Below are 57671 nucleotides of genomic sequence, written 5' to 3'. Positions count from 1 at the left end.
GCGCCCACCCGCAGACGTCGTTCGCCGCGGTCGGAGCGCGGGCGGCGGAGATCGTCGAGGGCCACGCGCCCGACTGCCGCCTCGGAGAGCGGAGCCCGCTCGCCCGGCTGGAGGCGATGGCCGCCCGCGTGCTCCTGCTCGGAGCGGGCTACGACACCTGCACAAGCTTCCACCTCGCCGAGTACCGGATGCCCGCGCCGCTCGTCCGGGTGGGGCGGCCGGGACCGGACGGCTGGGAAGTGGTGACGGAGGTCTCGATCACCTCGGACCGGTTCGACGAACTGGGCCACGACTTCGAGCGGGACCGGCCGGTGGTGCGGGGCAGGGTGGGGGCGGCCCACGCACGGCTGTTCCCCGTGGCAGACGCCGTGGCGTACGCGCAGCGGTGGCTCGCTCTGCACCGGCCGGGAGCGGAGTAGTTTGCCGACCCCCTCGTCAAGCACCCCACGCGGCTACCTAGACTCTGGACCCATGCGAAGTGAGCCGGTCGTCCAGGTGCGGTCCCTGGTGAAGCGGTACGGCGCGAAGGCAGCGGTGGACGGCCTCGATCTGGAGGCCGGGGCGGGTGTCACCGCCGTGCTCGGCCCGAACGGGGCCGGCAAGACGACCACGGTCGAGACCTGCGAGGGGTACCGGAGGCCGGATTCCGGCACGGTACGCGTCCTGGGCCTCGACCCGGTCCGTGAAGCCTCCGCGCTGCGCCCCCGTATAGGTGTGATGCTCCAGTCGGGCGGCGTGTACTCGGGCGCCCGCGCCGACGAGATGCTCCGCCATGTCGCCAGACTGCACGCGCACCCACTGGACGTGGACACGCTCATCGAACGGCTGGGGCTCACCGGCTGCGGACGCACCAGCTACCGGCGCCTGTCGGGCGGGCAGCAGCAGCGGCTGGCACTCGCCATGGCCGTCGTCGGCCGACCCGAGCTGGTCTTCCTGGACGAACCGACCGCGGGCCTCGACCCGCAGGCCCGCCGTGCCACCTGGGACCTCGTCCGCGATCTGCGCGCCGACGGCGTGTCCGTGATCCTCACGACGCACTACATGGACGAGGCCGAGCAGCTCGCCGACGACGTGGCGATCATCGACTCCGGCCGGGTCGTCGCGCAGGGCTCCCCGGAGGCGCTGTGCCGGGGTGGCGCCGAGAACACGCTGCGCTTCACGGGCCGCCCGGGTCTGGACGTGGGGTCCCTGCTCAAGGCCCTGCCGGTGGACTCCAGCGCGGGCGAGGTGACGCCGGGCGCCTACCGCATCGTCGGCAAGGTCAACCCGCAACTGCTCGCGACGGTCACCTCCTGGTGCGCCCAGCACGGGGTGATGCCGGACCGGATCTCCGTCGAACGGCACACCCTCGAAGACGTCTTCCTCGAGCTGACAGGCAAGGAGCTGCGTTCGTGACCACCGTCGGTACCTTCACGCCGAAGCCCGGCGCCGCTCCGCTCCCCCGCATGATCGCGGCCCAGGCCGCACTCGAGACGAGGATGCTGCTGCGCAACGGCGAGCAGCTTCTGCTGACCGTCGTCATCCCGACGCTGCTGCTGCTCCTCTTCGGCTCCGTCGACATCGTGGACACCGGTGCGGGCAAGGCCGTCGACTTCCTCGCACCGGGCATCCTGGCGCTCGCCGTGATGTCGACCGCGTTCACCGGGCAGGCCATCGCGACCGGCTTCGAGCGCCGCTACGGCGTGCTGAAGCGGCTCGCCTCCTCGCCGCTGCCCCGCTGGGGGCTGATGACCGCCAAGACGGCCTCCGTCCTGGTCACCGAGGTCCTCCAGGTGGTCCTGCTGACGGTGATCGCCTACGCGCTCGGCTGGTCCCCGCACGGCGACCCGCTGTCGGTGCTGCTTCTGCTGGTCCTCGGCACGGCGGCCTTCTCCGGGCTCGGCCTGCTCATGGCGGGCACCTTGAAGGCCGAGGCCACCCTGGCCGCCGCCAACCTGGTCTTCCTGCTGCTGCTGGTGGGCGGCGGCGTGATCGTGCCCCTGGACAAGTTCAACGCGGGCGCCCAGGACGTCCTCGCCCTGCTGCCCATCACCGCCCTGTCCGACGGTCTGCGCGACGTCCTCCAGCACGGTGCGGGCATGCCCGTCGGGGACCTCGCCGTCCTGGCCGTGTGGGCGGTCGTGGGGCTGGCCGCGGCCGGACGGTTCTTCCGCTGGGAGTGAGCCCTCGGCGGCGGACGGCGCCCGGGTCGTCCGGACCGGGCCGACCCCTCGTGAAACCGTGCACAAGCGGCCCCCTACGATGAGGGGCGTGCCAAACGTGACCCGCGCCGATGCCGTAGCGGCCGTGCGCAATCCGCTCGCCTTCATCGCCGCACGCTGGACCCCGGAGCCCCGGACGGTGCAGCGGGCGGCGCTCGCCGCGCTCGTCATGTCGGTCGTCATCGTCGTCACCGGCGGTGCCGTGCGTCTGACCGGCTCCGGACTCGGCTGCCCGACCTGGCCGCAGTGCACGGACGACTCGCTGACCACGACCCGTGCCATGGGTGTGCACGGTGCGATCGAGTTCGGCAACCGCATGCTGACGTACGTGCTGTGCGCGGCGGTCGGCTGGGCGATCATCGCCGCGCGGTCGCAGAAGCCGCGCAGGCGCAGCCTCACCCGGTTCGGCTGGGCGCAGTTCTGGATCGTGATGAGCAACGCGGTCCTCGGCGGCATCGTCGTCCTCGTCGGCCTCAACCCGTACACCGTCGCCGCCCACTTCCTGCTCTCCACCGCGCTCATCACGGTGGCCACGCTGATGTGGCAGCGCACGAGGGAGAGCGACACGGAGCCGCGTCCGCTGGTCGGCCGGGCCGTGCAGCAGCTGGTGTGGTTCCTGGTCGTCGCCTCCGTGCTGCTGATCGCGGTGGGCACCGTGGTCACCGGTGCGGGCCCGCACGCGGGCGACTCCAGCGAGGTCGAGCGCATCGGGATCGACTGGCAGAGCGTCGCCAAGCTGCACGCCGTGCTGGCCTGGATCGTGGTGACGCTGACCTTCGCCCTGTGGTTCGTCCTCAAGGCGGTGGACGCGCCCGCAGGCCCGCGGCACCGCACCCGGGAGCTGTTCCTGATCCTTCTGGGCCAGGGCGTCATCGGCTACGTCCAGTACTTCACGCACCTGCCCGAGCTCCTGGTCGGGCTCCACATGTTCGGCTCCTGCCTGGTGTGGATCGGGGTGCTGCGGGTGCTGCTTTCGCTGCGCGAACGCCCGGCGTCCAGCGCGGGGCTCCCGGGTACGTCGGCGGAGTCGGCCCTCAGCGCCGCCTGACGCCGGCGCGGGGGCGGTGATCTCACCGCAGCCCGTACACCCGCAGCGCGTTGCCCGCGGCGATCATCCCGCCCACCCGCTGCGCGTCCTCCGGCGACCAGGCGCCGTCCGCGACCCAGTCCCCCAGCAGTCTGGAGAGTGCCTCGCGGAACAGCCGGGCGCCCACCACATGGAGCTCCGGCAGGCCCTGGGCGCCGCTGGAGAAGAGGAGCTTGCCGAAGGGCGCCAGCTCCAGGATCTCGGCGAGCACGTCGGCGGCACGCGCCCCCGTGCGCACCAGGGCGGCGCCCAGGTCCGCGTACACGTGCGGGAACACCCCTGCCAGATGCGCGGCGTGGCGGTGGTAGGGATAGCCGTGCAGCAGGACGAGGTCCGTGCCGAGCCCGGCCGTGGCCCGTACGAAGTCGGCGAGCAGGACCGGGTCGGTGCGGTCGATGCGCAGCCCCGGTTCACCGAGGCCCGCATGGAGCTGGAGGGGGCGGCCGGAGGCCACCGCACTCCACAGCAGATGGCGCAGCAGCACCGGATCCGACAGCGCCCCGCCCACCCGGCGGCCGGCCAGCCAGCGGCCCGCGGCGCCGCGCACCTCGCCCGGCCCGGGCGGCTCGGGCGCGAGGGCCAGACCGTGGCGCACGCCCGCCACCGAGGTGAACGCCACCGCGTGCGCCGCCGCCCCGTGGATCGACTCGGCGAGATTGGCGAGGAACGACTCCACCGTGCCCGAGGTGTCGGCGACCTGCTCGGCGAGCAGTTCCAGACGGACGATCTCGTGCGCCTCCGCGGCTCCGGCGGAGGCCATCTCGTCGGGCCCGGTGAGATCGCCGGGCAGGCCGGTGTCGACGAGGTAGGTGGTGATGCCGCTGCCCCGAAGCAGCCGGCGCCCCGCCTCCAGGACGCCGAGTTCCCGGCGGCGGGCGAGGTAGCGGGCGGGCGGGCAGTGCGCCTCCAGATCGAGCAGCGGCGGACACCAGCGGCGCACGGCGAAACCCGTCTGGGTGTCGAAGAGGGTGGTGCCCGCCGCCGGTGGGCCCTCGGTTCGCGCCAAGTGGGCCTCGAAGGTGCCGAGACCCAGCTCGGTGCGGAGTACGCCGTGGCAGTACTGATCCACCAGGGACGACGTTTCGATCATCCGGACTCCCCGCGACTGGACCTTGCCTGCACAGGGCCTAACGGGTGAACCGGCGTGAGGTGATGCCCTCAGGGGGTGCGCTTGCAGCCGACCTGGATTCCCGCCATGCGCGTCCACTCGTACGGGCCGGTCTTCACTTTTCCTGCGAACTCCCCGTCGAACGCCTCGTGAACGGTGATGCCCGCCTGCTGCACCGCCTTCTCGGCGATGTCGTACGTCGGTGCGACGAGGTCGCCCCAGACGCCGTCCTCGCCGACGAGCACGATCCGGGCACCTCGCTGCCCGATGTAGGCCACCTGGCCCTCGGCACCGCCGTGGGCCCCGGCGAAGGCGTCGATCTCCTTGGCCAGCCGGGCGGCCCTGCGCTCGGCCCTGGCGGTCTGCTTGGCGCCGGCGCCCTCGTCAACCTGCTGCGTGTCTGCCATGGCCAGGATGCTACCGACGAGTAGATCGAACGGCGACGGGAGGGGTGCGTGGCCTTGACCACGCACCCCTCCCGTCGCTCGTACGCGGGACCTATCGGAGGAAGGGGTCCACCGCCACCGCCACGAAGAGCAGCGAGACATAGGTGATGCTCCAGTGGAACAGCCGCATCTCCTTGAGCTTGACGCCCGACTTCTCGGCCTTCGCCCGGTTCTGCAGCGCGTGCGCCTCCCACAGCCACCAGCCGCCGGCCGCCAAGGCCACGGTCGTGTAGAACCAGCCGGTGTAGCCGAGCGGGGTCAGCAGCAGGGACACCACGACCATCACCCAGCTGTAGATCACGATCTGCCGGGCGACCACCTTGTTGGAGGCGATGACCGGCAGCATCGGCACGCCCACGCGCGCGTAGTCCTCCTTGACCTTCATGGACAGCGGCCAGTAGTGCGGCGGCGTCCAGAAGAACATGACGAGGAACAGGACGACCGGCGCCCACGAGAGGGAGTTCGTGACGGACGACCAGCCGATGAGGACGGGGAGGCAGCCGGCGATCCCGCCCCACACGATGTTCTGCGAGGTACGCCGCTTGAGGATCATCGTGTAGACGACGACGTAGAAAAGGAGCGCTCCGAGCGACAGCCAGGCGGACAGCCAGTTGACGGTGAATCCGAACAGCAGTGTGGACACCACCGCGAGCGTGATACCGAAGGCCAGGCACTCGCGGGGGCTGACGATGCCGGTGACCAGCGGACGCTGCGAGGTGCGGTCCATGAGCGCGTCGATGTCACGGTCGATGTACATGTTCAGGGCGTTGGCGCCGCCCGCGGACAGGTAGCCGCCGACGCAGGTGAGCAGCACCAGCCGGAGACTCGGCACCCCCTGCTGGGCGAGGAACATCACCGGAACGGTGGTGATCAGCAGCAGCTCGATGATCCGCGGCTTGGTCAGCGCCACGAACGCCTTGACTCGGGCCCCAAGCGGCCGCTGGCCCCGGCTGCTGCTCGTACCGAGCTCCCCCACAGCCGTGACGGCATGGGGGGTGCCCCCACCCGCCGGACGGGAATCGACGGCCGTCACGTACACCCCTGACAGAGACATCCCAGCAAACCCACCGGCTGTGAACTCCCGGTAAAGGCTCGCGCGTACCCACGCAACTTTAGACGTTGCCCACAGCCCGCTCTTCGCGGGGGTGGGTCGTGTTGGAGCGGTCGCGGGAAGGGCGGGGCGCGCCCGGCCCTCGCCGGGGCGAGAGCGGAACCACGCTCGGTTGAGCGTTCGGACGACCGGGACCGTATTCAGTTCCCGACCGGAAATCGGCCCGGTCGGGAGGCGGATCGCGGCGACTCCCGGCAGTCTGGAATGACTCGAAAAGACGCATGTACCTACGGGGGTAGGCTCAGCAGCGGCCGGTGGGCGCCCAAGTGCACCGGCATTCGACATGTGGAGAGGAGCCCTGACCCAGGGTGAGCACCAAGCCGACCACAAAAGACCTCGAGTGGACCGAGTTGGACCAGCGGGCCGTGGACACCGCCCGGGTTCTGGCGGCCGATGCCGTACAGAAGGTCGGTAACGGCCACCCGGGCACGGCGATGAGCCTGGCTCCGGCCGCGTACACCCTCTTCCAGAAGGTGATGCGGCACGATCCGGCGGATCCGGCGTGGGTGGGCCGTGACCGCTTCGTCCTGTCAGCCGGCCACACGTCGCTGACCCTCTACACACAGCTCTACCTGGCCGGCTTCGGTCTGGAGCTGACCGATCTCGAGGCGTTCCGCACCTGGGGGTCCAAGACTCCCGGTCACCCCGAGTACGGGCACACGCGCGGCGTGGAGACGACGACCGGTCCGCTGGGCCAGGGTGTGGCGAACGCGGTGGGCATGGCGATGGCCTCGCGCTACGAGCGTGGTCTGTTCGACCCGGAGGCCGCGCAGGGCACCTCGCCCTTCGACCACTTCATCTACTGCATCGCCGGTGACGGCTGTCTCCAGGAGGGCATCTCCGCCGAGGCGTCCTCGATGGCCGGTCACCAGGAGCTCGGGAACCTGATCCTGCTGTGGGACGACAACCACATCTCGATCGAGGGCGACACCGAGACGGCGGTGTCCGAGGACACCGTCAAGCGGTACGAGGCCTACGGCTGGCACGTCCAGCGGGTGGCGCCGAAGCCGGACGGGGACCTGGACCCGCACGCCATCTACGACGCCATCCAGGAGGCCAAGAAGGTCACCGACCGGCCGTCGTTCATCGCGATGCGCTCGATCATCGCCTGGCCCGCCCCGCACGCGCAGAACACCGAGGCCGCGCACGGCTCGGCCCTGGGCGAGGACGAGGTCGCGGCCACCAAGCGCGTCCTCGGCTTCGACCCGGACAAGAGCTTCGAGGTCGCCGACGAGGTCCTGGCCCACACCCGCAAGGCCCTGGAGCGGGGTCACGAGGCGAGGGCCGAGTGGGAGAAGTCCTTCCAGGAGTGGCGGGGCAACAGCGCCGAGCGCGCGGCCGAGTTCGACCGCATCAGCAAGGGTGAGCTGCCCACCGGCTGGGAGGAGAAGCTCCCGGTCTTCGAGGCGGGCAAGGGCGTCGCGACGCGCGCCGCCTCCGGCAAGGTGCTGCAGGCCCTCGGCCCGGTCGTCCCCGAGCTGTGGGGCGGCTCCGCCGACCTGGCCGGCTCGAACAACACCACCATCGACAAGAACAGCTCCTTCCTGCCGGCGGACAACCCGCTCCCGGGCGCCGACCCCTACGGCCGCACGATCCACTTCGGCATCCGCGAGCACTCCATGGCCGCGGAGATGAACGGCATCACCCTGCACGGCAACACCCGCGTCTACGGCGGCACCTTCCTGGTGTTCTCCGACTACATGCGCAACGCGGTCCGTCTGTCGGCGCTGATGCACCTGCCGGTCACCTATGTGTGGACCCATGACTCCATCGGTCTGGGCGAGGACGGCCCCACCCACCAGCCGGTCGAGCACCTGGCCTCGCTGCGCGCCATCCCGGGCCTGAACGTGGTCCGCCCGGCCGACGCCAACGAGACCGCGATCGCCTGGCGCGAGATCCTCGGGCGCTGGACCAAGGAGTTCGGCAAGGGCGCCCCGCACGGTCTTGCGCTGACCCGCCAGGGAGTGCCGACGTACGAGCCCAACGAGGACACCGTCCGCGGTGGTTACGTCATGTTCGAGGCGGAGGGCGGGGAGCCGCAGGTGATCCTGATCGCCACCGGTTCCGAGGTGCACATCGCCGTCGAGGCCCGCGAGCAGCTCCAGGCCGAGGGCGTCCCGACGCGCGTCGTGTCGATGCCGTGCGTGGAGTGGTTCGAGGAGCAGGACCAGGGGTACCGGGACAGCGTCCTGCCGCCTTCGGTGAGGGCGCGGGTCTCGGTCGAGGCCGGGATCGGCCTCACCTGGCACCGGTTCGTCGGAGACGCGGGCCGCATCGTTTCCCTGGAGCACTTCGGTGCTTCGGCCGACGGCAAGGTCCTTTTCCGCGAGTTCGGCTTCACTGCCGAGAACGTCGCATCCGCCGCCCGGGAATCGATCGCCGCAGCCCAGCGCTGACGCTGATATACGACACGTAGGAGATGCATTTTCCATGACAGACGCACTGAAGCGCCTCTCCGAAGAAGGCGTCGCGATCTGGCTGGACGACCTGTCGCGCAAGCGGATCACGTCCGGCAACCTCGCCGAACTGATCGACCAGCAGCACGTCGTGGGCGTCACCACCAACCCGACGATCTTCCAGAAGGCCATCTCGTCGGGCGACGGCTACGAGCAGCAGCTCGCCGACCTCGCCGCCCGCAAGGTCACCGTCGAAGAGGCGGTCCGCATGATCACCACGGCGGACGTCCGGGACGCCGCCGACATCCTCCGTCCGGTCTACGACGCCACGCAGGGCCAGGACGGCCGGGTGTCGATCGAGGTCGACCCCCGTCTCGCGCACAACACCCGGGCCACCGTCGCGGAGGCCAAGCAGCTCGCCTGGCTGGTCGACCGTCCCAACACCCTCATCAAGATCCCGGCCACCAAGGCGGGTCTGCCGGCGATCGCCGAGACCATCAGTCACGGCATCAGCGTCAACGTCACGCTGATCTTCTCGCTGGAGCGCTACCGCGAGGTCATGAACGCCTACCTCACCGGTCTGGAGAAGGCCAAGGAGCGCGGCCTGGACCTGTCCCTGATCCACTCGGTGGCGTCCTTCTTCGTGTCCCGTGTGGACACGGAGATCGACAAGCGGATCGACGCCCTGGGGACGCCGGAGGCCAAGGCGCTGCGCGGCAAGGCGGCCATCGCCAACGCGCGGCTCGCCTACGAGGCGTACGAGGAGGTGTTCGGCAGCGACCGCTGGCTCGCCCTGGAGAAGGCGGGCGCCAACAAGCAGCGCCCGCTGTGGGCCTCCACCGGTGTCAAGGACCCCGCCTACAAGGACACCATGTACGTGGTGGACCTGGTGGCGCCCAACACCGTGAACACCATGCCCGAGGCCACCCTGGTGGCCACCGAGGACCACGGCGAGATCCGCGGCAACACCGTCGCCGGAACCTACGAGCAGGCGCGCGCCGAGCTCGACGCGGTCGAGGGACTCGGGATCTCGTACGACGACGTGGTCCAGCTGCTGGAGGACGAGGGCGTCGACAAGTTCGAGGCCTCCTGGAACGACCTGCTCAAGTCGACCGAGGCGGAGCTCCAGCGCCTCGCCCCCTCGGAGGGCTGACATCTTGACATCCGTACACGGAGCGAATCCGCTTCGTGACGCCGCGGACCGACGGCTCCCGCGTATCGCGGGGCCGTCGGGACTGGTGATCTTCGGCGTCACGGGCGATTTGTCACGTAAAAAGCTGATGCCTGCTGTTTACGACCTGGCCAACCGCGGTCTGCTGCCGCCGGGCTTCTCGCTCGTCGGCTTCGCCCGCCGGGAGTGGCAGAACGAGGACTTCGCCAAGGAGGTCCACGACGCGGTCAAGGAGCACGCCCGTACGCCGTTCCGCGAGGAGGTCTGGCAGCAGCTCATCCAGGGGATGCGCTTCGTCCAGGGCACCTTCGACGACGACGACGCGTTCGAACGGCTGCGCTCCACCATCGAGGAACTGGACAAGGCGCAGGGCACGGGCGGCAACTTCGCCTTCTACCTGTCGGTGCCGCCGAAGTCCTTCCCGGTGGTCATCCAGCAGCTGAAGAAGCACGGTCTGGCCGACCAGACCGGCGGCTCCTGGCGGCGCGCGGTCATCGAGAAGCCGTTCGGACACGACCTGAAGTCGGCCGAGGACCTCAACAAGGTCGTGCACGAGGTCTTCGCTCCTGACCAGGTCTTCCGCATCGACCACTACCTGGGCAAGGAGACGGTCCAGAACATCCTGGCGCTGCGCTTCGCCAACACCATGTTCGAGCCTATCTGGAACCGGTCCTTCGTGGACCATGTGCAGATCACCATGGCCGAGGACATCGGCATCGGCGGCCGGGCCGGCTACTACGACGGCATCGGCGCCGCCCGCGACGTCATCCAGAACCACCTGCTCCAGCTGCTGGCCCTCACGGCCATGGAGGAGCCCGCCTCCTTCGACGCCGACGCGCTCGCCGCCGAGAAGACCAAGGTGCTCGGTGCCGTGCGACTGCCCTCGGAACTCGGACGGGACACCGTGTTCGCGCAGTACGCGGCCGGCTGGCAGGGCGGCGAGAAGGCCGTCGGCTACCTCCAGGAGGAGGGCATCGACCCCGCGTCGCGCACCGACACCTACGCCGCGGTGAAGCTGGGCATCGACAACCGCCGCTGGGCGGGCGTCCCCTTCTACCTGCGTACCGGCAAGCGCCTGGGCCGGCGGGTCACCGAGATCGCGGTCGTCTTCCAGCGCGCTCCGCACTCCCCGTTCGACACCACCGCGACCGAGGAACTGGGCCAGAACGCGGTTGTCATCCGCGTCCAGCCCGACGAGGGCGTCACCGTCCGCTTCGGTTCGAAGGTGCCGGGCACCTCGATGGAGATCCGGGACGTGTCGATGGACTTCGCCTACGGGGAGTCCTTCACGGAGTCCAGCCCCGAGGCGTACGAGCGCCTGATCCTGGACGTCCTGCTCGGCGACTCGAACCTCTTCCCGCGTACCGAGGAGGTGGAGCTGTCCTGGAAGATCCTCGACCCGATCGAGGAGTACTGGGATGCGCACGGCAAGCCCGCGCAGTACCCCGCCGGTACCTGGGGGCCGCGCGAGGCCGACGAGATGCTCGCACGAGACGGACGGAGCTGGCGCCGGCCATGAAGATCGACCTCACGGACACCACGGCCAGCAAGATCAACAAGGCGCTGGTGCAGGGCAGGCGTGCCATCGGCACGCCCGCCGTGGGCATGGTGCTCACCCTTGTCATCGTCACCGACGAGGAGAACGCCTACGACGCCCTCAAGGCGGCCAACGAGGCCTCCCGCGAGCACCCCTCGCGCACCCTCGTGGTGGTCAAGCGCGTCTCGCGCTCCCCGCGCGACCGCACCACGTCGCGCCTGGACGCCGAGGTCAGGGTCGGGGCCGACGCCGGCACCGGTGAGACGGTGATCCTGCGGCTGTACGGCGAGGTCGTGAACCACGCCCAGTCCGTCGTGCTGCCGCTGCTGCTGCCCGACGCGCCGGTCGTCGCCTGGTGGCCGGTGAACGCTCCGCTCGACCCGGCCAACGATCCGCTGGGTGCGCTCGCCCAGCGCCGCGTCACCGACTCCTACACCGCCGAGGCACCGGTGCGGGAGCTGAACGCCCGCGCCGACGCCTACACGCCCGGTGACACCGACCTGTCGTGGACCCGCATCACGCCGTGGCGCTCCATGCTGGCCGCTGCCCTCGACCAGGTCGTGTGCGACGTCCAGGGTGTCGAGGTGGAGGGCGAGGAGTTCAACCCCAGCTGCGAGTTGCTGGCCATGTGGCTCGCGGACCGGCTGAGCGTTCCCGTCAAGCGCTCCCTCTCCTCTGGGCCCGGCCTCACCGCGGTCCGGATGCGCACGAGCTGCGGCCCGATCGTGCTGGACCGGGCGGACGGCTCGCTGGCCACGCTGTCCATCCACGGGCAGCCCGACCGCGCGGTGGCGCTCAAGCGCCGCGAGACGGCCGAGCTGATCGCGGAGGAGCTGCGCAGGCTCGACCCGGACGACACATACGCTTCCGCACTGCGCTTCGGCGTGGACCGGCTGGGCAACGGGGCGGAGCGCACGGACGCGGCCGAGCCGTCCGGTACCGAAGAGGCGGGGGCGTCGAATGCCGCACCGGCCCAGGACGCGGTGCGGGCCCCGGAGCCGGGGGCGCCCGAGAAGGACCGGTCGAAGAAGGCGGCGGCGAAGTGAGCACTCCTCAGCTCGTCGTCCACCGCGACAAGGAACTGATGGCCCAGGCCGCGGCGGCCAGGCTGATCACCAAGGTCGTGGACGCCCAGGCCTCTCGCGGCTCCGCCTCGGTCGTGCTCACCGGCGGGCGCAACGGCAACGGCCTGCTGGCCGCACTCGCCGCCGCGCCCGCCCGGGACGCCGTCGACTGGAGCCGGATCGACCTGTGGTGGGGCGACGAGCGGTATCTGCCCGAGGGCGACCCGGAGCGCAACTACACCCAGGCGTGCGAGGCGCTGCTCGACGCCGTACCCCTGGACCCGAAGCGCGTGCACCCCATGCCCGCGTCGGACGGCCCGCACGGTGCCGGGGTGGAGGCCGCGGCGGAGGCCTACGCCGCGGAGCTGGCCCGGTCCGCGGGCCCCGAGAACCACGGCGCGGTGCCCACCTTCGACGTCCTTATGCTGGGGGTCGGGCCCGACACGCACGTGGCGTCGCTCTTCCCCGAGCTGCCCGCGGTGCGGGAGACGGAGCGGACGGTGGTCGGCGTCCACGGCGCGCCGAAGCCGCCGCCCACCCGGGTCACACTGACCCTCCCGGCGATCCGGTCGGCCCGTGAGGTGTGGCTGCTGGCGGCGGGCGAGGACAAGGCGCAGGCGGTGGCCATCGCGCTGTCCGGCGCCGGGGAGATCCAGGCACCCGCGGCCGGCGCGTACGGCAGGTCACGCACGCTGTGGCTGCTGGACGCGGCGGCGGCGGCACAGCTCCCGCGTTCGCTGTATCCGCCGGCGTCGGCCTGAGGAACGGCTTCGTGTGCGAAGGCCGGACGGGTTCCCTCCCGTCCGGCCTTCGCACACGAGCGGGGCTACTTCACCGACCCCGCCATGACCCCCTGCACGAAGTGCCGCTGGAACGCGAAGAACACGACCACCGGCACGATCAGCGACAGGAAGGCGCCGGGCGCCAGGACATCGATGTTGCTGCCGAACTGGCGTATCTGCGACTGCAGTTCCACGGTGAGCGGCTGCGACGAGCTGTCCGCGAACAGCAGCGCCACCAGCATGTCGTTCCACACCCACAGGAACTGGAAGATGGCCAGACTGGCGAGGGCGGGCCGCCCCACCGGCAGGACCAGCCGGATGAAGATGCGCCACTCGCTGCCGCCGTCCATCCGCGCCGCCTCCAGCATCTCCTTCGGCATCTCGGCGAAGTAGTTCCGCAGCAGGAACACCGCGAAGGGCAGCCCGTACGCCACGTGGAACAGCACGACACCGGGAATCGTGCCGAACAGCCCCAGCTGCCCGAAGAGCTTGGCCACCGGCAGCAGACCGATCTGCACCGGTACCACCAGCAACGCCACCACCAGCAGGAAGAGCGGCTCCCGCGCGGGGAAGTCCAGCCAGGCGAAGGCGTATCCGGCGAGCGCCGCGACGGCGACCACCAGTACGGTCGTCGGCACCGAGATCAGCACCGTGTTCCAGAACGACTGGATGATCCCGGCGTTCTTCAGCAGCGCCGAGTAGTTGTCGAAGGACAGCTGCCCGGGGGCCGCGAGCGCCGTCCACCAGCCGCCCTTCGCCGTGTCCTCGGCCGATCGCAGCGAGGACAGGAACAGTCCCGCGAGCGGCGTGAGCCAGATCAGCCCGATCACCACGAGGAAGGCCTGCACCAGCCCGTTGCCGAGGCCCCGCCTGACCGCGTTCATCGCTGACTCCTTCGGAAACGGCGGACGTTGAAGACCATCGCGGGGATCACCAGCAGCAGGAGCAGCACCCCGAGCGCGCTGCCCAGCCCCTGGTTGTTGCCACCGCCGAAGGACACCAGCCACATCTGCGTCGCGAGCACGGTCGCGTCCTCCTGGACCGGGCCGGGCGCGATGATGTAGACGAGGTCGAAGACCTTCATCACGTTGATCACCAGGGTGACGAAGACGACGGTCAGCACCGGGGCCAGCAACGGGACCGTGATCCGCCGGAAGATCTGCCACTCGTTCGCCCCGTCCATCCGGGCCGCCTCCAGCGCGTCCCGCGGCAGTGTCGAGAGGCCCGCGCCGATCAGCACCATGGCGAAGCCGGTCCAGATCCACAGATACGCCCCGATGATCGCCGGCGTGACCAGCGTCCTGCCGAGCCAGGAGACGCCCTGATACGGCGGCGCGAAGTTGGACGCCGGAAGTTCCACCGTGTAGGCGCCGGACGCCAGTCCCGGGAAGCGGAAGGAGCCGTCGGAGGCGGTCGTCGTGCTCGCCACGGTCCGCCCGTCGCGCACCGCCTCCACCTTCATCTCCGGCAGCCCGCTCTCCCGCCGGTCGACCTCGCCCTGCCGCCCTCCCCCGCCGGGCGTGAAGTCCAGATAGACGACCCCGCGCACCTCGTCCGGCGCGGCGCTCCGGCCGGCCGCCGCGTACGCGGGCCCGGCACCCGCGGGCAGGTCCTTGGGCAGTACCCCGACCAGCCCGAGCGTCACCGAGTCGCCCGGAGAGACACCCGTGCCCGTGCGGTACGAGCCGTCCGCGCCGTGGATCAGCCCCTGACCCTCACGGGCCCTGGCCGTCGGGTAGGAGGACGTCCCCGCGAAGGCGTCGTGGACCGAGACCACGGCGGCGTTCAGCACCCCCTTGTCCGGATCCTCGTCGTAGGCGAGCCGGAAGATGATCCCGGCGGCGAGGAAGGACACCGCCATGGGCATGAACAGCAGGAGCTTGAACGCCGTCGCCCAACGGACCTTCTCCACCAGCACGGCCAGGATCAGGCCGAGTCCGGTCAGCAGCGCCGGGGCGACGACCACCCAGATGGTCGTGTTCCGGATGGCCTTCAGCGTCGCCGGATCACGGAACATCTCGGTGTAGTTGTCGCCGCCCACGAACCGGGTGCCGGAGGCGTCGAAGAAGCTGCGCCCGACCGAGAAGACCACCGGGTAGACGACCAGGGCGCCGAGCAGCAGCAGTGCGGGGAGGACAAAGAGCACGGCGATGATTCGCCCGCGCCGTCGCGTGCGCCGTGCGCGGCCGGCGGACGCGACGGGCGCGGAACCCGCCTCTTTCGCGAGCGTGGTGGCGGTCATGTCCACTCAGCCCTGGTACGCCTTGGCCGCCGCGGCCTCCAGCCGGTCCGCGGTCGCCTTCGGGTCGGACGGGTCGCCCAGGAAGTCCTGGAGCAGCTTCCACTCGCCGGCGCCCTTGGTGCCGCCGAAGGCGGCCGGCGCCTGGTCGGACATGTCGAAGCGGACCGAGTCGCCCGCCGCGACGAGCGACTTCGCCGTGGCCCGGGTGACGTCGTCGCCGTAGGAGGCGAGATCGAGCTTCTTGTTCGGGGACAGGAAGCCGCCCGCCTTGGCCCACACGGCCGCGGCTTCGGGGGTGGCCAGGTATTCGAGCAGCTTCATACCGGCCTTGGCGTTCTTGCCGTCCTTGAGGACGACCGCCGCGTCACCGCCGCTGACCACGGGCGCGCTGCCGCCGTCGACCGCGGGGAAGGCGAAGAAGTTCGCGTCCTGCCCGATGGTCCTGCCGAACTGGTCGTGCGCGACGCCTGCGACGAAGTCGCCCTCGTAGACCATGCCGGCCTTCGGCTCGGGTCCGAAGACCTTCTCGACGGAGCCGGGGAAGTCGGTGTTGAGGGCTTCCTTCTGGCCGCCCGCTATCAGCTGCTTGTCCTTGAAGAGCTTGCCGAGCGTGGTGAGCGCCTTGACCACGCTCGCGTCGGTCCACTTCAGCTTGTGGGCGGCCAGGGCGTCGTACTTCTCGGGCCCGGCCTGGGAGAGGTAGATGTTCTCGAACCAGTCGGTGAGCGTCCAGCCGTCCTGTCCGGCGACGGCGAAGGCGGCGAGACCCGAGTCGGACACCGTGCGCCCGGCCTTCAGCATCTCGTCGTACGTCTTCGGCGGCTCGACCCCGGCCTGGGCGAGGGCGTCGGGGCTGTACCAGACCGTCGACTTGTGGGCGGCCTTGAAGTACAGGCCGTACAGGGTGCCGTCGACGCTGCCGTAGTTCTTCCACACGCTCGCGAAGTCGGCGCCGATCGTCTGCCGGGCCGTCGTGGACAGCGGCTGGAGCCAGCCCTTCTGTGCGAACTGCTGGAGCACACCGACCTGCGGGACCATCACGACGTCGGGCGCGTTGCCGCCCTCGATCTTGCTGCCGACGACGGTGGAGACGTTGTCGCCGGTGGACACGAACTGGGTCTTGGCGCCGGTCTTCGCGGAGAACGCGTCCAGGACCTTCTGGAAGTTCTTCTGCTCGCTGCCGGTCCAGACGCCGGCCACGGTGACCGTCTGGCCGGCGAGCGCCTTGTCGCCGCCGCCCGCGGGGGTGACGGGGCCGCCGCCGCAGGCCGTGGCGCCGAGCGCCAGGGCGAGTGCCGTGCAGCCGGTGAGTAGGGTGGTACGTCGCATCATCGTTGATGTCCCTTCGTGAAGTGGGGATCGGACGTGCAGGAGCTGTGCCGCCGGGTCCTGTGCTCAGAGATCGGTGCCGTCGGTGATCCACCAGGCGGCGGTGGCACCGGCGAGCACCCCGGGCGCGCAGGCGCCGCTGGCGAGCAGCGGGGTGCCGGGCACGGGAGCGGGTGTGGGTGCGGTACCGAAGTTGACGGCGCAGACAAGACCGTCGCCGCGCACAAAGCCGAGTACGCCCGGCGGGGTGTCCAGCCAGCGCAGCGTGCCCTCGCCCAACTGGGGCAGTGCGGAGCGAAGTTGCAGGCCGTCGCGGTACAGGTGCCAGAAGGAGCGGGTGTCGGCCAGGGCGCGGTCCGTGGCGTGCTCGGCGAACCACTCCGGCTGCGGCAGCCACGGTTCGGCCCCTTCGGCGCCGGAGGTGAACCCGAACGGGGACGCCTGCCCCGACCACGGCAGCGGGACCCGGCAGCCGTCGCGGATCCGGGCCCGGCTGCCGGTGCGACGGAAGATCGGGTCGGTGAGCACGTCGTCGGGCAGGTCGACCACCTCGGGCAGGCCCAGCTCCTCGCCCTGGTAGATGTAGGCGGCGCCGGGCAGCGCCAGCATCAGCAGGGCTGCGGCGCGGGCGCGGGCGGCGCCCAGTCCGCTGCTCTCGGTGGCCGGTTCGCCGTAGCGGGTGACGCTGCGGACCTGGTCGTGGTTGTTGAGGACCCAGGTGACGGTCGAGCCCGTGCCGGCTATGTCCTGCACGGCCTCGGAGATGACCTTGCGGAAGGCGTCGGCGTCCCATGGGGCGCTCAGCAGATCGAAGAAGAAGGCCTGGTGCAGCTCGTCCGGGCGGACGTAGCGCGCGTGCTCGCGGGCGGTCGGCACGGACACCTCGCCCACCAGGAGGCGTTCGTCGCCGTCCCGCGCCGTGTACTCCTCGCACACCGCACGCCAGTGCCGCCACACGTCGTGCACCTCGGGCTGGTTCCAGGCAAGCGGGTTGACCGAGTCGCGGGTGCGGGCGTCGGCCTCGGGGTCCGGGGAGTCGGGCAGCCCGGGGTGCTTGAAGAGACCCGCGGCGACGTCGATACGGAAGCCGTCGACACCCCGGTCGAGCCAGAAGCGCAGCACCCGCTCGAACTCGGCGGCGACCGCGCCGTTGCGCCAGTTCCAGTCGGGCTGCTCGGGAGTGAACATGTGCAGGTACCACTGGCCGGGCCGACCATCCGCCTCCACGACGCGGGTCCACGCCGGGCCGCCGAACATGGAATGCCAGTTGTTGGGGGGCTCGCCGCCCTCGGCGCCGCGGCCGTCGGCGAAGTGGAACCGGGCCCGGGCCTCGCTGCCGGGAGCCGAGGCGAGCGCCTCGCGGAACCACGGGTGCTCGCTGGAGCAGTGGTTGGGGACGATGTCCAGCAGCACCTTCACGCCCAGCCGCCGGGCCGCCGTCATCAGCAGGTCGAACTCGGCGAGGTCGCCGAAGAGCGGGTCGACGTCGCAGTAGTCGGCCACGTCGTACCCGTGGTCGTGCTGCGGCGAGGGGTAGAAGGGGCTCAGCCAGATCCCGTCGACACCGAGCTTCTTCAGATACGGCAGCCCGGCCCTCACCCCGGCCAGATCGCCGATGCCGTCGCCGGTGCTGTCCAGGAAGCTCCGGACGTACACCTGGTAGATCACCGCGTCGCGCCACCAACGATGGGTGTCTATGTGCTTGGGACTCACCCCGTTGACCCGTCTGTGTGTGCTGAGCCGACCCGAAGCGAGGTCGACGGTTATGCATGCATGTTAAGTAGGCATGTCGTAAGGGTGTCAACGAATGAGCGCAAGCTACTTAGGGGTTGGCCCTTTAAATACGCATATAGAGGCGTCACTCGACGCAGAATGAGACGTCCGCGTTACCTAACAAGTAACTAGTAAGGATCCCGGGCTAGCGGGCGGAGACGGCGGCCAGCTCCCGCGCCAGCCGCCGGACCGCGCTCTCGGGGGTCTCCTGCCCGGTGAGCGCGTCGTGCACGACCGCCTGCACCACCAGGCTCACCTGGTCGTAGCGCGGGCTCTTGGGGCGCGGCGCGGCGGCGAGCACGCTCGCCCGCAGGGTCGGCAGGTACGGGAACCGCCGTACCAGCTCGGGGTCGTCGTAGAGCGCCGCGCGTACGGGCGGCAGGGCACCGCGCGTGAGTACCTTGCGCTGGACGGGCCCGCTGGTCAGATACGCGATCAGACGTGCGGCCGACTCGGGGTGCCGCGCATGTGTGTTGACCGCCAGGTTCGAGCCGCCGAGCACGCTGGCCCCCGGCCCGTCGGGGCCCGGAAGCGGCATGGCGCCTATCCTCCCGGCCACCTTGGACCCCTTGGCGGAGGCGACCACGTACGCATAGGGCCAGTTGCGCAGGAAGAGCAGACGGCCGTCCTGGAACGCCTGCTTGGACTCCTCCTCCTTGTACGTCAGCGCCTTCGCGGGTATCCAGCCCTCGCGCACGCCACGGGCGAGGAACCCGATCCCCTCCCGCGCCGCGGCCGAGTTGACGGTCACCCGCTCGCCCTCGTCGCCGAGGATCGTCCCGCCCGCCGAGTAGACCGCCTCCGCCGCGTTGACCGTGAGGCCCTCGTAGGGCAGGAATTGGCCCGCGTACCCGTCGAGTCCGTACTTCGGGGCGATCGTCTTCGCGTCCCGTTCCAGTTCGGCCCAGGTGCGCGGCGGCGCCACGCCTTCCTTGGCGAGGATGTCCTTGCGGTACAGGAGCAGACCGGCGTTGGTGACGTACGGGACCGCGTACAGCCGTCCGTCGTACGTCGCCGTGTCGACGACCGGCGGAAGGAAACTCTTCAGCGGGAACCGGTCGCGCGGCAGCGGGCGGATCCAGCCGGCCGCGGCGAACTCGGAGGTCCAGGCGACGTCGATGTTGAGGACGTCGAAGCGGCTGCGGTCGCCGCCGCGCAGATCGGTGGTCATCTGCGCGTGGGTCTCGTCGGCGGAGTCCGGGAGCTCGACGAGGGTGACCTTCTCACCGGGATGCGTACGGTTCCAGCCCTCGAGCAGCGGTCCCAGATAGCCGGTGAGGTCTCCTGCGGTGGCCAGGGTGAGCGGGCCACGACCGCCGACGGCCCCGTCGTCGGCGCGCGCACCGGAGGCGACGTAGCCGGTGAGGACGACGGCGAGGACGAGAAGGCCCCTACCGGCGGCGCGCATCCACCGCATAGGTTCCTCCCTGTACACCGGCACCGGGCGTCGTCGCCCGGGTCAGAGGCCATGTATACCTGTTAGGTATGGGCGATACTAGGGCCTGGAGCACAAAACAAGGACGCGAGGAGGACTGCACGAGTGCGCCTGCCCCTCCTGGCTCTCCTCGCACGCGGCCCCGCCCACGGCTACGAGCTCAAGCAGGACCTTGAGCAACTGCTGGGCTCCGCGTACCCTCAGCCGAACGTCGGCCAGATCTACGTCACCCTCGGACGCCTGGAGAAGTCGGGGCTGATCGAGGGCGAGGAGGTCGAGCAGTCCAGCCGGCCCAACAAGAAGATCTACCATCTCACCGACGCCGGGCGTGAGGCGCTGCGCGCCTGGTTCGAGGAGCCCGAGGACGAACCCCGGGTGCGGGACGAGTTCTTCATGAAGCTGGCGCTCGCTCCACAGACCGGTCTCGCCGATCAGATCGCCCTGATCAACAAGCAGCGGCGCCAGTACCTCAACACCATGCGCAACCTGTCGAAACTGGCCGCCGCGGAAGACCGGGACAACCGCATCGCCCACCTGCTGATCGAGGGCGCCATGCTGCACCTGCAGGCCGACCTCGACTGGCTGGAGCGGTGCCAGGAGGAACTGGAGGAGCCGGAGTGAGCGAGAGCCCCACTCCTCTGCTGCGGGCCGAGGGACTCGTCAAGACCCATCACGGCGAGGGAGCACCCGCCCGCGCCGTGCGCGGGGTCGACCTGAGCGTGGTCCGCGGCGAGTTCGTGGCCGTCACCGGACCGTCCGGCGCCGGGAAGTCGACGCTGCTGCATCTCCTGGGCGGGCTGCAACGACCGGACGGCGGCAGCCTCTGGCTGGACGGCGAGCGCACCGACGCCTACACCGAGGCGCGCTGGGCGGTGGAGCGCAGGAAGCGCATCGGGATCGTCTTCCAGTTCTTCAATCTGGTGTCCAACCTGTCCGTCGCCGACAACGTCGAACTGCCCGCACTGCTCGCCGGTGTCCCGCCCAGGCAGGCCCGGGCCGAGCGCGAGGAACTGCTGTCCGAGCTGGGGCTCGCCGGCAAGGAGCGCAGCCTGCCGGGAGAGCTGTCCGGCGGCGAACAGCAGCGCGTCGCACTGGCCAGGGCCCTGGTCAACCATCCGCCGCTGCTGCTCGCCGACGAACCCGCGGGCAGCCTCGACAGCAAGGGCACCCGCGAGGTGATGCGGCTGCTCTCCCGGTTCCACCAGCGCGGCCAGACCATCGTGCTGGTCACCCATGACGCCCGGCTGGCGAGCGCCGCGGACCGGGTGATCAGCTTCTTCGACGGCCGCATCGTCGACGACGCCGAGCTCGACGGCACGCCCCCGCGCAGGACCGGGATATCCGGTGTGCTGGAGCTGAAGGACTGATCCGCGGTGCACGACGATCCGAGAGCGGACCGTTCCGGCCCGCGCGAGCCGAGGGGCTGACACCGTGCGAGCCACCCTGCGCTGGGCCCACTCCGATCTGCGGACGCATCGCGGCGAGGCACTGTTCATGGTCCTCGCCACCGCGGGCATCGTCGGCTCCCTGCTGCTCGCCACGGCGCTGTTCGGTTACGCGACCAACCCCTGGCAACGGATCTTCACGCAGTCCCACGGCGCTCATGTCTGGATCCACACCGCCCGCGACGCCGACGCGGCGAAACTGGCCGGACTCGGGGGCGTCGAGTCGGTGGCCGGTCCCTACGCCACCGAGGCCGCGACCCTGACGTCCCGGGGCACCCGCGCCTCGGTGGAACTGCGCGGCACACCGCGGGCACCCTCCGTCGGCCGCCCGCTGATCACGTCGGGCCGCTGGCTGACCCCGGCACAACCCGACGGCGTGGTGCTGGAGAGCCGGCTGGCCCGGGCGCTGCTGGCCGAGCCCGGCGACCTGCTGACGGTGGCCGGCACGGCACGGACCCTGACCGTCGTGGGCATCGCCGACAGCGCCGAACCCCGTTACAGCCCGGGCGAACAGTCCGGGCTCGTCTGGGCGTTGCCGTCCGCCGTGCGTGATCCCGGCGGCCAGGTCACCGGGCTGCGCCTGACCGACCCGGAGGACACCGACTACGCCGTCCAGCGCTCCGTCACCGTGCTCGGGGCCGGCGCGGTCAGCGAGGTCTCGACATGGAAGCAGGCCCGGGCCGAGGCGCAGGGCGACAACCGGCTGCTGGGCCAGGTGCTCGGGCTGTTCGGGCTCGGAGCGCTCGTCGCCGCCGGGTTCGCCGTCCACGGGGCGATCGGCACCCGCATCCGCGGGCATCTGCGGGACATCTCGGTGCTGAAGGCGATCGGCTTCACCCCCGGCCAGGTCGTGCGGATCTTCCTGCTCCAGCATGTCGCCTACGCCCTGCTCGGCGCCCTGGCCGCGGCGACGCTCACCCAGGGCCTCGGCAGCCGGATCCCCGGGCGTCTCGGCGACGCGGTCGGTGTGTGGCAGGGGCTGCCGGGACACACCGTGGTCCTGTTCACGGTTCCGGTCGGCGCGGTGCTGTTCATCGCCGCCACCACCTGGCTCGCGGCCTGGCGGGCGGGACGGGTGCCTCCGGTGCCGGTAGCCCGGTCGGCGGCGCCCGCCGGGGGCCGTCTGACGGGCGTGGCGCGCGGAGCCCTCGGCCTGCGGTTGCCCCCCGCGCTTGTCCTGGGCTGGCACAACGCCTTCACCCGCCGTACTCGCGCCCTCGCCACCGTCGCCCGGCTGGCGCTGCCGCTGCTGCTGATCGTGGTGGCGATGAGCGCCTGGACCACCATCGACCGTTTCCACAGCAGACCCCAGGAGGTCGGCCTCGCGGGCGCTCTCACCGTCCGCCCCGACGGGGACCTCGGCGACACGGCGGCCCGCTCGCTTCTGGAACGGGATCCGCAGGTCGCGGACGCCTACCCGGGCGTGGAGGTGGCGGCCCTGGTGCCGGGCCAGACGGCCACGATCGCCCTGCGCGGCCTGGGCACCCGCGCGGCGCCCTACCCCTTTGCCGTGGCCGAGGGCCGGCCGGCACGGGGCCCGGACGAGGCGGTGGCCGGGCAGGGGCTGCTCGACCTGCTGGACGTGCGCGTCGGCGACTGGGTGCGGATGACGGTGGGCGACCAGCCGCAGATCCTGCACATCGTGGGCCGCAGCATCGAGCCGGAGAACGCCGGGCGGGTCATCTCCACCTCGCTCGACACCCTGCGGGAGAACGATGCGCATCTGCGCCCGACCCTCTATCAGCTCCGGCTCCGCCCCGGAGCCGATCCGCACGAGGTCGCCGACGAGCTGGCCGAGGCCGCCCGCGGGCATGTCGACGTACATCCGGTGACGAACCCGGCGGACGGACTGTCCCCGCTGCGCGGAGTAGTCGTCGGCCTGATCGCGGTCCTCGCGCTGATCGGGATCGTCGAACTGCTGAGTGCGATCGGCGGCACCGTCCGCGAGGGCGAACGGGACCTGCTGGCACTCAAGGCGATCGGTCTGTCACCGCGGCAGATCACCGCCATCACCGTCACGGCCACCGCCTGCACCGCACTGGCCGCGGTCGGCGTCGGCACGGCACTGGGGATTCCGCTGGCGCACTGGCTGATCGACGCCCAGGGCCGCTCCAGCGGTATCGGCGCCGGACTGGCCCAGGGCCCTTCCCCCGTACTTCTGCTGCTGTTCGGAGCCGCCGCCGTCCTGGGCGCCGCCGCCCTCGCGGCCCTGCCGGCCGCCCGCGCCGCCCGCCGTCGGCTCGCGGACACCCTGAGCGCGGTGGCCTGAGGCCGGCGGTCTCCGCACCGGCCGGCCCTCGTGAGCGGTTCGAGGGCCGGCCGTCCCTGTCTGTGACGGCTAACGGCCCCGCAGCTCACGGTACTTGGCGACGAGAGCCTTCGTGGACGCATCGAGGCCCGGCACATCGGCGCCCTCGGTGAGAGCGGGTTCGACGCGCTTGGCGAGCACCTTGCCCAGCTCGACACCCCACTGGTCGAAGGAGTCGATGTTCCAGATCGCGCCCTGCACGAACACCTTGTGCTCGTAGAGGGCGACAAGCTGGCCGATGACCGACGGCGTCAGTTCCCGGGCGAGGATCGTGGTCGTCGGGTGGTCGCCCTTGAACGTCTTGTGCGCCACCAGTTCCTCGGGCACGCCCTCGGCACGCACCTCGTCCGCGGTCTTGCCGAACGCCAGCGCCTGGGTCTGCGCGAAGAAGTTGGCCATGAGCAGGTCGTGCTGCGCCTTCAGCGCCTGGCTCAGTTCCCCGACGGGCTCGGCGAAGCCGACGAAGTCGGCCGGGATCAGCTCGGTGCCCTGGTGGATCAGCTGATAGTACGCGTGCTGCCCGTTGGTTCCGGGGGTGCCCCACACCACCGGGCCGGTCTGCCACTCCACCGGCCTGCCCTCACGGTCCACCGACTTGCCGTTGGACTCCATGTCCAGCTGCTGCAGGTAGGCGGTGAACTTGGACAGGTAGTGCGAGTACGGAAGCACCGCGTGCGACTGCGCGTCGTGGAAGTTGCCGTACCAGACGCCCAGCAGGCCCAGGAGGAACGGCACATTCGATTCGGCGGGCGCGGTGCGGAAGTGCTCGTCGACGGTGTGGAAACCGTCCAGCATCTCCCGGAACCGGTCGGGGCCGATGGCGATCATCAAGGAGAGCCCGATGGCCGAGTCGTACGAGTAGCGGCCGCCGACCCAGTCCCAGAACTCGAACATGTTGTCAGGGTCGATACCGAACTCCGTGACCTTGCCGGCATTCGTCGACAGGGCCACAAAATGCCTGGCGACCGCTTCCTGACCGGCCTTCAGCCCGGTCAGCAGCCAGTTGCGGGCGGAGGTGGCGTTGGTGATGGTCTCGATGGTGGTGAACGTCTTGGAGGCGATGATGAACAGCGTCTCGGCCGGGTCCAGGTCGCGCGTCGCCTCGTGCAGGTCGGCTCCGTCCACGTTCGAGACGAACCGCAGGGTGAGCGAGCGGTCGGTGTAGGCCCGCAGTGCCTCGTACGCCATCGCCGGACCCAGGTCCGAGCCGCCGATGCCGACGTTGACCACATTCTTGATGCGCTTGCCGGTGTGCCCCGTCCACTCCCCCGAGCGGACCCGGTCGGCGAAGGCGGCCATCTTGTCCAGCACCGCGTGGACCTTCGGCACCACGTTCTCGCCGTCGACCTCGACGACCGCATCGCGCGGAGCACGCAGCGCCGTGTGCAGCACCGCCCGCTTCTCCGTGACGTTGATCTTCTCCCCGCGGAACATGGCGTCCCGCAGACCGGACACGTCCCTGGCGGCGGCCAACTCGCGCAGCAACCGAAGCGTCTCATCGGTGACCAGGTGCTTGGAGTAGTCGACGTGCAGATCCCCGACCTGCAGCGTGTATCCCTCACCCCGCCCCGGATCCGCTGCGAACAGCTCCCGCAACCCCAGCCCGTCGAGCTCCTCACGGTGCTTGGCCAGAGCGGTCCACTCGGGCGACTGGTTGAGCCTGGTACGGCCGTCTGCGTTCATCTCGGACTTCCGCCTTCTTCCTTGCGTGTGCTGCTGCGTACCTCGCGCCGCTACCGGTCACAACCTAATTGATCAGGGCGCCGGGTGACCTGCCGTCACGCCGTCCTCCGGCGCAACAACAGATACGTCCGGCTTGCCCACAGTTATCAACGAGGTGACGGCAAGTCCGAAGAGCACGGCCGCGAGCAGCGCGGGCCCGTTCAGCCCGTAGGTCCGCGCCACGACTCCGCCGAGCAGCGCGCCGACCGGCGCACCGGACGTCGAGGCCGTGCGGAAGGCGGAGGCGATGCGGCCCACCATGGCCGAGGGGCTGCGGTGCTGCATGAGGGTGACCTGGTTGACGTTCCACACCATGTTCATCGCGCCGAGCAGCAGCATGCCCGCGACGAGGGCCGCCAGATGGCGGACGGTGCCCATCACGACCAGCGACGCCGTCTGGACGCATCCGGCCAGGAGCAGCGCGCGGACACGTCCGGTGCGGCGCGCGATCCGCTGGGCGACGAAGCCGCCGGCCAGGCTGCCGGCCGAGTACGCCGTCATCACGGCCGCGTATTCCGCGGTGCCACCGTGCAGCCAGCGCGTCACGTGCAGCACCAGTGTCGCGATCAGGGCGCCCATGCCGATGTTGCACAGCAGTGTTGCCAGGCAGACCCCGCGCAGCGCCCGGTCCCGCCACAGCGTGCGCAGGCCTTCGGCGATCTCCGCCCTCAGTGTGCTGCCGGCCGGGCGCGGCTCGCGCTCGGGCGGCCGGATCCGCAGGGAGGCCACGAGGGCCGCGGCGAGGAGATACGTGGTCGCGTCCGCCGCGAACGGCATGAAGGCGCCCGCCGCCAGCAGCAGCGGCACGAACGGGCCCGCCAGCAGACCGCCCGCCAGCTGCTGCCCGGTCATCAGCCGGGCGTTGGCGCCGCCGAGGGACTCGCGATTCACCAGAGACGGCAGCAGCGCCGTGGAGGCGTTGTCGAAGAGGGTCTGGAGTGTGGTGAGCAAGAAGGCCAGCGCGAGCAGCAACGGGATCGAGGCGTGCCCGAGCCCCACCGCGAGCGCGAAGGAGGCGACGAGCACGCCGCGCAGGGTGTCGACGGCCCACATCGCCCGCCGCTGGTCCACCCGGTCGGCCACGGCCCCGCCGAGCAGGCCGAAGAGCAGCCAGGGGGCATAGCCGCAGGCCGTGACCGAGGCAACGACGAACGGCTCGTCCGTGAGCCGCACGGCCAGCAGGGGCAGCGCAGCCGTGCGCAGGGCGTCCCCGAACCGGGAGACCACGGCAGCGGACCACAGCCGCCCGAACCCCCCGCGCCACGCGGGCGCACGCACGCCCGCAGCCTCGACCGCCGCCACGATTCCCCCTCACGATGAGCCGATGCACACACCGTAGGGGACCCCACTGACAATCGGCCGCGCCGAGATCCGCCGCGCATGCCTGCCGCGGGTGGGCACGACGACTCCGGCCGGGCACGCGTCGGTGCCCGGCCGGACTCAGGTTCTAGATCTCGCCCCGCAGCTTGGCGAGCGCCTCGGCGAGGATCGCCTCGCCGTCCGCGTCGCTGCGCCGCTCCCGCACATAGGCGAGGTGCGTCTTGTAGGGCTCGGTTCGCGGCGGGTCCGGCGGGTTGTCCCGGTCCTGACCGGCCGGAAAGCCGCAGCGCGGGCAGTCCCAGGTGTCGGGAACCTGCGCGTCGCTGGCGAAGCTCGGCTGCGTCTCGTGCCCGTTGGAGCACCAGAAGGAGATGCGCAGACGCGGCGCGGACTCACCGCGCTCGGCCTCGCCCATCGGCCCCGCCCCGACCCGGCTTCCTCGGATCGCGTTGCCACTTGCCACGGTCGTAACTCCCTGCGTGATGGTGCCGCAAAGCGAGTCGGCGTTTCGCTTCGCTGCGAGCGCCTCAGTCTACGTAAGGCCCAACGCGCGTCCAGTGATGGGAGTTACCCCCGCCCCTAGACGCAAGCCCCATGATAGGCCGCGTCCGAAGACCCGCACCGAACATGGGGCGTTACGTACTTTATGTGCGATCTGTCGGTGTCACCCGACGCTAGCTCTTGACCTTCATCAGGATGCCGAGCACCACGATGCACGCGAACCAGAGCAGACCGATCACGATGGTGATCCGGTCGAGGTTGCGCTCGGCGACCGAGGAGCCGCCGACGGAGGACTGCATGCCGCCACCGAACATGTCGGAGAGGCCGCCGCCCTTCCCCTTGTGCATCAGCACCAGCAGCATCAGCAGCAGGCTGAAGACGATCAGGGCGATCGAGAACCCCAAAACCACGGCTGGACCAACTTCCTCGGATTCGGATGAACGACGGGGCCGAGGCTCTTACGGAAACGTCACGTTCCGCATAACAGTCTCGGCCCCGCAAGGGTACGACGGATCGCCTCTACCGCATACTCGCGACCTGTCGGTTCGCCTCCGGAGGGCGATTCACTGGTCCCGGAAGCGGACGATCTTGACGAACTCGTCGGCGTCCAGCGAGGCGCCGCCCACAAGGGCGCCGTCGATGTCCGGCTTCGACATGATTTCCGCCACATTGCCAGACTTCACCGAGCCGCCGTACTGGACGCGGACCTTGTCGGCCACCTCCTGCGTGTACAGCTCCGCGATCTTGCCACGGATCGCCGCGCAGACCTCCTGCGCGTCGTCGGCGCCGCACACCTTGCCGGTTCCGATGGCCCAGACGGGCTCGTAGGCGATCACGATCGACTCGGCCTGCTCGGCCGGCAGACCCTTGAGGCCGCCCTCGACCTGCTCGAGCGTGTGCGACACGTGGTTGCCCGCCTCGCGGACGTCCAGCTCCTCGCCGACGCACAGGATCGGGGTCAGACCGTGCTTGAAGGCCGCCTTGGCCTTGGCGTTCACCAGCTCGTCGGTCTCGTTGTGGTACTGGCGGCGCTCGGAGTGGCCGATCACCACATAGGTGCACTTCAGCTTGGCCAGCATCGTGCCGGAGATCTCACCGGTGTAGGCACCGGAGTCGTGCGCCGAGATGTCCTGGGCGCCGTACTTGACCTTGAGCTTGTCACCGTCGACCAGGGTCTGCACGGAGCGCAGGTCGGTGAAGGGCGGCAGGACCGCGACCTCGACGGCGTCGTAGTCCTTGTCGGCCAGGGCGAAGGCGAGCTTCTGGACGTGGGCGATGGCCTCGAGGTGGTTGAGGTTCATCTTCCAGTTGCCCGCCATCAGCGGCGTGCGCGTGCTCATCGAGGTCAGTCCTCCAGTGCGGCGAGGCCGGGGAGCGTCTTGCCCTCGAGGTATTCGAGGGAGGCGCCGCCACCGGTCGAGATGTGGCCGAATGCCGATTCGTCGAATCCCAGGATGCGGACGGCCGCGGCGGAGTCGCCACCACCGACCACGGTGTAGCCCGGGGATTCGATGAGGGCCTGGGCGACCGCCTTGGTGCCCTCGGCGTAGTCGGGGTGCTCGAAGACGCCCATGGGGCCGTTCCAGAAGACGGTGGCCGCGTCGGCGAGCTTCGAGGCGTACAGCTTGCGGGACTCCGGACCGATGTCCAGGCCCTCCTGGTCCGCCGGGATCGCGTCCGCGGCGACGACGGTGGGGTTGGTGGGGGCCTTGGCCTTCAGGTCCGGGAACTCCGGGGAGACCAGCACGTCGACGGGGAGGACCAGCTCGACGCCGTTCTTCTCCGCGCGCTCGATGTACTCGGTGACGGCCGGGATCTGGTCCTCCTGGAGGAGGGAGATGCCGACCTCGTAGCCCTTGGCCTTGAGGAAGGTGTAGGCCATGCCGCCGCCGATGAGCAGGCGGTCGGCCTTGTCGAGCAGCTGGTCGATGACGGCCAGCTTGTCCGAGACCTTGGCGCCGCCGAGCGCGACGACATAAGGACGCCGGACGTCCTCGGTGAGCTTCTTCAGGACGCCGACCTCGGTGGCGATCAGGTAGCCGGCGTAGTGCGGCAGCCGGGCCGGCAGGTCGTACACGGAGGCGTGCTTGCGGTGGACCGCGCCGAAGCCGTCGCCCACGTACACGTCCGCGAGGGCGGCGAGCCGGTCGGCGAACTCACCGCGCTCGGTGTCGTCCTTGGAGGTCTCGCCGGGGTTGAAGCGCAGGTTCTCGATGACCGCGACCTGGCCGGGCTGGAGGCCGTCGACCGCGTCGTGGGCGGCGGGGCCGACGGTGTCCTGGGCGAACGCGACCGGGGCGCCGAGGAGTTCGGCGAGCCGCTCGGCGGCCGGCAGCAGCGAGAAGGCCAGGTCCGGAGCACCCTTGGGGCGGCCCAGGTGCGAGGCGACGATCACCTTGGCGCCCGCGTCGGCGAGGGCCTTGACGGTGGGCAGAACGGCGCGGATGCGGCCGTCGTCGGTGATCAGGCCGTCGGCCAGCGGGACGTTCAGGTCGGCGCGGACGAAGACCCGCTTGTTGTCCACGCCGTCGGAGAGGAGTTCGTCGATCGTCTTCATAAGGGGACTCCTGAGGAAAGCTCTTGATCGTACGAGGGCTGATGGATCTGCACGCGAGCCGCGCCCGCGTGCGGACCGGCTCGCTGTACGTGCGGCAGGGCTCGGGCGGCGCGACCGTGCGCCGTCCGAGCCCTGCTATCGCATCGAGATGCCTGCTTCGGCGATCAGAGCTGGTTGCCGACGAAGACCGTCAGGTCGACCAGACGGTTGGAGTAGCCCCACTCGTTGTCGTACCAGCCGATGACCTTCACGCTCTTGCCGTCCTGAACCATGGTCAGGGACGAGTCGAAGGTGCAGGACGCCGGGGCGTTGACGATGTCCGAGGAGACGATCTCGTCCTCGGTGTAGTCGAGGAGGCCCTTGAGCTCGCCCTCGGCGGCCTTCTGGAAGGCGGCGTTGACCTCTTCCTTGGTGACCTCGCGGCTCAGCTCGACGACGAGGTCGGTGACCGAACCGGTCGGGACCGGGACGCGCATCGCGATGCCGTCCAGCTTGCCCTTCAGCTGCGGCAGGACCAGTGCGGTGGCCTTGGCGGCACCGGTGGTGGTCGGGATGATGTTCTCGGCGGCGGCACGGGCGCGGCGCAGGTCCTTGTGCGGGAAGTCAAGGATGCGCTGGTCGTTCGTGTACGCGTGCACCGTGGTCATCAGACCCTTGACGATGCCGAAGTTCTCGTCGAGGACCTTCGCCATCGGGGCCACGCAGTTGGTGGTGCAGGAGGCGTTGGAGATGACGTGGTGGTTCGCCGGGTCGTAGGTGTCCTGGTTGACACCCATGACGATGGTGACGTCCTCGTTCTTGGCCGGGGCCGAGATGATGACCTTCTTGGCGCCGCCGGCGATGTGCTTCTCGGCGTCTTCCTTCTTGGTGAAGATGCCGGTCGACTCGATGACGATGTCGACGCCCAGCTCGCCCCACGGGATGTCGGCGGGGTTGCGCTCGGAGAGGACCTTGATCGTCTTGCCGCCGACGGTGATGGTGTCCTCGGTGTGGGACACCTCCTGCTTGAGGCGGCCGAGGATGGTGTCGTACTTCAGCAGGTGAGCGGTGGTCGCGGTGTCACCCAGGTCGTTGACAGCCACGATCTCGATGTCTGCACCCTGCTCCAGCAGCGCGCGGAAGTAGTTACGTCCGATGCGGCCGAAGCCGTTGATGCCTACGCGGATCGTCACGAACCGATCTCCTCGTTGGTACGCCGGCTTTCGACGCCGGCGAGCTGTATGGGATGTCCCCGACCACCCATGACCCTACCTCCCAGCGGCTCCCGGAGTGACATCGAGATGCCCCATACACGGCAGGGCGGTCCGTACCCGCCAGTAGGGGTACGGACCGCCCCGGGACAAGGGCCCGGTCACGCTTTTCGGCGATAAGGGACCAACTGCCGTTGACTACGGACCGTCAGCGTCCGAGTGCGGCCAGCGACTTCTTGATCAGCACCGCCCGGTCCGCCGCCGAGGTGACGTGCTCGAGGCCGAAGCCCAGCAGCACGGTCCGGTCCGTGGTGACCGCACCGTACGTCGAGAACAGCGTCCCGGTACGGGCCCAGTCCTTGAGGACGGCCGGGCTGCCCGGGGGCGGTCCGGTCACGCTCCAGGCGCCCAGGGACGTTTCGAAGCCCTCGGTCTCGCTGGCCGTGCCGCCGACGACGAGCGAGGCGTCGTCGGCGAGAACGCCGTGACCGCCGCTGCCCGGGTCGGTGATGTAGCTCAGCGAGACCTCCACCGACTTCCCGGCGTACGCGCTCAGGTCGAAGTCCACCTGCTGCCAGCCGCTCGACGAGCCGGTGAAGCTGTGCCACGCACCGGTGGTTCCGGTCGCGGTGCAGCCGGCGGCAGTCTGGGTCAGGTAGTGCTTGAGCCAGGGGTGCTCGGCCATGAGGAACCCGGCCTCGCACTCCGTGGGCACCGTGTCGCGGGTGGCTCCTCCGGCCTCCGGCAGGGTCGTCCAGTCGTCCGCCCCGACGGTGTGGATCTCCACCACGGCGTGGTCGTAGCCCGGTTCGGTGTCCCACAGCAGCCGGGTGCGCAATGCCGGCCGGTCGGCCGCGCTCGCCTTGGAGAGGTCGAGGGTGCGGGTGAGCCGCTTGTACCCGTCGTCGGTGTGGACGGCGGCCGCCATGTACGAACCCGTGTACGGACCGTACGGGTTGACCGTCCCGGCGAACCGGCCCGCTCCGGCGCTCGCGAACTGGGGATAGGTGCCGACGGCGAGCTCGTCCGAGGTGACGCCGTAGGTGCCCGCCCGGTCCAGCGGGTTGCCCGCCGCCGCGCCCAGCGACCCGGAGAAGCCCTCGAGCCTGCCCGAGCCGGTGAAGCCGTTGGCCCCCGGAGTCGAGGTACGCGAGTAGGCGCCCAGGTAGTACTGGCTGAAGTCGTTCGAGAGGGTGCCGCCGCCGAGGTCGACGGCGCCGCCGGCCTGTTCGCCCGCCTCGATCAGCTTGCCGCCCTCGTTGAGGAAGGCGCGGAGCTGGAGCTGGGTGGCGTTGCCCGGGACGCTCGCACCCGTGTAGTGGACCACGGTCCTGAAGTGGTCCAGCACACCGAGCGCGTCGGGCGCGCCGTGGGTGGCCACGTCCCAGACGATCGCCCTGCGGCCGTTCGCCCTCAGGGCGTCGACGTAGGTCTGTGCCTGGGTGGCCGCGGCGCCCTCCTCGGCGACCACCAGGGTGTCCGCGACGGGCCGCTCGGCCACGGTGTAGGTGAAGTGCGGGCTGGACGTGTTCCTGCCGCCCCTCGTCTCACCGGTGAACCACACCTCGACCTTGTCGCCCGGGTCGCCGTCCCGCACCTCGGCCCGGTACTCGTCGAAGTAGAGGTTGTCCTCGCCGCCGTACGTCCGGCCGCCCTTCCAGGACTTGAGCGACACGTCCTTGGTACGGCCGCCGTTGACGCGGTACTTGAGCTCCTTGTCACGCACGGACTTCCGCGCCACGACCGAGACCTCCTGGTCCGCGCCGCGCGAGTACGACGTCGAGAAGGCCGCCGGGGTGAAGTCGGGAGCGTCGATGCCGACCGAGGACGACGGCTGGTCGGGGTGGGCGGCGGTCTCGGCGACGGAGAGCGCGAAGGGGATGTTCTTCTCGAACTCCTTCTGGATCAGCTTCTCGTCGTCGGGGAAGTTGAACACCGACTGGCAGTCGGCCGCGTTCCATGCGTCGTTCGGATCGCTGTTCGAGGCGCTCTGGCAGGTCGACATCTCGGGCGTGAACATCGCCATGCCGTTGACGTTCGCGGCGTGGCCGTCCGCCTCGCCGTTGGTGGTGTACAGCTCCGAGGAGACCTGCGAGCGGTAGCCGGGGATCGCCGGGTCGTCCGGGGTGCCGGCGAGCGACTTGTAGAGCACGTCGTCGGGGGTGGGTGTGGCGACCTGCCAGCCGACGCCGTACAGCAGCAGTTCGGCGGCGGAGTGGTAGTTGATCCCGTAGGTGAACCCGATGCGCTTCTCGAACCGGTCGAGCGCGCTGGTCTCCGGCTCCGACCCGGGGGTGGCTCCGCGATAGGTCTCGCTGGTGGGATTGGGTGACGAACCCTCGTCGTCGTAGCCCCACTTGTAGGCGAAGTTGCGGTTGAGGTCGACGCCGTCGCCGGTGGAGATGACACCGTCGGCGTTGACGTCCCGCAGGTTCTTGCGCCACAGGCGGTTGCTCGGGTCCTTGAACGTGTAGTCGTAGCCGTCCGGGTTGGCCGAGACGACGAACCACAGCTCGGTGGAGTCGACGATCTTCTTGATGCGCTTGTCCCCGGCGTAGTGGTCCAGGTAGTAGTGCATCAGCCGCCGGGTCGCCTCCGGCGTGATCCACTCACGCGCGTGCTGGTTGGACACGTACAGCACCGACGGCTTGGAGCCGTCCTTCGACTTCTTCGCGTCCTTGGTCAGCTTCAGGGCGAGGATGTCCTGGCCGTTGATCGTCTTGCCGATGGACTCGACCTTGGTCAGACCGGGGTGGGCCTGACTCGTCCGGAGGATCTCCTCCGCGATGCCGCCCTTTCCGCTGTAGGGACGGAAGACGCCCTGGGCCGCGCCCTCGACGCGTGCCTCCGCCTTGGCGGAAAACGTGTGTTCGGTGAGGGAGACGCCCTGCTTCTCCAGGCCGTCGGCCTGCCGGTCGGTGAGGTAGACCTCGACGGTGCTCGTACCGTTCCCGGCCACCTGCTCGCCGAGTTCGTGGCTGTCCTGGCCGGCCTCGAGCAGCAGGGGTATCTGCTTCTGGGTGACTTCGGCGCGGAAGACCTTGACCTCGTCCGCGTCGGACGTGTGCGCGGAAGCTCCGGTCTGCGCCTGGGCGATGGGTGCGAGGCTCGCTCCGCCGAGCAGGAGCGCGCCGACAGCGAGGATCGATCTCGCTCTGTGTCTCATGAACCCCCCTAGCAGTGGTCCGCCACGGCGGCGAACGTTGCCAGGCTCATGACAGTTCATGATCGAGTCAAGAGTGCCTCAAGGACAGACAAACGCCGGTTCCCGACACTCCCTCAGAAGGCGACGGGAACCGGCGTGTCGAGCTCGCCGTTCACACGGCCAGATTGTCCGCCATCTCTTCCGAGAGATTGGACTCCGTGCCCGGGATCCCGAGGTCCGACGCCCGCTTGTCGGCCATCGCCAACAGCCGGCGGATACGGCCCGCGACCGCGTCCTTGGTGAGCGGCGGGTCGGCGAGGGCGCCCAACTCCTCGAGGGAGGCCTGCTTGTGCTCCATGCGCAGTCGGCCGGCCGCCGCGAGGTGCTCGGGCACCTCGTCGGCGAGGATCTCCAGGGCACGGGCGACCCGCGCACCGGCCGCGACGGCCGCACGGGCGGAACGGCGCAGGTTGGCGTCGTCGAAGTTGGCCAGGCGGTTGGCCGTGGCACGGACCTCGCGGCGCATCCGCCGCTCCTCCCAGGCCAGCACGGACTCGTGTGCGCCGAGCCGGGTGAGCAGCGCGCCGATGGCGTCGCCGTCCCGCACGACCACACGGTCCACTCCCCGCACCTCGCGCGCCTTGGCGGCGATCGACAGTCGGCGGGCGGCGCCGACCAGGGCGAGCGCGGCCTCGGGACCGGGGCAGGTCACCTCGAGCGAGGACGAGCGACCGGGCTCCGTCAGCGAGCCGTGCGCCAGGAACGCGCCGCGCCAGGCCGCCTCGGCGTCGCAGGTGGCCCCCGAGACCACCTGCGGGGGCAGCCCGCGGATCGGGCGGCCCCTGCCGTCGACGAGACCCGTCTGGCGGGCCAGCTGGTCACCGCCCGCGACCACGCGGACCACATAGCGCGAGCCGCGGCGCAGTCCACCGGGCGCCATCACGATCAGCTCGGAGGCATGACCGAAGATCTCCAGGATGTCCCTCTTGACACGCCGTGCGGCCATCGCCGTGTCCAGCTCCGCCTCGATCACGATGCGGCCGCTGACCAGGTGCAGTCCACCCGCGAACCGCAGGATCGCCGAGACCTCCGCCTTTCTGCAGCAGGTCCGGGTGACGGGAAGCCGGGAGATCTCGTCCTTCACCGCTGCCGTCATCGCCATGGGCCGATCCTTCCATGCATCCGAAAAATACGGTCGTACGCGGCGGCCAACAGCTCCGGGTCGTGCCGCGGGGTTCCGTCGGTCCGGGCCACCGGTGCCAGCTCGACCGTGGCGCCGAACCGCTTGGCGGCCTCGTTCAGCGATGCACGGTCGGGCACGGCGGCCTGGTCGGCCAGCACCACGTCCAGGGCGAGTTTAGGGGCGTGTCGTCCCAAAACCTCCAAATGACGCTGCGGGGAGAAGCCCGCGGTCTCTCCTGGCTGCGGAGCGAGGTTCAAGGAGAGTATCCGGCGCGCCTTGGTCTCCGAGAGTGCGTCCAGGAGCTCGGGGACGAGCAGATGCGGGATCACCGAGGAGAACCAGGAGCCCGGGCCCAGTACGACCCAGTCGGCGTCCAGCACCGCGGCGACCGCCTCGGGCACGGCCGGCGGGTCGTTCGGCACGAGGTGCACGGACTGCACCTCGCCGGGGGTCAGCGCGACGTTCGCCTGCCCGCGTACCGTTCCGATCTCGTCCGGGTGTACCGGGTCGTGTCCCTTGACGAGCGCCTGGAGCTCCAGGGGTACGGCGGACATGGGCAGGACACGGCCGTGGGCACCGAGCAGCCTGCCGACCAGGTCGAGAGCCTGGACATGGTCCCCCAGCTGCTCCCACAGGGCGACGATCAGCAGGTTGCCGACCGCGTGCTCGTGCAGATCGCCCTTGGACTGGAAACGGTGCTGGATGACCCGTGCCCAGGTCTGGCCCCAGTCGTCATCGCCGCAGAGCGCCGCGAGCGCCTTGCGCAGATCTCCTGGCGGGAGCACGCCGAGCTCGTCGCGCAGTCGGCCGCTGGAGCCGCCGTCGTCCGCGACGGTGACGACGGCGGTGAGGTCGCCGGTGATCCGGCGCAGCGCGGCGAGCGAGGCGGACAGGCCCATGCCGCCGCCCAGGGCGACGACCTTGGGCTGGGTGCCGCGGCGGCGCGCCCGGCCGCCGCGGGCCTCGGCGGGGCTGCCGCCCCGTCCCTCGGACACCACCCGGCGCAGCCTGCTCAGCCGCAGAGTACGTCCGGTCACTCGCGCCCCATGTCCCGGTGCACGACCACGGTCTCCACTCCCTCTGCGGCCAGCCGGGCGGCGAGCTTCTCCGACATGGCGACGGAGCGGTGCTTGCCGCCGGTGCAGCCGATGGCGATGGTCACGTAGCGCTTGCCCTCCCGGCGGTACCCGGCCGCGATCAGCCTGAGCAGCTCGGCGTAGCGGTCGAGGAACTCCTTGGCGCCGGGCTGGTTGAACACGTACGCGGCCACTTCCTCGTTCAGGCCGGTGTACGGGCGCAGCTCCGGGACCCAGTGCGGGTTGGGCAGGAAGCGCATGTCCGCGACCAGGTCGGCATCCACCGGGAGGCCGTACTTGAAGCCGAAGGACATCACGGTGGCCCGCAGCTCGGGCTCCTCCTCACCGGCGAACTGGGCGTCCATCTTGGCACGCAGTTCGTGCACGTTGAGGCTGGAGGTGTCTATCACCAGATCGGCGTCGCCGCGCAGCTCGCGCAGCAGCTCACGCTCGGCGGCGATGCCGTCGACGATGCGGCCGTCGCCCTGGAGCGGGTGCGGCCGGCGGACGGACTCGAATCGGCGCACCAGGGCGTCGTCGGAGGACTCCAGGAACACGATCCGCCGTGTGACGTTCTTCGACTCCAGGTCGGCCAGCGACTCGCGGAGGTTGTCGAAGAAACGCCGGCCGCGGACGTCCACGACGACCGCGATGCGGGCGACGTTGCCCTGGGAGCGGGCGCCCAGCTCCACCATGGTGGGGATCAGCGCGGGCGGCAGGTTGTCGACGACGAACCAGCCGAGGTCCTCCAGACACTTCGCGGCCGTCGACCGGCCGGCACCGGACATACCGGAAATGATCACCAGCTCGGGGATGGCCGTGTCCGGCACCCCGGAGGCTTCGATTCCCGTACTCACCTGTGCTCCGTTTTCCTGTTCCGCCTCCTGGGGCGGCTGATCCTCACCCGCGTCCTCGTGGGCGGCCTGGTCCTGCGTCGCGCGTTCTTCCGCGCTCCGGTCCTGCTCGGTCATGTCTCCTGCCCCCGTCGCTCATCGGGAGGTCCCGCGGACACGGGCTCCCCGAAGGAACCCGCCGTCGTCTCGGGTTCCTCCTCTTCCATGATCTCTCCGGTCGCCGTGTTCACGGCGGGTGCGGCCGGGGCCGCCTTGGCGAGGGCCACGGCGATCGTCTCGGCCGTCTTGCGGCCGATGCCGGGGACCTCCTGAATCTGGTCGATTGTCGCGGATCGAAGCCTCTTCACCGAGCCGAAGTGCTTGATCAACGCCTGTTTGCGTGTCTCACCGAGCCCGGGTACCTCGTCCAGGGGACTTGTCCTGAGCCGCTTGGTCCGCTTCGTGCGCTGGTAGGTGATCGCGAAACGGTGGGCCTCGTCGCGGACGCGCTGGAGGAGGTAGAGGCCCTCACTGCTGCGCGGAAGCACCACCGGGTCGTCCTCGCCCGGCACCCAGACCTCCTCCAGACGCTTGGCGAGGCCGCACACGGCGATGTCGTCAATGCCGAGCCCGTCCAGCGCCTTCTTGGCCGCCGCGACCTGCGGCTGACCGCCGTCGACGACGACGAGCTGCGGCGGGTAGGCGAACCTCTTGGGCCGCCCGTCCTCCTCTGTCAGGACGTCCCCGTCCGCCCACTCCCCCGTCTTCTCCTTCTCGGCGAGATAGCGCCTGAAGCGGCGGGTGATCACCTCGTGCATGGAGCGGACGTCGTCCTGGCCCTCGAAGCCCTTGATCTGGAAGCGGCGGTACTCGCCCTTGCGCTGCAGTCCGTCCTCGAAGACCACCATGGAGGCCACCACGTCCTCGCCCTGGAGGTGCGAGATGTCGTAGCACTCGATCCTGAGCGGCGCGCTGTCCAGCTCGAGGGCGTCGGCGATCTCCTCCAGGGCGCGCGACCGGGTGGTCAGGTCGGAGGCGCGCTTGGTCTTGTGCAGGGCGAGCGCCTGCAGGGCGTTGCGCTGCACGGTCTCCATCAGCGCCTTCTTGTCACCGCGCTGCGGGATGCGCAGGGACACATTGGACCCACGGCGGCCGGTGAGCCAGTCCTGGACGGGCTCTATGGGGTCGGGCAGCGCCGGGACCAGTACCTCCTTGGGCACGGAGTCGCCCGTCTCCTCGCCGTAGAGCTGCTGGAGGGCGTGCTCGACGAGGGCCTCGGTCGTGACGTCCTCGACCTTGTCGGTGACCCAGCCGCGCTGGCCGCGCACCCGTCCGCCGCGCACATGGAAGATCTGCACGGCCGCCTCCAGCTCGTCCTCGGCGACCGCGATCAGATCGGCGTCGGTCGCGTCGGTGAGCACGACCGCGTTCTTCTCCATCGCCTTCTTCAGGGCCTCGATGTCGTCACGCAGCCGGGCGGCACGCTCGTACTCCATGTCCTCGGCCGCCTGCATCATCTGCTTCTCCAGACGACGCAGATACGTGCCGGTGCGGCCGGCCATGAAGTCGGAGAAATCCTCGGCCAGTTCACGATGCTCCTCGGGGGAGATCCGGCCGACGCAGGGGGCGGAGCACTTGCCGATGTAGCCGAGCAGGCAGGGGCGCCCGGTGCGGGCGGCGTTCTTGAAGACGCCGGCCGAGCATGTGCGCACGGGGAAGACGCGCAACAGCAGATCCACGGTGTCGCGGATCGCCCACGCATGTGAGTACGGGCCGAAGTAGCGTACGCCCTTCCGCTTCTGGCCACGCATCACCTGAACGCGCGGGAACTCCTCGTTCATCGTCACCGCGAGATAGGGGTAGCTCTTGTCGTCGCGGTACTTGACGTTGAACCTGGGGTCGAACTCCTTGATCCAGGTGTACTCCAGCTGCAGCGCCTCGACCTCCGTGGACACCACCGTCCACTCCACGGACGCGGCCGTGGTCACCATGGTGCGCGTGCGCGGGTGGAGGTTCGTCAGGTCCTGGAAGTAGTTCGCCAGGCGCTGGCGCAGGCTCTTCGCCTTTCCGACGTAGATCACCCGGCGGTGCTCGTCACGGAACCTGTAGACCCCGGGTGAGTCCGGGATCTCTCCCGGCTGGGGACGGTAGCTGGAGGGGTCGGCCATGTCTCACACCCTACTGGCGGGGGCCGACACAGCGGCGCGCCTGTGGACAAGGGTCCGCAGGGCCGCCGAGGGCACGGGGATGCCTGGTCCCGGCCGTCCGGGACACCGCCTTCCGCAGGCGGCGCACAACGGCTACGAGAGGAGCGTTCCGGCCGGATCCGGCGCGTGCGGGGCGCCTGCCTGGCCACGGCGCGACCGGAGTGGGCAGGGGCGGTCGCGGGAAGGGCCGGCGCAACACGGCCGAACCGGCCATGGAGGCGAAGAGTCTTCCGTCCGGTAGGCATCAGGTGTTGTCGGGGCTTGGTCAACACGCTTCAATGCGTGGAACCTCCGGGCCGTGATCGGCGGGGTCCGCTTGTGAACGGACGCCGCACGCCCCGACCGGCCCGGAACGCCCCCTGCGAACGGTCTGACCAGCCGTCGTGAACATTCACAGAAAGGCCCCCCTGTATGCGGTACGGCACACAGCATGCGGACACAGTCCCGGCGGAGTTGGAGGCGGCCCTGCGTGGCGGACCCTTCCATGTCGCGCTGCGCGCCGCGATCACCGCCCGCGGGCTGCCGCTGCAACGCGTACAGCACCATCTGTCCCGGTACGGGGTCAGAGTCGGGGTGACCAGCCTGAGCTACTGGCAGCAGGGCGCACGCCGGCCCCAGCGGCCCGAGTCCCTGCGCGCCGTGCGTGCCCTGGAGGAGATACTCCAGCTGCCCGACGAGTCGCTGATCCGGCTGCTGACGTCGACCGACGAGCGGCCCGACCCCGACCGTCCGCCGGGCCGCTCCTACCGCTCCCTGGTGGAGGCCTCGGGCGTGCTCGAACGCCTCCTCGCCGAGCTGGAGTCGCCCCTGGACGGCGGACTGCACACCCTCGGCCACCACGAGCGGGTCCGTATCGGGTCGCGCCGGGAACTGCTGGCCCGCGAGTCGCACCACATCGTGCGCGCCCACAAGGACGGAGTGGATCGCTACGTCGCCATCCACCACGGCGATCCGGGCTGCGCCCCGGAGCGGATCGTGGTGCACGCGCAGGAGAACTGCCGCACAGGACGCGTGCGGTGGCACCACGACACGGGCCTCCTGGCAGCCGAATTGCTCTTCGACACCCGGCTGCGGACCGGCGACACGTTTCTCTTCCGCTACGGCTTCGAGGACGGCACCGCCGGCCCCTGCGCCGAGTACCTCCGCGGATTCAGGCTGGCGGGCGGGCAGTACGCGCTCCAGGTGAGCTTCGACCACGAAGCGCTGCCGGTGCGCTGCCACCGGTTCGCCCAGCACTCTCCCGCCGCGCCGCGCAGCGGCCGTCAGGAGCTGCCGCTCAGCGGACGCCACCGCTCGGTACATCTCGTGGAGCCGCGCGTCCGGTCGGGAATCGTGGGGATCGAGTGGGACTGGGGGTGAAGGGTCTCTCCTGAGCCGTCAGGCCGCCGGGCCCGCCACGATCCTGCCGTTCTTGACCTCGACGGGCAGCTCGCTCAGCGGCTCGGTGGCCGGAGCCTGCACCACCTTGCCGGAGACGGCGTCGAACTGGCTGCCGTGGCACGGGCAGACGAGTGTCGTCCCGGACAGCTTGTTGATGGCGCACCCGGCGTGTGTGCAGATCGTGCTGTAGGCCTTCAAGGAGCCGTCCGCGCTGCGGCTCACGACGACGTTCGCGTCCCGGTACAGCTTCGCGCCGCCCTTCGGGACCTCGTTCTCGGATCCGAGTGAGACCGGCGCGGTCGACGTGGCCGACGCGGCACCGCCGTCACCACCCGACGAGCAGGCCGCGAGCCCGAGCCCGGCGACCGGGGTGAGCGCAGCCCCGCGAAGGACGGTACGACGGGTCGCTGCGGGACGGGCGGACATGGCGTCTCCACTGGTCAGGGCCGATGCCCACCGGGTCGCGGGCCGTTTCGACGATACCGGTGGCGGTCGTCCCGCCTCGGGGCGGGGCGGGAGCAGGCCGTGCGAGGTGGGGACGTAAACGCTTGCGCAAGCGTTTACGCGGGCCGTCGAATGGGATACCTTCCCGGCCAGACGGCCCAGGAGGGGGACGCGATGGCAACGATGGCCGATGTGGCACGGAGCGCGGGTGTGTCCGTCGCGACCGTCTCGCACGTGCTGAACGACACCCGGCCGGTACGCCCCCACACCCGCCGGGCGGTACTCGACGCCATCGACGAGCTGGGTTACACGCCGAACACACTTGCCCGTTCCCTGGTGACGGCCCGCACCCGGTCCATCGGGCTCGCGGTGTCGGCGATCAGCAATCCGTACTTCACGGAGATCCTCCAGGGCGTCGAGGCCAGTGCCCTCGAACACGGCTACGGCCTGCTCGTCGCCGACCCGCACGACGATCCCGTGCACGAACGCAAGGCCGTCCAGCTGCTGCACGAACGACGCGTCGACGGCGTGATCGTCGCCCCCTCGGCGGACCCGGACGGACTGCTCGCCCTCCTTGCCCGGCACGGGGTGCCGACCGTGTTCGTGGACCGGCTGGTCGACACGGCCCCCGCAGGCACACCCGCGCCACAGGCGTTCGACCAGGTCTGCGGCGAGAACGTGGACCCCATGGCCCGTCTGGTGACCCATCTCGCCGAGCTGGGTCACCACCGCATCGGCCTTGTCGCGGGACGTCCCGGGTTCAGCACGACGACCGAGCGGACCAGCGGCTACCGGCAGGGACTCGCGGCCGCGGGACTGCCCTACGACGAGCGGTTGCTGGCCTCGGGCGATTCCGCTGCCGAGGGCGCCGAGCGGGCCACCACCGACCTGCTGTCGCTCGCGGCGCCCCCGACGGCCCTGGTCACCGCCAACAACACGATGACCATCGGAGCACTGCGCACCCTGCGCGGGCGTGGAGTGTCCGTCCCGGACGACCTTGCGCTGTGCTGCTTCGACGACTTCGCCTGGGCGGACCTGTTCTCCCCCCGGCTCACCGCGGTCTCCCAGCCGAGCCGGGAGATCGGCACCGAGGCCGTTCGGCTGCTGCTGGAGCGCCTGGAGGACCCGGGCCGCCCTGCGCGCACCGTGCGGCTGCCCGGTGTGTTCGTCCACCGCACCTCGTGCGGCTGCCCCGACACCCCCTACCGGAAGGAAACCGACTCGTGATCGTCGTCGCCGGTGAGGCCCTGATCGATCTGGTCCCCGAGGGGACGGGCGCGCTCACGCCTCTGCGGCCGGCGCTGGGCGGCGGCCCCTACAACACCGCCGTCGCTCTCGGCCGGCTCGGCTCCCCCACCGCGTTCTGCTCCCGCACCTCCCGCGACGCCTTCGGCGAGGCACTCCTCGACGGACTGCGCCGGGCCGGCGTGGACGTCTCCGCCGTGCAGCGCGGCAGCGAGCCGACGACGCTGGCGGTCGCCACGATCGATGAGAACGGCTCGGCCGCGTACTCCTTCTACGTCGAGGGCACCGCCGACCGGCTGTTCACGGCACCGGCATGCCTCCCCCGGGGCACCCGGGCCGTCTCGTTCGGCACCTGCTCCCTCGTCCTCGAACCGGGGGCCGGCGCATACGAGGAGTTGATGCGCGGCGCCGCCGCACAGGGTGTGTTCACGGCACTGGACCCGAACATCCGGGCGGGACTGATCGCCGACCCCGACGCCTACCGGGCCCGCTTCAAGAGCTGGCTGCCGTCGGTGTCGCTGCTGAAGCTGTCCGTCGAGGACGCGCAGTGGCTGGGCGGCACCCCCCGTGAATGGCTGGCCTCCGGCCCCGCCGCCGTTGTGGTCACCCGCGGCGGCGACGGGCTGACGGTCTTCACCCGTGACGGTGCGGAGCATTCCGTGCCGGGTGTGCGGGTCGACGTCGTGGACACGATCGGCGCGGGCGACACGGTCAACGCGGCGCTGCTGCACGGTCTGGCTGCCCGGGACGCCCTCTCCCCGACGGCACTGGCCGCCCTGGGCGCCGAGGGCTGGAAGGGTCTGCTGGGCTTCGCCGCCCGCGCGGCGGCCATCACCTGCTCCCGCGCCGGCGCGGAACCGCCGTACGCGTCCGAACTGGTGGCCCCGTAGCCCGCGTTGATCCGTCCACCCGCCGCGCGGAGGCCCGAGCGGCCGTTCCGTCCGACGAGCGGTGCCCCGTGGGGAGTTCCCACGGGGCACCGTGTCGTTCGGGGCGCGCCCCGGTGTCAGGCCTTGCGCGCCCGGGTGGACTTCTTCGCGGGTGCCGCCTTCTTCGTGGCACCGGCCGCCTTCTTGGCCGCCGTGTTGTTGACGGTCTTCACGGCCTTGGCCGTCGCCGTCTCCTTCGCCGTCGAGCCGGCGGCGACCGTCTTCGTGGCCGCTCTGCGCGGGGCCTTCACGGAGGGCGCATCGCTGATGCGGTCGGCGCCGAGGATCTCGCGCAGGAACTTGCCGGTGTGGCTGGTCGAGACCCCCGCGACCTCCTCGGGCGTGCCCTCGGCGACCACGAGACCGCCGCCCGCGCCGCCTTCGGGTCCCATGTCGACGACCCAGTCGGCGGTCTTGATGACGTCGAGGTTGTGCTCGATGACGATGACCGTGTTGCCCTTGTCGACCAGGCCGCCGAGAACCGTGAGCAGCTTGCTGATGTCCTCGAAGTGCAGACCGGTGGTCGGCTCGTCCAGCACATAGACCGTGCGTCCGGTGGACCGCTTCTGCAACTCGCTGGCGAGCTTCACACGCTGGGCCTCACCACCGGACAGGGTGGTCGCCGACTGGCCGAGGCGGACGTAACCGAGGCCGACGTCGTTCAGCGTCCTGAGGTGGCGGGAGATCGCCGGGACCGCCTCGAAGAAGTGCATGGCCTCCTCGATCGGCATGTTCAGGACCTCGGCGATGGACTTGCCCTTGTAGTGGACCTCCAGGGTCTCCCGGTTGTAGCGGGCGCCGTGGCAGACCTCGCACGGGACGTAGACGTCCGGGAGGAAGTTCATCTCGATCTTGATCGTGCCGTCGCCCGCGCAGTTCTCGCAGCGACCGCCCTTGACGTTGAAGGAGAAGCGTCCTGGCAGGTAGCCCCGCACCTTCGCCTCGGTCGTCTCGGCGAACAGCTTGCGGATGTGGTCGAAGACGCCCGTGTACGTCGCCGGGTTCGACCGCGGGGTGCGGCCGATGGGCGACTGGTCGACGTGCACGACCTTGTCGACGAGGTCGTCGCCGTCCACACGCGTGTGGCGCCCGGGGACGTTGCGCGCGCCGTTCAGTTCGCGCGCAAGGTGCGTGTAGAGGATGTCGTTGACCAGCGTCGACTTTCCGGAGCCGGACACGCCCGTGACGGCCGTGAACACGCCGAGCGGGAAGGAGACGTCGATGTCCTGGAGGTTGTTCTCCCGGGCGCCGTGCACCGTGAGCCGCCGGGACGGGTCGCGCGGGCGCCGGATGTCGGGCAACGGGATGGACTTCTTGCCCGACAGGTACTGGCCGGTCTGCGACTCGTCGTTGGCGAGCAGTTCCTTCAGGGAGCCGCTGTGCACGACCTTGCCGCCGTGCTCGCCCGCGCCGGGGCCGATGTCGACGACCCAGTCGGCGACCTTGATGGTGTCCTCGTCGTGCTCGACGACGATGAGCGTGTTGCCCATGTCGCGCAGCCGGACCAGGGTCTCGATCAGCCGGTGGTTGTCGCGCTGGTGCAGGCCGATGGAGGGCTCGTCGAGCACGTACAGGACGCCGACGAGTCCGGAACCGATCTGGGTGGCCAGCCGGATGCGCTGGGCCTCGCCGCCGGAGAGCGTGCCGGCCGCGCGGTTCAGCGAGAGGTAGTCCAGACCGACGTCGACCAGGAACCGCAGCCGCTCGTTGACCTCCTTCAGGACCCGCTCGGCGATCTTCTTGTCTCGGGCGTCGAGCCTGAGCTCCCGCAGGAAGTCCGCGCAGTCGCTGATCGACATCGCGGAGATCTCGGCGATCGACCTGTCCATGATCGTGACCGCGAGGACGACCGGCTTGAGGCGGGTGCCCTGACAGGTCGGGCACGGTACCTCGCGCATATAGCCCTCGAAGCGCTCCCGGCTGGCGTCGCTCTCGGCCTCGCTGTGGCGGCGCTTCACGAACGGGACGGCGCCTTCGAACGGCGTCGTGTACACCCGCTCGCGCCCGTAGCGGTTGCGGTAGCGGACCTCGATCTGCGTCTTGTGGCCGTAGAGCAGGGCCTTTTTGGCGCGCTGCGGCAGACCGGCGAAGGGGATGTCCGTCCGGAATCCCAGGGCGTCCGCGAGCGCGCCGATGAGGCGGCCGAAGTAGTCCTTGGTGTGCCCGTGCGACCAGGGGTGGATGGCGCCCTCGTCCAGGGACTTGTCCTCGTCCGGGACGATCAGCTCGGGGTCGACCTCCATGCGGGTGCCGATGCCGGTGCACTCGGGGCACGCGCCGAAGGGCGAGTTGAAGGAGAAGGAACGGGGTTCCAGCTCCTCGAAGGAGAGATCGTCGTACGGGCAGTACAGGTGCTCCGAGTACATGCGCTCGCGCTCGGGGTCGTCCTCGGGGAGGTCGACGAAGTCGAGCACGACCATGCCACCCGAGAGGCCGAGTGCGGTCTCCACCGAGTCGGTGAGCCGGCGCTTGGCGGAGTCCTTCACCGTGAGGCGGTCGACGACCACCTCGATGGTGTGCTTCTCCTGCTTCTTCAGCGTGGGCGGGCTGGACAGCTGGATCGTCTCGCCGTCCACCCGGGCGCGGCTGTAGCCCTTGGTCTGGAGGTCGGCGAAGAGGTCGACGAACTCCCCCTTGCGCTCCCGCACGAGCGGCGACAGCACCTGGAAGCGGCTTCCCTCGGGCAGCTCCAGGACCTTGTCGACGACGGCCTGGGGCGACTGGCGCGAGATCGGGCGGCCGCACTCGGGGCAGTGCGGCTTGCCGATGCGCGCGAAGAGCAGACGCAGGTAGTCGTAGACCTCGGTGATCGTGCCGACCGTCGAGCGCGGATTGCGCGAGGTCGACTTCTGGTCGATGGAGACCGCCGGCGAAAGTCCTTCGATGAAGTCGACGTCCGGCTTGTCCATCTGCCCGAGGAACTGCCGTGCGTACGAGGACAGCGACTCCACGTAACGGCGCTGGCCCTCGGCGAAGATCGTGTCGAAGGCCAGCGAGGACTTGCCCGACCCCGACAGGCCCGTGAAGACGATGAGCGAGTCGCGTGGCAGGTCGAGCGAGACATTCTTCAGGTTGTGCTCGCGCGCGCCACGGACGATGAGACGGTCGGCCACGCCGGTCCGCACCTTTCTTGAGAGAAGCGACAGGGGCGGGGCCCCCGTGCTTTTTCAGACTAGGGGGAGCCACTGACAACGCCGGTCGGATTCCAGGGTTCATAACAATCCCGGGCCATCCAGCATGCCCGACGCCGCACTCGACCCTATAGCACGCACATTCGATTTGCGGGTCCGGTCCGCTTCCTTCACCCGAAGGAGTGGGCACAGTTAGGGTCGGGCCATGATTGATCACGCGCGTGACCTGGCGTCTGTACGTGACGCGACCGACCGACTGCTGCACGCAGCCGCCACCATGGACAACGCAGCGATGGAGGCTCCGTCACGGCTGCCCGGCTGGAATCGCGGCCACGTCCTCGCACATCTGTCCCGCAACGCGGACGCGCTCGTGAACGTTCTGCAGGGGCGCCCCATGTACGTCTCCGCCGAGGCCAGGGACACCGACATCGAGCGGGACGCCCCGCGTGCCCTGGACGTCCAGCTCGACGACCTGCGGCAGAGCTGCGCCCGCTTCCAAGAGGCCGGCGCCGAGCCCGCGGACTGGTCGCGCACGGTCGAGCTGCGCAACGGGGTCACGGACTCGGCGGCCCGGGTGCCGTTCCGGCGGTGGGTGGAGGTCGAGCTGCACCACGTCGACCTGGGAATCGGCTACGAGCTGGAGCATCTGCCGGCGGAGTTCGTGGAGCGGGAGATCGACTTCCTCACCGAGCGGTTCGCGGACCATCCCGCCGTCCCCGGCATCAGCCTGACCGCCCTGGAGGACCCCGGCCGGCTCGTCTGGACCACCGGCCGCAAGGACGTCGGGCCCGTCACCGTGACGGGTCGGTCGTCCGCGCTGCTCGGCTGGCTCGCGGGACGCACCCGGGGCGAAGGACTGACCGTCGTGGACGAAGGTGTGGCGCTGCCCGTACTGCCCGCGCTGTGATCTCGTCGGTAGGCTGACAGCCATGACGTACAGCGGAACGGTGACGGTCGGCGGCCCGGCGGACGTGCACGAGCTGAAGGACCTGATGATCACCAAGATCGCGGTCGGCCCCATGGACAACAACGCCTATCTGCTGCGCTGCCGGGCCACCGACGAGCAGTTGCTGATCGACGCGGCCAACGACGCGCACACCCTGCTCGGCTCGATCGGCGACGACGGCATCGCGTCCGTGGTCACCACGCACCGCCACGCCGACCACTGGCAGGCGCTCGCCGAGGTGGTGGCGGCCACGGGCGCGCGGACGTACGCGGGCCGGGACGACGCCGAGGGCATTCCCGTCCCGACCGACGTCCCGGTCGCCGACGGCGACACGATCCGGGTGGGGCAGGTGGAACTCACCGCCCGCCACCTGGTGGGGCACACCCCGGGCTCGATCGCCCTCGTCTACGACGACCCGCACGGGCACCCGCACGTGTTCACCGGCGACTGCCTGTTCCCGGGCGGCGTGGGCAACACGCACAAGGACCCGAAGGCCTTCGCCAGCCTGATCCACGACGTCGAGACGAAGATCTTCGACGCGCTTCCGGACGAGACCTGGGTCTACCCCGGGCACGGCAACGACACCACGCTGGGCGACGAGCGTCCGCATCTGCCGGAGTGGCACGAGCGGGGATGGTGAGCGCCGGGTGGTGAACGCGGGACCCCGCGCGCCGAGCCTGCTTCGACACACCGCGTGACGAGCAGGCTCACGCGCCCCGTGTGAACCGTTCGCACGCATCGATGCCGCGCGTGCGCTCCCCGGCCGTACGGCCTTGCGGTCAACTGGAGTCAGCCCCGCGCGGGATGACGGCTCCTACGCGGTACGGGTCGCCGGTCCCTCTCTCCCGCCCTCGACCGGCGGCCCCGGCCGTCGGTCCCGACGGCTCAGGCTTCCGCCCGTGCCGCGCCCGCCAGCGTCGCCACCCGCTCCACCGCGAACGCGTATCCCTGCACCCCGCATCCCGCGATGACACCGTCGGCGCGAAGAGAGACGTACGAGTGGTGACGGAACGGTTCGCGCTGATGGATGTTGGAGATGTGGACCTCCACCACCGGCAGTCCGTCGCAGGTGTTCAGCGCGTCGAGAATCGCGACGGACGTGTGCGAGTAGGCCGCCGGGTTGATCACGACACCGGCGTGGTTCAGCCGCGCCTGCTGGATCCAGTCGACCAGTTCGCCCTCGTGGTTGGACTGCCGGAAGTCCACCGCGGCGCCGTACGCCGCCGCCGTCTTCACGCACAGCGCCTCGATGTCCGCGAGCGTGTCCGAACCGTAGATCTCCGGCTGGCGCTGCCCCAGCAGGTTCAGGTTGGGGCCGTTGAGCACCATGATCGGGGCGTCGGCGAGAGTGCGGGGCACGGTTCCTCCGGTCCGTTCGGGTCTGCCGGCCCTTGAGGGGGACCGTGTCTCGGCCCCCGGTTTATCACGGTGCACCGGACGGACGGGGACCGTACCCTCCGGCCATGACGCGAACCGTCCACCCGCCCAAGCTCGTGCCCGGCGACCGAGTCGCCGTCGTCTCGCCCTCCGCCGGACTCCCCGCCCTCTTCCCGCGCCCGTACGAGCTGGGACTCCAACGGCTGCGCACCGTTTTCGGCCTGGAACCCGTCGAGTATCCGGCCACCCGGAAGATGGGCGCGACCCCCGGGGAGCGCGCCGACGACCTCCACGCGGCGTTCGCCGATCCGGCCGTGAAGGCCGTGTTCGCCTCGATCGGCGGCGACGACCAGATCACGGTACTGCCCCTGCTCGACCGGGAGTTGATACGCGCTCACCCCAAGCCGTACTTCGGGTACAGCGACAACACCAACCTGCACGCCTTCCTGTGGAACACCGGCGTGGTGAGCTATCACGGCGGTTCCGTCATGGTCGAACTGGGCCGTCCCGGGGCGATGGCACCGCTCACCGCGGAGTCGCTGAGGGCCGCCCTCTTCACCTGCGGACCGTACGAGGTGAGGCCGGCCGGGTTCTGGACGGACAAGGCGCGGGACTGGGCGGATCCGGCCACCTTCGAGGCCGAACCGGAGACCCGGCGCGGCTCGGGCTGGACCTGGGTGAACGCCGACCGGGTGGTCGAGGGACGCAGTTGGGGAGGCTGTCTGGAGATCGTCGGCCGGCTGCTCATGGCCGACCGGGAAGTCGCGCACGATCCGGCGGTCCACGACGGCGGAGTGCTCTTCCTGGAGACGTCCGAGGACATGCCGAGCAGCGACGAGGTCTTCCACACCCTGCGCAACATGGGTGAGCGCGGGCTGCTCCAGCGCTTCTCCGCGCTGCTCATGGGCCGGCCGAAGGCCTGGTCGTTCGAGCGTCCCAACAGTCCCGAGGAAGGCGCCCGTTACGCGGCGGAACAGCGTGCGGCGGTACTGCGTGCCCTGAAGATGTACGCCCCCGACACCATGGCGGTGTTCGACGTGGATCTCGGGCACACCGATCCGCAGGTGATCCTCCCCTATGGAGGCATGATCCGTGTGGACGGCCCCGCCCGGCGCATCATCGTCACCTACTGACCCGACCGGTACCCCGGGCGCACGCCCGTCCCGGCCATCACATGCACTGAGCCCCCGCACGCCCCCGTAACCCTTGATCACGGTGGGTAGTTGTCGCGACATGCATGTTGCACGCAGCGTGAAAACCCCGTCCATGCTCCGGCTCGCGGCGGCCTCGCTGGCCGGGACGGCCGTCGAGTTCTACGACTTCTTCGTCTACGGGACCGCGGCCGCCCCGGTCCTGGGCCCGCTGTTCTTCCCGACACTCTCCCCGATGACGGGCACGCTGGCGGCGTTCGGTACCTTCGCGGCCGGATTCGTGGCGCGGCCGCTCGGTTCCGTCCTGTTCGGTCACCTCGGTGACCGGCGCGGGCGGCGGCCGGTCCTCGTGGCGTCACTGCTGCTGACCGGAGCCGCCACGGTGGCGGTCGGTTGCCTGCCTACGTACGGAACCATCGGCACGGCGGCTCCCCTGTTCCTTCTGGTTCTTCGCTTTCTCCAAGGCCTGGGGCTCGGCGGTGAGTGGGGCGGTGCGGTCCTGCTGACCGTGGAGCATGCTCCGGCCGGGCGCCGGGTGCTGTGGTCGAGCTTTCCGCAGATCGGCCCCTCGCTCGGGTTCGTGCTGGCCAACGGCGTGATGCTGGGCCTGTCCGCGACGTTGTCGCAGACGCAGTTCGCCGCCTGGGGCTGGCGGATTCCGTTCTGGGCGGCCGGAGTGCTCGCGGTGGCGGGTCTGTGGCTGCGCGGCTCGCTCACGGAGAGCCCGCTCTTCCTGGAACTCCACGACCGGGCACGTGTGCCGTTCGCCGAGGTGGTGCGCGGCCACTGGCGGCTCCTCCTGCTGACGGCCGGTGCCCTCGCGGTGGGGTACGCCGTCTTCTACACCGTGACGACCTGGTCCCTGGTCTTCGCGACGGAACGGCTCGGCGTGAGCCGTACGGTCGTGCTGGCCTGTGTCCTCGCCACCGTGGTGGTGCAGGGTGCCCTCACTCCCTTCCTGGCACTTCTGGGGGACCGCTACGGACGGCGGCCACTGTGCCTCGCGGGGTGCTCGGGCGTCGTCGTGTGGATGTTCCCGATGGTCGCTCTGCTGTCGACCGGCGAGCCGGCGCTGATGTTCCTGGGGTTCCTCGGGGCGATGCTCTCCTTCATCACGATGTTCGCGGTGGTCGCCGCGTATCTCCCGGAGTTGTACGAGCCCCGGGTGCGCTGCACGGGTGCGGCGGTGGGCTACAACCTCGGTGGCGTCCTCGGCGGTGCCCTCACCCCGATCGTGGCCACCGCGCTGACCGGACACGCCGGCCGGGTGCCCTGGGGCGTCGCTGCCTATCTGACGACCGTGGGCCTCGTCAGCCTGGGTTGCTTCGCTCTGCTGCCGGAGACCCGTCCCGTGCCGGTCGCGGTCGCGGAACCCGCTCCCGGCTGAACCGCAGGAAGACGGCGCACGGGACGCGGGCCGTCAGCGATCCGGGGACGAGGCCCACGGGTGCCGGCGAGCGCACGTGAGGGGCACCCGGCAATGCGCCGTGCACCCCTCGCGTGTTGTGCCCGACCGGCGCGGGTCAGGCCTCGATGCTGTGTTTCCGGGTCTTGTCGTCGTCCTTCCCCGCCGCCTCGACCGCTTGCCGCCTCCTGGTGGCAAGCAGGCTGGTGATCGTCGTGACGATCAGAACGGCACAGATCACGCCCAGCGAGACCGGGATGGAGATCTCGGGGACATGGACCCCCGCCTCGTGGAGAGCGTGCAGCACCAGCTTGACGCCGATGAAGCCCAGGATGACCGACAGACCGTACGAAAGGTGCACCAGCTTCTTGAGCAGGCCACCGATGAGGAAGTACAGCTGCCTCAGACCCATCAGCGCGAACGCGTTGGCCGTGAAGACGATGTAGGGGTCCTGCGTCAGGCCGAAGATCGCGGGGATGGAGTCGAGGGCGAAAAGCACGTCGGTGGTACCGATCGCGAGCATCACGACAAGCATCGGCGTCATGACCCGCTTGCCGTTCTGCGTGATCCACAGCTTGGTGCCGTGATAGCGGTCGGCCACACCGAAGCGGCGCTCGGCGGCCTTCAGCAGCCTGTTCTCCTCGTACTCCTCGTCCTCCTCCTCGGCCCTGGCCTCCTGGATCAGCTTCCAGGCGGTCCAGATCAGGAAGGCGCCGAAGAGGAAGAAGACCCAGGAGAAGGACGCGAGGATCGCGGCTCCCGCGGCGATGAACACGGCCCGCAGGACCAGGGCTATGAGGACACCGACCAGCAGCACGCGCTGCTGGTACTGCGAGGGCACCGCGAACTTCGCCATGATCAGGACGAAGACGAAGAGATTGTCGACGCTCAGCGACTTCTCGGTGATGAATCCGGCGAAGAACTCTCCGGCCGGCTGACCGCCGCCGAAGACGAGCAGCCCCACGCCGAACAGACCGGCGAGAGTGATCCAGACGATCGTCCAGATGCCGGCTTCCTTGATCGACACATCGTGCGGTTTGCGGCCGATGAAGAAATCGACCGCGATCAGGGCGGCGAGGCCCACGATCGTCAGGACCCACAGGGTCAGGGATACATTCACTGCGCCTCCGGCAGTACGTCACGGCATAGGTCAGCGTCGTCGCTACCGGAGGTCTCTTCCACCCGCGGGGCGCCGGACGCTCGACGCGCCCGGAGCCTGCGGGCCGACGCCCCGGGATCTGGCCGGATCCGGACTGACGGGCACGCCGCTGCAGGTAGGGAGTACTCCCCTCCGTGTGAACGAGAGTACCCGAATCACCAAGGAACGGTAAAGCGATTGGTAAAAGAAGATCCAAATGCCCAGCTCAGGGTCCCTTTACTTACTCTTGGTGAAGAGTCGGTCCCGGATCAGCGATCCCAGGTGCGGCGTGCTTCGGCGACCTGGTCGAGCACCTGGTCGAGCACCTGACTGCCCCGCGGGACACGCGGCGGCTCGTACGTCCAGGCGTGGCCGACCCAGGGGTCCGCCAGGTGGTCGTCGGGCACCGGCGACAGTCTCAGCAGCGAACGCCACAGCGGGTCGAGCAGCGGTCCGTAGGCGGCCGCGTCCTCCCGGTCGGCGACCATCATCAGATGGACGCCCACGGACGGGCCCTCGTCCGCGAGATAGCGCAGCCGGGTCACGGCCCGGTCGTCGAAACCGTGCGGGAAGTCGTTGACGATCAGCAGTTGTTCGGCGGTGTCCAGGCCGGGCGGCAGCGCGTCAGCTGCACCGCCGCGCACCGCCATCTGCACCAGGTCGACGCGCTCCGTGAGCCTGGTCAGCACGTCGGCCACGCTCGCCGGACCGACGGCCGGCGGGGCGGGGAGCACACCCGACCGCACGAGGGGGGTGAGTGAGCGCGCGGCCGAACCCGCGGGGTCGATGACGTGCACCACGAACTCGCCCGCCGGGTACACGGCGAGCAGCCGTGCCGCGTGCGCCACCGCCACGTCCATGGCCAGACGGCGCAGTTCGTCCTGGTCCACGAGCTCGTCGTGATGGCCCGAGCGGCCGCTGTCGATCCACAGCCCGCGCTCCAGCGGAAGCCTGATCAGCATGGGGATGCGCAGGTTCTCGCTCTCGGGCAGGTACAGATCGCCGAGGCGCAGGGCCATGGGGATCTCCATCGGCACCCGGTACCCGTGCCAGACCGGGTTGTCCCAGCGCGCGAACGCCACGGGCAGGGCGGGCTCGACGACGTCGGACTCGGCGATGAGCTGGGTCAGGTCACGGTCGAGGGCTGCTCTGGCCTGACCGACGAGCTCGGTGTGCTTCGTCTGGGCCGCCTCGCGTGCGACGTGGCCCTGCCCGCCTATACGGCTGCGCGGATCGGACAGGGCCTTGTCCAGTTCCTGCTCCATGCGCGAGTCGGCGAAGTCGACGGCACTGCGGTAGGCGGCCACCGTACGTGCCAGATCCTCGAACATGCCCCACACCTGGTTGTACAGGCGCTCCTCCATGGACCAGCCGGTCGCGGCGCCCGCGACGGGCTGTGCGGGCTGTCCGGGGTCCGAGGGCGGTGCGGTGGGAGCGGGCGGGGGCGGTGCCCCGGCCGCCCGACCGGGGTGTGTGTAGTTGATCGAGGCGCCCGGCGCGGCGGGCGGCGCAACCGGGCTCGCCTCGCCGGTGACGTCGTACGGGGATCCGTGCTGCGGTGCGCCGGGCGCGCCCTGCTGCGGCGGCACGGTGCCGGATGCGCCCTGGGATCCCGCGGGGGCCGGCGTCTGCAACGCGCGGTCGCCCTCGGGCAGGCGCGGCGGGGGTGGCGCCACCGAACGGGACAGGCCCTGCACCACCGCGTCGTTGATACCGGTCGCGAGTTGCGCGGCCTCCGCCAGCCCCTGGTCCGCGAGCAGGGCGGCGAGCCCGCCCGCGTACCCCTGGCCGACGGCACGCACCTTCCAGGAGTCCTGCCTGCGGTAGAGCTCCAGCGCGATGACGGCCGACTCGGAGTCCAGCCCCGTGATCGTGTAGCTGGCGACCTCGGAGCCGTCGAGTCCGGTGACCGCGACGAAGGGGGCGGCGACGGCGCCGAACCGCACCGGGCCGCCTGTCCCGGTCGGCAGGGCGAGCAGCACGTCCACCCGGTGCACGCTCTCCGGGAGGGCGTCCAGATCGAATGCGAGGCGATGATCGGCCGCCGCCTGCTTGGAGACCTCCAGGCCGGGCAGCGTGGGCGCGCCCGGGTGGGCCACCCATTCGGCGCCGCGCACCTTGCCCTGCGCGTCACTGAGCGTCGCCCCCGCCAGCACCGGCTTGCCGGCCGACACCCTGATCTCGAGTCGGGCCTCGGGAAGCGGGTGGTTCTGCCCCCGGACGAGCTCGGCCGTCATCGCCTTGTCCCCCTACGTCGCTCGGTGTCCTGGTGCCCGGCCGGCTACAGGTGCGGAACGATCGACGGCATCAGGTCCTGGAAGGTACGGCCGTTCGCAGGGGTGCCGAGGGCAGTCATCGTCCAGCCCGCGCCCGCCCGGTGCACCTTCGCCATGATCTGTGCCGTGTACGCACCGCCGCCCGCGAGGGTGTAGCGCGCGAGCTCCTGGCCGCTGGACTCGTCGACCAGGCGGCAGAACGCGTTCTGCACCTCCTGGAAGGTCTGGCCCGTGAAGGAGTTCACGGTGAAGACGATCTGGTCGATGTGGACCGGGACGCGCGCCAGGTCGACGAGGATCGCCTCGTCGTCACCGCCCTGGCCCACGCCGCCGACGAGGTTGTCACCGGTGTGCCGCACGGAGCCGTCGTCGCTCACGAGGTGCTGGAAGAAGACCACGTCCACGGGCCGCTTGTCGGCGAACAGCACGGCGGACGCGTCGAGGTCGATCTCCCGGGTGCGCGAACCGAAGAGCCCGCGACGGGGGGCTGCCTGCCAGCCGAGCCCCATACGCACCGCGGTCAGCGTGCCTCCGTCGTTCTTCTGCAGACTGATGGCCTGACCCTTGGTCAAGTTGACGGTCACGCGCTGTTCCCCTCTCGAGCGGTCCCCTGTTGGCCGCGGACTCCGCGGATGTCCAGAACCCTACGCAGCGGCACTGACACTGCCGAACCCCCGACCGCGCTTTGTGTCGGTGTTGCAACACAGCGCGCGGATCCGGGGGTCCGGCAGGTCTGCGGGATCGTCAGGCGATGCCCGCCTCCTTCATCTGACGCAGTTCCTTCTTCATCTCGGAGACCTCGTCGCGCAGCCGGGCCGCGATCTCGAACTGCAGGTCCGCGGCGGCGGCCCGCATGCGTTCCGTCAACTCCTCGATCTGCGCGGAGAGTTCGGCCCCGGGGCGGTCGGTCGGGACCGTCTCCTTCGCCTTGCCCCTGCCCTTGGCCGCCTTCGCACCCTTCGCCGCCTGACTGCCGAGCGAGGGGACGGGAGCCTTGGCGCCCTTGCCGTCCTTCGTCTTGCGGTAGCCGGTGCCGAGCAGCTGCTCCGTGTCGACGTCCTCCCGCGCGATCTGCGCCACGATGTCGTTGATCTTCTTGCGCAGCGGCTGCGGGTCGATGCCGTTCGCCGTGTTGTACGCGACCTGCTTCTCCCGGCGGCGGTTGGTCTCGTCGATGGCCTTCTCCATCGCCGGGGTGATCTTGTCGGCGTACATATGGACCTGTCCGGAGACATTGCGCGCGGCACGGCCGATGGTCTGGATGAGGGAGGTGCCCGAGCGCAGGAAGCCCTCCTTGTCGGCGTCGAGGATCGCCACCAGGGAGACCTCGGGCAGGTCGAGACCCTCCCTGAGGAGGTTGATACCGACCAGGACGTCGTACTCGCCGGACCTGAGCTCGCGCAGCAGCTCGACGCGTCGCAGCGTGTCCACGTCGCTGTGCAGATAGCGCACCTGGATGCCCATCTCCAGGAAGTAGTCGGTGAGATCCTCCGCCATCTTCTTGGTGAGCGTGGTCACCAGGACGCGCTCGTCCTTCTCGGTGCGCTTGCGGATCTCGTGGACGAGGTCGTCGATCTGGCCCTCGGTGGGCTTGACCACGACCTCCGGGTCGACAAGGCCGGTGGGGCGGATGATCTGCTCGACCTGGCCGTCCGAGCGCGAGAGCTCGTACTGCCCGGGGGTCGCCGACAGGTACACCGTCTGACCGATGCGCCCCTGGAACTCCTCCCACTTCAGCGGCCGGTTGTCCAGGGCGGACGGCAGGCGGAAGCCGTGCTCGACGAGCGTGCGCTTGCGCGACGCGTCGCCCTCGTACATCGCGCCGATCTGGGGCACGGTGACGTGCGACTCGTCGATGACGAGCAGGAAGTCCTCCGGGAAGTAGTCGAGCAGCGTGTTCGGCGGGGTGCCGGGCAGGCGGTCGTCGAAGTGCATCGAGTAGTTCTCCACACCGGAGCAGGTCCCGATCTGGCGGAGCATCTCGATGTCGTACGTCGTCCGCATGCGCAGCCGCTGGGCCTCCAGCAGCTTGCCCTGCTTCTCCAGCTCCGCGAGGCGCTCCTCCAGCTCCTTCTCGATGCCGTTGATCGCCCGCTCCATGCGCTCGGGACCGGCGATGTAGTGGGAGGCGGGGAAGACGTAGAGCTGCTGCTCGTCGCTGACGATCTCACCGGTGAGCGGATGGAGGGTGGAGAGGGCCTCGATCTCGTCGCCGAACATCTCGATCCGAACGGCCAGCTCCTCGTACACCGGGAAGATCTCGATGGTGTCGCCGCGCACCCGGAAGGTGCCTCGGCTGAACGCCACGTCGTTGCGCGTGTACTGGATGTCGACGAAGCGGCGCAGCAGCTGGTCGCGGTCGATCTCGTCGCCGACCTTGAGGCTGACCATGCGGTCCACGTACTCCTGGGGAGTACCGAGGCCGTAGATGCAGGAGACGGAGGCGACCACGACCACGTCCCGGCGGGTCAGCAGCGAGTTGGTCGCGGAGTGCCGCAGGCGCTCCACCTCCTCGTTGATCGAGGAGTCCTTCTCGATGTACGTGTCCGACTGAGGAACGTACGCCTCGGGCTGGTAGTAGTCGTAGTACGAGACGAAGTACTCGACCGCGTTGTTCGGCAGGAGCTCGCGGAACTCGTTGGCCAGCTGGGCGGCCAGTGTCTTGTTCGGTGCCATCACCAGGGTGGGGCGCTGGAGCTTCTCGATCATCCACGCCGTGGTGGCGGACTTGCCTGTGCCGGTCGCGCCGAGCAGGACGACATCCTTCTCACCTGCCTGGATGCGCTTTTCCAGCTCGGCGATGGCCGTCGGCTGGTCACCGCTGGGCCGGTAGGGGCTGACGACCTCGATGGGCGCCACCGTGCGTTCGATCTGTGAAACGGGCCGCATGCCATCCACCGTACGACCCCCCACTGACAACGGGGACCGGTCAGCGCCTCTGCGCCGTACGGTAGCCGCGCTGACCGGCGCGCTCGGGGCTGCGCAGCAGCGTACGCCGTCCGGTGTCCTCCAACTCCGGATGCGCCGGGATCCCGGGCTTGCGTTCGACCGGCTTCCAGACGGGCTTGCCCATGACGATC

At 70.1% G+C, this 57671-nt stretch carries 47 protein-coding genes (2 of these 47 cut by a window edge); 19 read left to right on the top strand and 28 right to left on the bottom strand.

What is annotated here, in order from left to right; genetic code table 11:
• From RCR19_RS28110 to RCR19_RS28095, 4 genes are all read left to right on the top strand, one after another.
• Positions 1-419, top strand: partial view of an AAC(3) family N-acetyltransferase gene (locus RCR19_RS28110; RefSeq protein ID WP_331267657.1) — the 3' portion only. The gene continues 373 nt to the left of window position 1, outside the view; only the last 419 of its 792 coding nucleotides appear in the window; its start codon lies off the left edge, out of view; it ends in the stop codon at positions 417-419.
• Positions 420-471: 52 nt separating this feature from the next.
• Positions 472-1395 (top strand): ABC transporter ATP-binding protein, encoded by a 924-nt coding sequence (locus RCR19_RS28105; protein WP_331267656.1) that lies wholly within the window; start codon positions 472-474, stop codon positions 1393-1395.
• 50 nt (positions 1396-1445) lie between these two features.
• Positions 1446-2162: an ABC transporter permease gene (locus tag RCR19_RS28100; RefSeq protein ID WP_331269579.1), complete on the top strand. Its 717-nt coding sequence runs from the start codon at positions 1446-1448 to the stop codon at positions 2160-2162.
• 79 nt (positions 2163-2241) lie between these two features.
• On the top strand, positions 2242-3249 hold the full coding sequence (locus tag RCR19_RS28095; protein WP_331267655.1) for a COX15/CtaA family protein: 1008 nt from the start codon (positions 2242-2244) through the stop codon (positions 3247-3249).
• A 22-nt stretch (positions 3250-3271) separates the two neighbouring features.
• On the opposite strand, the gene RCR19_RS28090 is transcribed toward RCR19_RS28095, so the two are convergent.
• The 3 genes from RCR19_RS28090 to RCR19_RS28080 form a co-directional block, all read right to left on the bottom strand.
• Entirely contained in the window at positions 3272-4378 is a 1107-nt protein-coding gene (locus tag RCR19_RS28090) for an amidohydrolase family protein (RefSeq protein WP_331267654.1), read from the bottom strand.
• A gap of 68 nt (positions 4379-4446) precedes the next feature.
• Entirely contained in the window at positions 4447-4803 is a 357-nt protein-coding gene (locus tag RCR19_RS28085; protein ID WP_331267653.1) for a hypothetical protein, read from the bottom strand.
• Between the two features lie 91 nt (positions 4804-4894).
• Positions 4895-5896 carry a heme o synthase gene (locus RCR19_RS28080; RefSeq protein ID WP_107116842.1) on the bottom strand — a complete coding sequence of 334 codons (1002 nt, stop codon included), beginning with the start codon at positions 5894-5896 and terminating at the stop codon, positions 4895-4897.
• A 365-nt stretch (positions 5897-6261) separates the two neighbouring features.
• Between RCR19_RS28080 and tkt the strand changes: the two genes are divergently transcribed.
• The 5 genes from tkt to pgl are packed head-to-tail and all read left to right on the top strand — an operon-like array spanning position 6262 to position 12882.
• Positions 6262-8349 (top strand): transketolase, encoded by a 2088-nt coding sequence (gene tkt / locus RCR19_RS28075; RefSeq protein WP_331267652.1) that lies wholly within the window; start codon positions 6262-6264, stop codon positions 8347-8349.
• Positions 8350-8383: 34 nt separating this feature from the next.
• Complete coding sequence (tal, locus tag RCR19_RS28070) at positions 8384-9502, top strand: transaldolase (RefSeq protein ID WP_331267651.1); 1119 nt, start codon at positions 8384-8386, stop codon at positions 9500-9502.
• A 4-nt stretch (positions 9503-9506) separates the two neighbouring features.
• On the top strand, positions 9507-11039 hold the full coding sequence (gene zwf, locus RCR19_RS28065; RefSeq protein WP_220294510.1) for a glucose-6-phosphate dehydrogenase: 1533 nt from the start codon (positions 9507-9509) through the stop codon (positions 11037-11039).
• On the top strand, positions 11036-12103 hold the full coding sequence (gene opcA, locus RCR19_RS28060; RefSeq protein ID WP_331267650.1) for a glucose-6-phosphate dehydrogenase assembly protein OpcA: 1068 nt from the start codon (positions 11036-11038) through the stop codon (positions 12101-12103). Before zwf ends, opcA begins: the two co-directional genes overlap by 4 nt.
• Positions 12100-12882, top strand: coding sequence for a 6-phosphogluconolactonase (gene pgl, locus RCR19_RS28055; RefSeq protein WP_331267649.1), 783 nt, complete (start codon positions 12100-12102; stop codon positions 12880-12882). The genes opcA and pgl overlap by 4 nt, the downstream gene beginning before the upstream one ends.
• A gap of 65 nt (positions 12883-12947) precedes the next feature.
• Here the strand turns inward: pgl and RCR19_RS28050 are convergent, their stop codons facing one another.
• The 5 genes from RCR19_RS28050 to RCR19_RS28030 all read right to left on the bottom strand — a co-directional run bounded on the left by RCR19_RS28050 (position 12948) and on the right by RCR19_RS28030 (position 19664).
• Entirely contained in the window at positions 12948-13787 is an 840-nt protein-coding gene (locus tag RCR19_RS28050; protein WP_331267648.1) for a carbohydrate ABC transporter permease, read from the bottom strand.
• The gene (locus RCR19_RS28045) at positions 13784-15145 is read right to left on the bottom strand and encodes an ABC transporter permease subunit (RefSeq protein WP_331267647.1); all 1362 of its coding nucleotides are present in this window, start codon (positions 15143-15145) and stop codon (positions 13784-13786) included. The genes RCR19_RS28050 and RCR19_RS28045 overlap by 4 nt, the downstream gene beginning before the upstream one ends.
• A gap of 6 nt (positions 15146-15151) precedes the next feature.
• On the bottom strand, positions 15152-16477 hold the full coding sequence (locus tag RCR19_RS28040; RefSeq protein ID WP_331267646.1) for an ABC transporter substrate-binding protein: 1326 nt from the start codon (positions 16475-16477) through the stop codon (positions 15152-15154).
• Positions 16478-16540: 63 nt separating this feature from the next.
• Positions 16541-18172: an alpha-amylase family glycosyl hydrolase gene (locus tag RCR19_RS28035; protein WP_331269578.1), complete on the bottom strand. Its 1632-nt coding sequence runs from the start codon at positions 18170-18172 to the stop codon at positions 16541-16543.
• Between the two features lie 220 nt (positions 18173-18392).
• A complete protein-coding gene (locus RCR19_RS28030) occupies positions 18393-19664 on the bottom strand; it encodes an ABC transporter substrate-binding protein (protein WP_331267645.1) in 1272 nt (423 codons plus the stop codon).
• 123 nt (positions 19665-19787) lie between these two features.
• Here RCR19_RS28030 and RCR19_RS28025 point away from each other — a divergent pair, with 123 nt between their 5' ends.
• The 3 genes from RCR19_RS28025 to RCR19_RS28015 all read left to right on the top strand — a co-directional run bounded on the left by RCR19_RS28025 (position 19788) and on the right by RCR19_RS28015 (position 23396).
• Positions 19788-20303 (top strand): PadR family transcriptional regulator, encoded by a 516-nt coding sequence (locus RCR19_RS28025; protein WP_331267644.1) that lies wholly within the window; start codon positions 19788-19790, stop codon positions 20301-20303.
• Entirely contained in the window at positions 20300-21049 is a 750-nt protein-coding gene (locus RCR19_RS28020) for an ABC transporter ATP-binding protein (RefSeq protein ID WP_331267643.1), read from the top strand. Before RCR19_RS28025 ends, RCR19_RS28020 begins: the two co-directional genes overlap by 4 nt.
• Positions 21050-21113: 64 nt before the next feature.
• The gene (locus RCR19_RS28015) at positions 21114-23396 is read left to right on the top strand and encodes an FtsX-like permease family protein (RefSeq protein WP_331267642.1); all 2283 of its coding nucleotides are present in this window, start codon (positions 21114-21116) and stop codon (positions 23394-23396) included.
• A gap of 69 nt (positions 23397-23465) precedes the next feature.
• Here the strand turns inward: RCR19_RS28015 and pgi are convergent, their stop codons facing one another.
• The 12 genes from pgi to uvrC all read right to left on the bottom strand — a co-directional run bounded on the left by pgi (position 23466) and on the right by uvrC (position 39130).
• Positions 23466-25118: a glucose-6-phosphate isomerase gene (gene pgi, locus RCR19_RS28010; RefSeq protein WP_331267641.1), complete on the bottom strand. Its 1653-nt coding sequence runs from the start codon at positions 25116-25118 to the stop codon at positions 23466-23468.
• A gap of 72 nt (positions 25119-25190) precedes the next feature.
• Positions 25191-26435, bottom strand: coding sequence for an MFS transporter (locus RCR19_RS28005; protein WP_331267640.1), 1245 nt, complete (start codon positions 26433-26435; stop codon positions 25191-25193).
• Between the two features lie 169 nt (positions 26436-26604).
• Positions 26605-26940, bottom strand: a complete 336-nt coding sequence (locus RCR19_RS28000; RefSeq protein WP_003957010.1) for an RNA polymerase-binding protein RbpA — start codon at positions 26938-26940, stop codon at positions 26605-26607.
• Positions 26941-27151: 211 nt separating this feature from the next.
• A complete protein-coding gene (gene secG, locus RCR19_RS27995) occupies positions 27152-27388 on the bottom strand; it encodes a preprotein translocase subunit SecG (RefSeq protein ID WP_079050956.1) in 237 nt (78 codons plus the stop codon).
• Between the two features lie 153 nt (positions 27389-27541).
• Positions 27542-28318: a triose-phosphate isomerase gene (tpiA, locus tag RCR19_RS27990; protein ID WP_331267639.1), complete on the bottom strand. Its 777-nt coding sequence runs from the start codon at positions 28316-28318 to the stop codon at positions 27542-27544.
• Positions 28319-28323: 5 nt separating this feature from the next.
• Positions 28324-29535, bottom strand: coding sequence for a phosphoglycerate kinase (locus tag RCR19_RS27985; protein WP_331267638.1), 1212 nt, complete (start codon positions 29533-29535; stop codon positions 28324-28326).
• Positions 29536-29699: 164 nt separating this feature from the next.
• The gene (gene gap / locus RCR19_RS27980) at positions 29700-30707 is read right to left on the bottom strand and encodes a type I glyceraldehyde-3-phosphate dehydrogenase (RefSeq protein ID WP_331267637.1); all 1008 of its coding nucleotides are present in this window, start codon (positions 30705-30707) and stop codon (positions 29700-29702) included.
• Between the two features lie 226 nt (positions 30708-30933).
• Positions 30934-33891 carry a M14 family zinc carboxypeptidase gene (locus tag RCR19_RS27975; protein ID WP_331267636.1) on the bottom strand — a complete coding sequence of 986 codons (2958 nt, stop codon included), beginning with the start codon at positions 33889-33891 and terminating at the stop codon, positions 30934-30936.
• Between the two features lie 151 nt (positions 33892-34042).
• Positions 34043-35032 carry a DNA-binding protein WhiA gene (gene whiA / locus RCR19_RS27970; RefSeq protein WP_059133100.1) on the bottom strand — a complete coding sequence of 330 codons (990 nt, stop codon included), beginning with the start codon at positions 35030-35032 and terminating at the stop codon, positions 34043-34045.
• Positions 35023-36090, bottom strand: coding sequence for a uridine diphosphate-N-acetylglucosamine-binding protein YvcK (gene yvcK / locus RCR19_RS27965; RefSeq protein WP_331267635.1), 1068 nt, complete (start codon positions 36088-36090; stop codon positions 35023-35025). The genes whiA and yvcK overlap by 10 nt, the downstream gene beginning before the upstream one ends.
• A complete protein-coding gene (rapZ, locus tag RCR19_RS27960) occupies positions 36087-37100 on the bottom strand; it encodes an RNase adapter RapZ (RefSeq protein WP_331267634.1) in 1014 nt (337 codons plus the stop codon). The genes yvcK and rapZ overlap by 4 nt, the downstream gene beginning before the upstream one ends.
• Complete coding sequence (gene uvrC / locus RCR19_RS27955; protein WP_331267633.1) at positions 37097-39130, bottom strand: excinuclease ABC subunit UvrC; 2034 nt, start codon at positions 39128-39130, stop codon at positions 37097-37099. The genes rapZ and uvrC overlap by 4 nt, the downstream gene beginning before the upstream one ends.
• Positions 39131-39580: 450 nt before the next feature.
• Between uvrC and RCR19_RS27950 the strand changes: the two genes are divergently transcribed.
• Positions 39581-40528 (top strand): hypothetical protein, encoded by a 948-nt coding sequence (locus RCR19_RS27950; protein WP_331267632.1) that lies wholly within the window; start codon positions 39581-39583, stop codon positions 40526-40528.
• Between the two features lie 18 nt (positions 40529-40546).
• Here RCR19_RS27950 and RCR19_RS27945 read toward each other — a convergent pair whose 3' ends face one another.
• Positions 40547-40975, bottom strand: a complete 429-nt coding sequence (locus RCR19_RS27945) for a Rieske (2Fe-2S) protein (protein WP_331267631.1) — start codon at positions 40973-40975, stop codon at positions 40547-40549.
• Between the two features lie 192 nt (positions 40976-41167).
• On the opposite strand from RCR19_RS27945, the gene RCR19_RS27940 reads away from it, so the two are divergent.
• Both RCR19_RS27940 and RCR19_RS27935 read left to right on the top strand, forming a co-directional pair.
• The gene (locus RCR19_RS27940; RefSeq protein WP_331267630.1) at positions 41168-42220 is read left to right on the top strand and encodes a LacI family DNA-binding transcriptional regulator; all 1053 of its coding nucleotides are present in this window, start codon (positions 41168-41170) and stop codon (positions 42218-42220) included.
• Positions 42217-43128: a carbohydrate kinase gene (locus RCR19_RS27935; RefSeq protein ID WP_331267629.1), complete on the top strand. Its 912-nt coding sequence runs from the start codon at positions 42217-42219 to the stop codon at positions 43126-43128. Before RCR19_RS27940 ends, RCR19_RS27935 begins: the two co-directional genes overlap by 4 nt.
• A gap of 116 nt (positions 43129-43244) precedes the next feature.
• Here the strand turns inward: RCR19_RS27935 and uvrA are convergent, their stop codons facing one another.
• Entirely contained in the window at positions 43245-46280 is a 3036-nt protein-coding gene (uvrA, locus tag RCR19_RS27930) for an excinuclease ABC subunit UvrA (protein WP_331267628.1), read from the bottom strand.
• Between the two features lie 223 nt (positions 46281-46503).
• Between uvrA and RCR19_RS27925 the strand changes: the two genes are divergently transcribed.
• On the top strand, positions 46504-47205 hold the full coding sequence (locus tag RCR19_RS27925; RefSeq protein ID WP_331267627.1) for a maleylpyruvate isomerase family mycothiol-dependent enzyme: 702 nt from the start codon (positions 46504-46506) through the stop codon (positions 47203-47205).
• 22 nt (positions 47206-47227) lie between these two features.
• The gene (locus RCR19_RS27920) at positions 47228-47884 is read left to right on the top strand and encodes an MBL fold metallo-hydrolase (protein ID WP_059133110.1); all 657 of its coding nucleotides are present in this window, start codon (positions 47228-47230) and stop codon (positions 47882-47884) included.
• Between the two features lie 245 nt (positions 47885-48129).
• On the opposite strand, the gene aroQ is transcribed toward RCR19_RS27920, so the two are convergent.
• A complete protein-coding gene (gene aroQ, locus RCR19_RS27915; RefSeq protein ID WP_331267626.1) occupies positions 48130-48603 on the bottom strand; it encodes a type II 3-dehydroquinate dehydratase in 474 nt (157 codons plus the stop codon).
• Between the two features lie 104 nt (positions 48604-48707).
• On the opposite strand from aroQ, the gene RCR19_RS27910 reads away from it, so the two are divergent.
• Both RCR19_RS27910 and RCR19_RS27905 read left to right on the top strand, forming a co-directional pair.
• Positions 48708-49754 carry a S66 peptidase family protein gene (locus tag RCR19_RS27910; RefSeq protein ID WP_331267625.1) on the top strand — a complete coding sequence of 349 codons (1047 nt, stop codon included), beginning with the start codon at positions 48708-48710 and terminating at the stop codon, positions 49752-49754.
• A gap of 100 nt (positions 49755-49854) precedes the next feature.
• On the top strand, positions 49855-51159 hold the full coding sequence (locus RCR19_RS27905) for an MFS transporter (RefSeq protein ID WP_331267624.1): 1305 nt from the start codon (positions 49855-49857) through the stop codon (positions 51157-51159).
• Between the two features lie 136 nt (positions 51160-51295).
• Here the strand turns inward: RCR19_RS27905 and RCR19_RS27900 are convergent, their stop codons facing one another.
• The 5 genes from RCR19_RS27900 to RCR19_RS27880 form a co-directional block, all read right to left on the bottom strand.
• Positions 51296-52297 carry a TerC family protein gene (locus RCR19_RS27900; protein WP_331267623.1) on the bottom strand — a complete coding sequence of 334 codons (1002 nt, stop codon included), beginning with the start codon at positions 52295-52297 and terminating at the stop codon, positions 51296-51298.
• Positions 52298-52584: 287 nt separating this feature from the next.
• Entirely contained in the window at positions 52585-54552 is a 1968-nt protein-coding gene (locus tag RCR19_RS27895; RefSeq protein ID WP_331267622.1) for a TerD family protein, read from the bottom strand.
• Positions 54553-54596: 44 nt separating this feature from the next.
• Positions 54597-55175 (bottom strand): TerD family protein, encoded by a 579-nt coding sequence (locus tag RCR19_RS27890; protein ID WP_059133116.1) that lies wholly within the window; start codon positions 55173-55175, stop codon positions 54597-54599.
• A gap of 160 nt (positions 55176-55335) precedes the next feature.
• The gene (gene uvrB / locus RCR19_RS27885; protein ID WP_331267621.1) at positions 55336-57480 is read right to left on the bottom strand and encodes an excinuclease ABC subunit UvrB; all 2145 of its coding nucleotides are present in this window, start codon (positions 57478-57480) and stop codon (positions 55336-55338) included.
• 40 nt (positions 57481-57520) lie between these two features.
• Positions 57521-57671, bottom strand: partial view of an MHYT domain-containing protein gene (locus tag RCR19_RS27880; protein ID WP_331267620.1) — the end only. Its footprint extends 716 nt past the window's final position; the window shows 151 of its 867 coding nt (coding positions 717-867); its start codon lies beyond the right edge, outside the window; its stop codon occupies positions 57521-57523.

This window comes from Streptomyces sp. WAC07094 (genome assembly GCF_036320405.1).
In the GTDB taxonomy this organism is placed as follows: Bacteria; Actinomycetota; Actinomycetes; order Streptomycetales; family Streptomycetaceae; genus Streptomyces; species Streptomyces lannensis.
The sequence above is the reverse complement of the archived record's forward strand: the minus strand, read 5'-3'. Positions and strand labels throughout refer to the sequence as shown.

Coding starts and splice junctions, on each gene's coding strand:
- RCR19_RS28105 (WP_331267656.1), top strand. CDS start 472: ATGCGAAGTGAGCCGGTCGTCCAGGTGCGGTCCCTGGTGAAGCGGTAC.
- RCR19_RS28100 (WP_331269579.1), top strand. CDS start 1,446: ATGATCGCGGCCCAGGCCGCACTCGAGACGAGGATGCTGCTGCGCAAC.
- RCR19_RS28095 (WP_331267655.1), top strand. CDS start 2,242: ATGAGGGGCGTGCCAAACGTGACCCGCGCCGATGCCGTAGCGGCCGTG.
- RCR19_RS28090 (WP_331267654.1), bottom strand. CDS start 4,378: ATGATCGAAACGTCGTCCCTGGTGGATCAGTACTGCCACGGCGTACTC.
- RCR19_RS28085 (WP_331267653.1), bottom strand. CDS start 4,803: ATGGCAGACACGCAGCAGGTTGACGAGGGCGCCGGCGCCAAGCAGACC.
- RCR19_RS28080 (WP_107116842.1), bottom strand. CDS start 5,896: ATGTCTCTGTCAGGGGTGTACGTGACGGCCGTCGATTCCCGTCCGGCG.
- tal (WP_331267651.1), top strand. CDS start 8,384: ATGACAGACGCACTGAAGCGCCTCTCCGAAGAAGGCGTCGCGATCTGG.
- opcA (WP_331267650.1), top strand. CDS start 11,036: ATGAAGATCGACCTCACGGACACCACGGCCAGCAAGATCAACAAGGCG.
- RCR19_RS28050 (WP_331267648.1), bottom strand. CDS start 13,787: ATGAACGCGGTCAGGCGGGGCCTCGGCAACGGGCTGGTGCAGGCCTTC.
- RCR19_RS28045 (WP_331267647.1), bottom strand. CDS start 15,145: ATGACCGCCACCACGCTCGCGAAAGAGGCGGGTTCCGCGCCCGTCGCG.
- RCR19_RS28040 (WP_331267646.1), bottom strand. CDS start 16,477: ATGATGCGACGTACCACCCTACTCACCGGCTGCACGGCACTCGCCCTG.
- RCR19_RS28030 (WP_331267645.1), bottom strand. CDS start 19,664: ATGCGGTGGATGCGCGCCGCCGGTAGGGGCCTTCTCGTCCTCGCCGTC.
- pgi (WP_331267641.1), bottom strand. CDS start 25,118: ATGAACGCAGACGGCCGTACCAGGCTCAACCAGTCGCCCGAGTGGACC.
- tpiA (WP_331267639.1), bottom strand. CDS start 28,318: ATGAGCACGCGCACGCCGCTGATGGCGGGCAACTGGAAGATGAACCTC.
- RCR19_RS27985 (WP_331267638.1), bottom strand. CDS start 29,535: ATGAAGACGATCGACGAACTCCTCTCCGACGGCGTGGACAACAAGCGG.
- RCR19_RS27975 (WP_331267636.1), bottom strand. CDS start 33,891: ATGAGACACAGAGCGAGATCGATCCTCGCTGTCGGCGCGCTCCTGCTC.
- whiA (WP_059133100.1), bottom strand. CDS start 35,032: ATGGCGATGACGGCAGCGGTGAAGGACGAGATCTCCCGGCTTCCCGTC.
- rapZ (WP_331267634.1), bottom strand. CDS start 37,100: ATGACCGAGCAGGACCGGAGCGCGGAAGAACGCGCGACGCAGGACCAG.
- uvrC (WP_331267633.1), bottom strand. CDS start 39,130: ATGGCCGACCCCTCCAGCTACCGTCCCCAGCCGGGAGAGATCCCGGAC.
- RCR19_RS27950 (WP_331267632.1), top strand. CDS start 39,581: ATGCGGTACGGCACACAGCATGCGGACACAGTCCCGGCGGAGTTGGAG.
- RCR19_RS27945 (WP_331267631.1), bottom strand. CDS start 40,975: ATGTCCGCCCGTCCCGCAGCGACCCGTCGTACCGTCCTTCGCGGGGCT.
- RCR19_RS27940 (WP_331267630.1), top strand. CDS start 41,168: ATGGCAACGATGGCCGATGTGGCACGGAGCGCGGGTGTGTCCGTCGCG.
- RCR19_RS27925 (WP_331267627.1), top strand. CDS start 46,504: ATGATTGATCACGCGCGTGACCTGGCGTCTGTACGTGACGCGACCGAC.
- RCR19_RS27920 (WP_059133110.1), top strand. CDS start 47,228: ATGACGTACAGCGGAACGGTGACGGTCGGCGGCCCGGCGGACGTGCAC.
- RCR19_RS27910 (WP_331267625.1), top strand. CDS start 48,708: ATGACGCGAACCGTCCACCCGCCCAAGCTCGTGCCCGGCGACCGAGTC.
- RCR19_RS27905 (WP_331267624.1), top strand. CDS start 49,855: ATGCATGTTGCACGCAGCGTGAAAACCCCGTCCATGCTCCGGCTCGCG.
- RCR19_RS27895 (WP_331267622.1), bottom strand. CDS start 54,552: ATGACGGCCGAGCTCGTCCGGGGGCAGAACCACCCGCTTCCCGAGGCC.
- uvrB (WP_331267621.1), bottom strand. CDS start 57,480: ATGCGGCCCGTTTCACAGATCGAACGCACGGTGGCGCCCATCGAGGTC.